This window comes from Cyanobium sp. WAJ14-Wanaka (genome assembly GCF_024345375.1).
Lineage (GTDB): Bacteria > Cyanobacteriota > Cyanobacteriia > PCC-6307 > Cyanobiaceae > Cyanobium_A.
In genome coordinates, this window is sequence record NZ_JAGQAZ010000003.1 from 1 (window position 1) to 55155 (window position 55155).

Consider the following 55155-nt stretch of genomic DNA (forward strand, 5'->3'; position numbering starts at 1 on the left):
CGACTCAGAAAACCTACAGCATCGGCGGCTCGCGCCTCCTCAACTGTCTGCCCCAGTCGAAAATCCGTTTTACCGGTTTCCGACCAGTCCAAAATCATAACACCACAACCTCCCCTTAAGCAAGCAGGCAGGGCTGTGGTGCCATACCTGCTGGTGCAGGGGCCCAGGGGCACAAGATCTCTGCATAAAAAAATCCCCTCACCGACCCCAGCTTGAGGGGTCAGTAAGGGGATGCAGTGAATCAGAAAAGGCCCTAACTCAGAAGAGGACCCAACTCAGAACAGACCCAGGGTCAGGGACTTGTCGATGGGCATGGCAGCACCGATGCCGAGGTAGATGGTGAAGAAGGTGCCAAAGAGGAAGGCAGCCATCGCCACGGGGCGGCGGAAGGGGTTTTGGAACTTGTTGAAGCTCTCAATGAAGGGAATCAACATCAGGCCCAGGGGAACCATGGTCTGCAGGGCAATTCCCAAAAGCTTGTTGGGAACTACGCGCAGGATCTGGAACACCGGGTAGAGGTACCACTCAGGGAGGATCTCTAGGGGTGTGGCGAAGGGATCTGCCTTGTCACCAAGCATGGCTGGATCAAGCACGGCCAAGCCAACTAGGCAACCGATGGTCCCGAGGATCACCACCGGGAACATGTAGAGGAGGTCGTTGGGCCAGGCGGGCTCACCGTAATAGTTGTGACCCATGCCCTTGGCCAACTTGGCGCGCAGGGCGGGGTCGGTGAGGTCGGGCTTTTTAAGGATGTGCATGGCAGCAGGCCGAAAGCGGGGAACTCAGGGTTTAAGGGATGGAGCTGGTCTGAAGCTAAGGGTAGGCGCGAATCCTGATCAGGGGTGGTCAGAGATCACAAGGGACCGGAAATGCCCTGCTTACGGATCATCAGGAAGTGCATGAGCATGAACACCGCCAGGAGCCAGGGCATCACGAAGGTGTGCAGGCTGTAGAAGCGGGTCAAGGTGGACTGGCCAACGCTTTCACCACCACGGAGCAGCTCAACCATGAAGTTGCCGACTACGGGCACAGCTGCGGGCACGCCGCTAACGATCTTCACGGCCCAGTAGCCGACCTGATCCCAGGGGAGGGAGTAGCCGGTAACGCCGAAGGAGACCGTGATCACGGCCATGGTCACGCCGGTGATCCAGGTGAGCTCCCGGGGGCGCTTGAAGCCACCGGTGAGGTACACGCGGAAAACGTGCAGGATCAGCATCAGCACCATCATCGAGGCACTCCAGCGGTGCACCGAGCGGATCAGCCAGCCAAAGCTGACGTCGGTCATGAGGTACTGCACTGAGGTGTAGGCCTCAGCCACGGTGGGCTTGTAATAGAAGGTCATCGCAAACCCAGTGGCGAACTGGATCAGGAAGCAGACCAGGGTGATGCCACCAAGGCAATAGAAGATGTTGACGTGCGGGGGCACGTATTTGGCGGAAATATCGTCTGCGATCGCGCCGATCTCCAGACGTTCATTGAACCAGTCGTAAACAGGAGACGACTGGCCTGCCGATGAATTTGCGGCAGGTGAGGAATTCGCCATGCAGCGGGGGGGTTTGGTTGCCAAAGTCTACTAATCATCAAGGAGCCCACGTGAGCGCAGTGCGCCTTCGTCTGCCAACCGCTCAACTGTTTGCAACACGGGGCCTGGCCCAGCTGCTGGCCCCCGCCCTGGCGGCAGTACTTGCCCTAGTGGTTTGGGCCTCACCTGCAACAGCCCTCAACGACGAACAGCAGTTGGTGGTGGAGGCCTGGCGGCTCGTAAACCAGAGCTACGTGGATCCAGACCGCTTCGAGCAGGTGAATTGGAAGCAGCTGCGTCAAAAAGCCCTGGAAAAGCAGATCACCACGGCCAACCAGGCCTACGAAGCGATTGAAGCGATGCTCGCCCCCCTGGGGGACCCCTACACCCGCTTGCTCCGGCCTGGGGAGTACGCCACCCTGCGCTCTAACACCCAGGGAACGGTCAGTGGCGTGGGCCTGCAACTGGGGCTGCGGCCCGGCGACCAACAGATCGTGGTGATCGCCCCCCTCGATGGCTCGCCCGCTGCGGCCGCCGAGATCCAAAGCGGCAGTGAAGTGCTGCGGGTAAACGGGGAGGTTGTGGAGGAGCTGGGGCTGGAGAAAACGGCTGGGGCCCTGCGCGGACCCGCCGGCAGCTCGGTGCTGCTGGTGCTGCGCTCGCCCCAGGGGAAGGAAAGGGAAGTGGAGCTCATAAGAGAGGAGGTGAACCTCCAGCCGGTGCGCAGCAGGGTTCTTAAGCGAGATGGCCACAGCCTGGGCTACCTACGCATCACCCAATTCGCCGAGCTGGTGCCCAGCCAGACCGCCGAGGCCCTTGAAAGCTTGAAGGGCCAGGGCATCGAGGGGCTGATCCTTGATCTGCGCAACAACTCCGGGGGGCTGGTGAGTGCGGGGGTCGACATTGCCAATTCCTTCCTCGATGGCCAAGCCATCGTGGAAACCCAGGACAGGGGAGGGATTAGCGCCACCCAGGTCGCCCAGACGGGTCAGCTCTACGAAGGGCCGATGGTCACCCTGGTGAATGGGGGCACAGCCAGCGCCAGTGAAATCCTGGCCGGCGCCCTCCAAGACGATGGCCGCAGCGCCCTGATGGGCAGCCGCACCTTTGGTAAGGGTCTGATCCAAACCCTGATCAACCTGGGAGATCGCAGCGGCCTGGCGGTAACGGTGGCCCGCTACCTGACCCCCAGCGGCCGCGACATCCAAAACCAGGGGATCGTGCCCGACCTACCGCTCAGCCAGGCAGAGCCCCTCAACCCCGGCGGCGAAGGCGACACCTGGCTGGAGCAGGCCGGCGAATGGCTGATCGCATCGCTGCCAGAAAAGCGATGAGCCAGCGCACCTACCACGATCCCCTGCACGGGGCGATCCGGCTCGATCGCAGTGATCCGGCGGAGGCCCTGGCCATCGACCTGATCGACTCGGCGCCCTTCCAAAGGCTGCGGCGCATTCGCCAACTGGGCACGGCATTTCTGACCTTCCACGGCGCCGAAGCCAGCCGCTTCACCCATTCTCTGGGGGTGCTGCACCTGGCCCGACTGGCCCTGAACAACCTGGTGGCTCTACATCCGGCATTGGAAGGGCACCGGGGCGTGCTGCTGGCGGCTGCCCTCCTGCACGATGTGGGCCACGGCCCCCTTAGCCACTCCGGAGAGGAGATGTATGGGATGCGCCATGAGGGCTGGTCTGGAAGGCTGGTGCGGGAACATCCAGCCCTGCGCGATCGGCTCGAGGCCTATGGCAGCGGCACCGCCAACGCGGTGGCAGACCTGCTGGAGCATGGCAACTACGGCTGCAGTGCGATCAAGGCCCTGGTGAGCAGCCAGCTCGACTGCGACCGCCTCGACTACCTGCTGCGCGACAGCTACACCACGGGCACCAGCTTTGGCCAGCTGGATCTGGAGCGCATCCTGGCGGCCTTCACCCTGGCCCCAGACGGCAACTTGGCCGTGCACCCGAAGGGCTTGATGGCCGTAGAGCACTACCTGGTGGTCAGGAATTTGATGTATCGCAGCGTCTACAACCACCGCCTGAATGTGGTGTGTAACTGGCTGCTCAACCAGGCGATCGCCACGGCCCGCCGCCTGGGGCCCGGCCAGGTGTGGGCTGATGGGGTGATGGCTCGCTGGCTCTGGCAGGCCGAGCAGCTCGACCTAGAAGACTTCCTTGCCAACGACGATCTACGCACCGGCTACCACCTGCAGCGCTGGATGGAGGAGGGTCCGGAGGAACTGGCGGAGCCCTGCCGCCGCCTGCTGGAGAGGCGCTTACTTAAGGCCACCGATGTGAGCAACCAGAGCCAGGAGAGGAGGCTGGAGTTGCTGGCGGAGGCGGGTCAATTGGCCGAAGAAGCGGGAATTTCAGCCGAGCGCAGTTGCGGCCTACAGCAGCGGGAAAGCCGGGGCTACCACCCCTACAAGGGGGGCCTAAGGCTCTGGGATGGCCAAAACCTGGCCGCCCTGGAGCAACGCTCCGCCCTGGTGCGAAGCCTCTCTGAAAACGTGCAGATGGCCTGGTTGATCCATCCGGCGGAGGTGGCACCTAGGTTGCGGCGATTGCTAAGGGATTGATGGATCGAGGGCCCATCGCCGCCAAGCTGATTCCAGCTGCAGGGCCAGGGCGCCCGGAGCAGCTGCTGCTGCCAGCGGTGCCAAGGGAGCAGGCGCTGAAGGCTGAAAAAAGTGTGGTGGAGCTGGCTGAAGCGGCCCTAAATCAAGCCAGCCTGCTGGCCCCGGCGGGGGAAGCCCACTTGGCGCAAGGGCTGGAGATTCACGCCGGCGATTGGTCCCTAACCGTGCGGGAGCTGCGCGCCCTGGTGGATGGCCTCAACAACCATCAACGGCGACTTACCGGCCTCAGCAGCAGCAATCCCCTCACCCTGGTGGCTGCAGCCAGCCTGGGCCTTAACGCCTGGCCCGCCGCCATCACCCAGGAACCCGTGGACGGCGCCGAAAAGCAATTGACCCTGCACCAGGGCACCCTGCGGGCGGGGGATCACCTCCAGGTGGGGGGCTCCCTACTGCTGCTGGGCGATGTGAACCCGGGGGCGCGGGTGAGTGCCGGCGGCGATGTGCGGGTGTGGGGACGCCTGCGGGGCGTGGCCCATGCGGGCTGCCAGGGCGACCAAAAGGCAAGGATCGTGGCCCTACAGCTGCGGCCGTTGCAGCTGCGAATTGCGGATGCGGTGGCCCGGGGCCCGGATGGCCTGCCCCCCGATGGCCTGGCCGAGGAGGCACGGCTGGTCGATGGGGTGATCCGCATTGATCCAGCCCCACCTAGCTGGCCGCTGGAAATGGCAGAGCCCTAGCGTGATAGCAGAGCCCTAGCGCTGGATCCAGCCGAGACCCCCCATTAGGCCGGCAATTGCCATGAACCAGAGGGGTGAAATTTTTGTACGCACCATCAAAAAGCAGACCAGGATTGATACCCCATAGGCAAGGGCTGAATGGTCGGAGATGTGGAGGATTTTGAAGCCAACTGCAAACAGGATGCCCAGGGTTATGGGACCCATGGCCCGTTCAAAGGCGATCCGCCAGGGGGAATCCTTAAAGCGCCCCCAGCCCAGGGATGCCACAACCATCAACAGGGTGGATGGCAGCAGGATTGAGATTTCTGCAACAACGCCACTGAGCACGCCCCAGCCGGGGCCCTCCCGCCAGGCTGCGCCCATGCCAAGCAAGCCAACGATCATCGAACTCGGACCGGGGGCAGCTTCAGCGAGGGCATAAATATCGGCAAACTGCTCGGAAGTGATCCAGCAGTAATTATCAACACTGAGGTAGTGGTATTCGGTGAGGAGCGTGTTGCCACCTCCCAGGGAAAACAGGGAAAGGCTGAGAAAATCCCAGATCACCGACACTAAATTGCCGAGATCAGTGAGATGCCTGGGCTCGCAAACTGCCGCAGCAAACATTATTTGCATCAGCTTTTATGCTCCCTGGGCCAATACCAGAGCATCGCCAAGGTGCCAGAAATTAACACCACTGGAATCAGGCGAAGATGGAAAAAGTACATGGCCACAAAAACGCCTACCGCAAGCACCATGGCGACCTTGTCGCGCAGATAGTGGCCGGCAATTTTGAAACCCATTGACAGGGCCATCCCGGCTGCCGCTGCCACCACTCCGGCGAGCACGGCCGTAAAAGAGGCCAGCTCATGCAGATAGAAATAGGCCAGACCCAGCAACATCAAAAAACTGAAGGGCACCAGCAACATGCCGGCCAGGGCGGCCATGGCGCCCGATAGCCCCCTAAAACTGGCACCTATGTAGACGGCCATATTGATCTGGTTGGGCCCCGGGAAAAGGCGAGCCACGGTAAGGCCGGCCAAAAACTGTTCATCATTCATCCAACGCTTTTGTTCCACAACAATGCGCTGGCTCCAGGCCGAAAGACCGCCACCAAAGGCGGAAAGTGCCACCTGCAGCATGCCCCAAAAAATCTCCCTGAGGCTGGGGGCTTTTACCAATTCATCACTCATGCACAAAATGGGGATCTGGCGTCAGCTCGCCCTCCTCATGGAGAGTGGGATCCAGGGGATCGGGCGCCTGGTATTTCTTGGACTGATCCCAATCGGCCTCAAAGATTTCCCGCAGCCGTTGCACCACTTCGGGGGCATCGGATTCAATGCCCAGCTCCCGGCGCACATCAAAGGCACTGCGATCAATGTTCATCGAACCTGTTTGGGCATAAATACCATCCACCAAAATTAATTTGGCATGGTGCTTGAGGTGCTTCATGCGCTTAATTTTCACCCCAAAACGCTCCATTATTCGGTAGGCGGAGAAGGTGTCGTAGATATCCCAATCGGAGATGCCGTGCTTGCCACCACAGAGCAGGCGCACCTTCACCCCCCTTTCCCTGGCTGAAATAATGCGCTCCAGAATCACCGCATCCACAAATTTGGGATGCTGGATCCAGAGGCTTTTGTTGGCCATATCAATAACCCGGGCCATTTGACCCCGGCTATGGACGCTGCTCCACACCAGACCCACGTTGAGATCAGGATGGAAAAACTGGCGATCCCAATCGGCCTCGAAGCCAGCGATCACCTGCTCCACCACGGCTGGTGAATGGGAGACAACGCCGTAATCACGGGTAAGGGTGAAATATTTATCGGAGAGGTTGAATGTGGCCACCAGGGCACAGCTGCGGTCTACCACCAACGATTTTTCGTGGGTTACGGGGAAGGCTTCGCTGGTCCAGCTGACCTGGATGCCCCAGCCCTGCAGCAGGGCAAAGGCCTCGTCGTTCCAGCGATCGCCGCCGGAGGTGTGGGGATTGAGCATCACCCGCACGGTCACGCCGCGCTGGTGGGCCCGCAGCAGGGCCTGCTCAATTTGCTCGGATTGCAGCTTGAACTGCTTGAGCCGCAACTCCTGCTGGGCCTGGTCGATCAGGTCAACCACCGATTGGGCGCCGTCATCGGGCATCACCAAAAGAGACTGATGCTGGTTCAAAAGGGGTTCAGCCATACCTGCTCCAGGTGGGCTTTGAGCCCGGTTAACTACCCTTTTTAGCCCCATTGGCAATTGCGGCAATGCCAACAGGAACACTGTTCCAAGCGGTTTTGGCCTTAATCTTTGCCCAGTACAGCCTGTGCCGTGTCCGCCGCGACTGCCCGCTTCATCCTGATCTGTTCCGGCAAGGGGGGCGTGGGCAAAACCACGCTGACCGCCAACCTGGGCATTGCGCTCGCCAAGCAAGGCGCCAAAACAGCGGTTCTAGACGCCGATTTTGGCCTCAGGAACCTGGATTTGCTGCTTGGCTTAGAAAATCGCATCGTCTATACGGCCCAGGAGGTGCTTTCTGGCAGCTGCCGGCTGGAGCAGGCGCTGGTGAAGCACAAACAGGAGCCAAACCTGGCCCTGCTGCCGGCGGGCAACCCGCGGATGCTCGAGTGGCTCAAGCCCGAGGACATGCAAAAGATCGCCAAATTGCTGGGCGAGCATTTTGATTACGTATTGATTGATTGCCCGGCGGGCATCGAAGACGGATTCAAGAACGCCGTGGCGGCAGCCAAGGAGGCGATCATCGTGACCACCCCTGAGGTGTCGGCGGTGCGCGATGCCGACCGGGTGATCGGCCTGCTCAACACCGAGGGGGTGAAACCGATTCAGCTGGTGCTGAACCGGGTGCGACCAAAGATGATGGCAAACCAAGAAATGCTGACGGTGAGCGATGTCACCGACATCCTGGCCCTACCCCTTTTGGGATTGGTGCTGGAGGACGAGCAGGTGATTGTGAGCACCAACCGGGGCGAACCGCTCACCCTCAACAGCGGCAATTCCCCCGCCGCCCGGGCCTACGCCAATGTGGCCAGAAGGCTGTTGGGCGAGGAAGTGCCCCTCCTGGATCCAAGTAAGGAGCGCCAGGGCCTGAGGGCAAAGCTCGGCCGCCTGATGCAAACCAAGATCTTCTGAGCCGATGACCCTGCGCGACGCAATCAACAAGCTGCTGGGCCGTCAGCCGGCCAGCGCTAACACCGCCAAACAGCGGCTGCAACTGGTGCTAGCCCACGACCGCAGCGACCTCAATCCGGAGCTGCTGCAACAGATGCGGCGCGAGATCCTGGAGGTGGTGAGCCGCTACGTGGAAATCGACCTGGAGGAGGGCGATGTGACCCTGGAAACCGAGGACCGGGTGACGGCCCTGGTGGCCAACCTGCCAATCCGCAGGGCCAAGGTGATTGCCACTGCTCCAGAGGCGGAGCAGCCAATCAGTGGGGCTGAGATCAGCCCCTAGTGAGTGGGAACCCTGGGGGTGCCAATGCCACCCATTTATGGCCTTTACGCCTGTTGCCCATACCCCGTTCACGCCAGCTGAGCAAAGGGTTCTGGCGGAGCTGCGCCGGGGCTACAGCAATAAGGGGATTGCGGCCCTGCTGGTGGTGAGTCCGCGCACGGTAGAAAGCCACATCTCCCAACTGCTGGCCAAAACCAGCTGCAACAGCCGCACCCAACTGCTTTTGTGGGCCCTAGGGGAAAGGTAAGATTGGCCTTGGACATCAGTCCAGGCCGGCTTAGCTCAGTGGTAGAGCAGCGCTTTTGTAAAGCGAAGGCCATCGGTTCAAATCCGTTAGCCGGCTTTTTTACCCAGATCGATTGCAGGAAGCTGCTGCAGGGGTTTGGGGTGTTGGAGGCTCGGGTCGAGAGCGGGGCAGGTTGATTAAGGGGTTGATTAAGGCGGGGGTGGGGGCCTTCCTGCGTTATCAGCCTCCTAAAACAATCGACAGATCGGGGACAAGGAGCTGCTGCAAAACTATCCCTCCCATTGCCCCTTAAGGAGTAAGGGGCATCATGTCACGTCCGATGAAGCAACCGACATTCACCCGTGCTGCGATGCCAAACAGCAAGCCGCCGAACTGCACCGAAGGGCTGGGGTGGTTAGGAGGGCATGATTTCTCTTCCATGCCATTGGGCGATGGCCAGCAAGCTAAGGACAATCAAGAAACTCAGGCTAACCAGGCAGCAATCTGGATAGATCGCAGTAGCGGACCCGAGCACACTGCGCACCAAACAGAACTCTCACAAAACCGGGTCAACCCCACCATCAAAATGGCAGCACAGGTAGAGACTCAAATTAACAAAGAATCCATCGGCTCAGTCGCAGAGCATGCTTAGATGCAATCACTCTAAGGAATGGGTTCGCAGGGCATCCCTAATTCAATAGGGTATGGAATACCCGGTAATATTGTTGCTTTTTGCCAGTCCGGACAAGCAGCCACTACGGTGAAGATCAGAAATGAATTGATTGAGATAGGGGATTGACTGTCTATGCTTATTAGGGGTAGCAATGGCTTGCTTAATTATCATGAAGTGCCCATCCAAAACGCGTAAATTTTTGTATTTTGAAGCATCACTCTCCAATTGGTTTCGGATGCCTGCCCCAATCATATATTCGTGCCTGAGAAGGTAGGGCGACACCAGCGGGGAGGTGGGAGCCTGAACGATCGAGGCGTATCGGATATGCCGATCAAGCCAGAGATTGTAAACGCTATTTTTGCCCACAACGATCACATTCCCTGGCTGATCTACCTGTGAATTTTTGGTAATGGGAGAGTTCTTCTTAACCACATACGATCCCAGAATTGAAATATATGGGTTACTAAAGCTAACGCCATCCTCGGCGCCCGCTTGTTTTGAACCGTCTGCTCTTTGTGGGGCAATGCCGAAGAAACCAATATCGGCCCTTCCGCTGGCGACGATCTGGTAGGCAAGACCTGCAGACGGAACAAGGTAGCTTTGAATGGATGCTCCAAGTTGCTTGGCAAGCAGGTTGGTGATTTGGAGTGAAATTCCTGAAATCTTGCCCTTGGATTTATTTGTTAAAACATAATTTCCAGAATTGATCACTACCCGCAGTTTTCCTGTTGGAGCCAGTTGACGTTTCGCTATAGGTCCTGCTGTTATTGTGATGAGGGATTGGCAGGAAGCGGGAAATGGAGAAGTGAACACCAACGAGTCTGATCCAGCCGGATGCTTGAGAGCAGGATGTTCAATAGCCGGTGGTAGGGGAAGCGACATGGCGAGGACTAAATTAAGGCACATAGATTAAGCTAACACAGTTCACATCTGAAGCGAACAGGCGTCACTGATTATGAATATTGCAGTGATCAGATTCTGGGGCTATCGGAGATTACCATGGCCTGGGCACCAAAGTGCCAGGACATGTAAGTTTGTAAAAGCCAAGCCGTTAGCAGTAACAGATCAAACTCGTGCTGACCCCAGTCTCTGAGTAAAGGGAGCCTGGAGCATGGCGGGATCACCAATTCGGGTGCCCCCATCGGTTGAGAGGGGTGATCCGTCTTCACCAATAACAACTCGATACAAGTACCAATCAGTGCCCAATACTGCTCGATAACGTAGCAAATGTGGTCCTCTGCACCCTGGCCCAAGAGCACGGCATCAATGAGTATTGGTGGTTGAAAGAGTCTTTGCCCCAGCCGAGGAAAAAAGATGACTTAATGCATAAACAATGGAAAACAATAAGGGTTCAGCAAAATGGCGAAACCATAGAACTATTAAAAGGTTCGCAGGGGAAAGCGATTAGAATAGGACAGCAGACAGCAGCAAACGCCTGGCAAACAATAAGAAAAGTAACACATAGTGCAGAGCAAAAGATCGAGGCGTAGAATAATGCGTAACATAAATACAGATTTATGGGAATCAACTTAAAATGGAAAGTTACAAATCAAGTCATAAGCAATATTTTAGCCACAACGCTGATCGGAGTGGTGGCACCTAGCATGGCCGCAGCCAACTGCTCACCCTTAAAACCTCAGGTCTCCCAAGGAACTGGCTACAAAATTCAAGAAACCATAGCGCCAACACTAGGAGAGAAATCCCATGGAAATACATTTTTCCTTGTAGGAAGCCCAATAAAGTCAATCACAATAACGCTAACACCACTGACAACTGATAGCGCAAGCTATCCAACGCAGCTCGTCTCTCGCTATAACGACGATTCAATCTATGAAAGTGGAGCGCCAATCTTTACGCCAGATACAACGAGGCCAATTACCTGGGGCCCGCTTAAGGTGAACAACGACGGAAAAACACTGGTCGCCTTTAACGTAAAAATTCTAGAAAACTTTCATCTCTATCCAAAATCCAAGGGATTTTCGTACAGGTTAAGCGCAATTGGGTGCAACTAACGCCAACACAATCAATCGAAACAAAACAAACCTCAAATACAAAATGGACAAGAAAGCAAACGCACAAATAAAAAGTGAAGGAGGTTTGAAAGGAGGCAAAAAATTCACCTGGAAAAAATACATGATCTCTATTGGCGTTGGAGCCCTCACATGCCTTGGAAATGCGGGACAGGCTTGGGCAACACCTGTTCAGGGGAAGACATACCCAAGCATCCAACTTAATTCAACAGCAGCTATTGGTAACGATGCTGATAATTACAAAGTCAGCATATTTACGACTCCCGCAGGAATCGGAACACGAGATGTAGCACCTGATCCAGATGGTTCTGTATGGTTCAACGGGCAGTGGTCAGGAACTGTTGGCCATCTAAATCCAGTAAGCAAAACCGTAACCCTCTATCCTCTAGGCGAGGGGTCCCATCCTCACGGTATTGTTCTTGGACCGGATGGAGGGCTTTGGATTTGTGACGAGTCAAATGCAATTCGTAGATTTGATAGAAATACTCATGAAATCAAGACATACAAGCTACCAAAATTCCCTGAATCAATGGGCTATGGGAATCTAAACACACCAACTTTTGACAAGGATGGAATCCTATGGTTCACGGCCCAAAACGGGTATCATGGAAGGCTCGACCCCAAAACAGGTGAAAATAAAATATATAAATCACCAGGAGGATTTGGGCCCTACGGTATTACGACTACACCCAACGGAGAGGTCTGGTATACTAATTTAGCTGGCAACCACATTGCAAAGATTGATCTACAAAGCGGGATAGCCAAAGTGGTTCCAATCCCTGACTCGAAAGCTAATGGTTCGCGTCGAATTTGGTCAGATAGCCATGGAAATTTGTGGGTAACGACCTGGGGGGATGGTGTACTGAGGAAGTATTCACCGGGTACAAACAAATGGAGTACCTACAAACTACCAGGCCTAGGCCCAAGAGGCTACTCAACATTTGTGGACAATAAGGGAAAAGTCTGGAGCTCCGATTTTGGAACAAATTCAATCCTACAGTTTAATCCAATTACCGAATCATTTACGATATTTCCTGGCAACAAACAAAATATACAGACTCTACAAATGAATGGAATCGAAAATAAAATCTGGGCCGGCCAACAGGGAGTTGACCAAGTTGTACTGTTTGAAAGAATTGCAAACTGAGAAAGATGAATATCGGCAAAAACAAGCGAGAGAACCCGAGAAATGATACTCAACAAATCGCCTTCCTGTTGGGCTCCTGCTTCCTACTTGCAGGCCTTCCCAAAGCTGCGCAGGCGAAAATCACGCTGATCAGGGAATGGAAAGCGGCACCAGTACTGCTTCAAAATGTGGAATTTTCGCCAAATGGCGAACAACTTCTCACAGCAAGTGGTGGTGGCGTCGCCCAACTATGGTCACTAGAGGGGAAACCAGGAGCAATCATGGAAGGGGAACGCCCACCGATGTTCAACGCCCATTTCAACAAATTAGGGAGCAAGTTTATAACCACAAGCTACAACGGAACAATAAGTATATGGAACAAATACGGAATCCTAGTGAAAACACTAGCCATTCATAAAGCCGCAGTTGCAGATGCCAGGTTCGTTGGGAACGATGGCAGTTTTGTAAGCAGCTCTGATGATGGACAAATTGTCATGCGAAATGGAAATGGTTCGCCGATCTGGAGTGATATTTACCCAGGTACTGCGCGGCAACTAGCAGTTTCTGGGCAAAACAACCTGATTGCAGGAGCCTCTGATAGTGGCACGCTACACCTAGTAGCGCTAGGAAACTATGCCAGGCCAAAAATGGTCAAGACCGTTCAAACGCCGCACGGACGGATAAACCAACTATCAATAAGTGGTGATGGAGAAAAGATAGCTGCTGCTGGCATTGATGGCACGGTTACCATATGGAGCAAAGATGGAAGTCAGCTGTCACGAGTCAAGGCCTCAAGCAAAGGATGGGCTAATGGAGGAATATTTTGCAAAAATAAAAATGGACCATTGCTTACCGTCGGAGATGATGGCGTGATCAAAGAGTGGTCAGAAAAGGGAAAGGAATTGGCTGTACTGAAACTCAGTGACAGTTCGCGACTAACAAAGGTTGACTGCTCAGCATCAGGAAAATTTGCCGCCGTTGTTGGAAGTCAGGGAGAACTGTGGCTACTAGGAATAACGCCTAATCCCTAAACACCATAAAAAAATAATGAACAAATTTCCAAAGAGGTTTATGTTGCTGGTCCTATCCATAGCAACCAGCAGCGATGTTTGCCTAGCCCAGCAAAATTCCACTCTGACACAAAGGCAAAGTTTTCAAGCCCATAGCCTCAAGGGAGAGTCCCTGATTCAAGTTCAATACTCTCCAACCAGCGAAGTATTCATTACAACAGCCTCCGATGGCACTGCCAAAGTATGGGCTAAGCCTGGCCTACAAATTAAACAATTCAATCAAGATCCTCCAGCAATGCTGTTTAACGGACGACTAGAGCCTGATAAAAGCACCATCCTAACGGCGGCCTACAACGGGCAAGCAACACGTTGGTCAATCAAAGGGGCAGAACCGAAGATCTATCAACCGCATTTATCGGGAGTGACCGATGTAGAGCTTCTTCCTGAAAGAGAGGGCTTGGTCACAACCTCGGATGATGGATGGATACGGTTCTGGAGCAATGGAGGCCAACTCAAAAAGCGCATTGCACAACCTGGAGTTTCACGTCACCTTGCGATAGCGAATGGTAGAAAAATCGTTGCGTCAACGCAAGATATCAGCACCGTCACTCTCATGTCGACGTCAGGTGAAGTACTACAAATATTTGAAACTAATCAAGGACGCTTAAATGATGTCATATTTAGCCCAAATGAGCAGCTTGTCATAACAACTGGATTCGACGGAACAATTAAAGTTTGGGAACTACAGGATTCACGCAATGCACCAATTCTGAAAACAATAATCAAAGCCAGCCAAACTGGCTGGATCAATGGAATAGCACTCAATAAAGCGGGAGTTCTTGCTTCAGTTGGGGACGACGGTACTGTTCGCCTATGGTCACTAGAGGGAAAAGAACTAGCGAAAATAAAACTTACACAGAAACATATTCTGAGTTGCAGCTTCTCCCCAGACGGCAAGAAGCTACTTGTAGCGATTCAAGACGGTACGATAACAGAGTTTGAAATTTAGCAGGTAAGAAAATTAGGTCAATATCGATAGAAGCTTAATACAGAACTGGCAAAAGAAGATTAAATGCTTGTGGCGGCTAATTCATACTTGAATTTGTCAATCATAAAAAAGAAAACTAGAGCAGCAGCTAGCCACCAAAGGGAGTGAACCGAGAAACACATTCTACCCCAAAGGGGTAAATAGTATCACGCAATCAAGTATACAGGCCTGGGATCGTGGGATATACAACACCTATAGGCTCACGGATTGCATTTGGCGCTTTAAAAATATAATCAGCAATGTCGACCTTCTTCATGTAACTTACCCCTGGCTTTTTAAGCGTATAGAGAAGGAGTTCTTCGATTGTCTCTACATGCTCAGGGCGCAACAGCCGATCGTGCATTGTAATCGCTAACATACGTCGCTGGGCTGAAGACTCTTTATAAAGACGATCAAAGGAACGCTTCATCACATCGAGAAAATCAGCATCGGCAAAGCTTCGGGCCTCATAAGCTCTGATGTCGTTAAGATAAACAGCATAAGGGACGACTGCTATCTCTCGCCTAGCGTCTATATCAACAATAAACGGCTCGTCACGACTGACGTCATCAATATGGTATTTAAAGCCTAAAGAATGAAGGTTTTGAAGAATATTCTTAGAGCCTCTTAACCCAGGTGCATTATAACCAACAGCCCTTTGTCCAGTAACCTTTTGAATGATATCAACATTCTTCTGAATAAATGCCCTTTCCTGCTCATCATTCATTGTTGATCCAGTTGACCAATCCCAGCCATGGGCAGCGGCTTCATGGCCTCTCTGGACGATCTCCTTTGCAGTAGCTGGATACAGCTCAACGGATAAACCAGACATGTGTGAGGTCATCTTGAGACCAAGACGATCAAACATGTCAAGAGCTCTAGGAATTCCTTCCGTTACGCCATAGCGATACCAAGAAATTGTGGGCATATCATAAATACCCTCTGGAGGAACAAAATTATTAAAGGGTGTTGGAGGATTGAAACGCGGCTGGCTGCCAGATTCAAACATCACTGATAAGGATATAGGCATACGTATGCCATCTGGCCAAAAAGAACCCTTACCACCGATGAAGGACGGCTTGGCCTTCTGAGAAACTGGTGCCTGCGCGTTGGCCTGTTGTCCAGTGACACCAACAGCTAAACCAGCTGCCAAACCAGCTCTCAGCAAATCGCGACGTTGCATTTTGAAAGAATGGTGAGGAGTGATTAAAAAAAGGTAGAGCCCAATCAAATCAACAATTTAAAAGGGCAAGAAACCTGGTTGTTAAAATCTAAGAACCAACAAAGAGCCTAAAGTTGGCCGCTCATGGCATCACGAGCCTTCAATGCGCAACCTTCATCAAGCTTTCCATTGGGAGTGCCTGAAACACCAAGAGCACCGACAATTTCGCCATTGGATCTCAGATTTACGCCACCAGCAAAAAGGGTAATATTGGTACTTGGAGCGGGTGGCATGGGCCAAGCCCCAACACCAACAGCGCCCTTGGCCTGCATCGATGCAAGAATACCTGATGTGAGATCAAGGTTATGATTAGCAGCTAATGTCACGGCTGAGTAAGCTTTATTGCGAGCAGTCTCCACAGTCTGAACGCGCGCTCCATCGCCCCGAATTTGAACGATCACATTACCTTCGGTATTCACCACAACGGCAGTGACACCGTAGCCTTCAGCTCGGCATGCCTGAATAGCCGCCTCAGCAAATTTAACCGCAATAGCCGATGGAATGTATTTCTGAGCCGGAAGGTCAGCCGCAGGAGCAGGGGATACAGATGCTGCTGAAGCCATCAAGACTCCAAAAACTCCACCCATCGCAATGCGATGAAAAGCCAAAGGAAAGCGGCTCATGATTCTACAAAAAAACTGACTCAGTTAAAATTTAACGAAAAAAAATCTCTGGCACACACGCTTCACACATTGACACCAGATTGGTCAGGGCCTGATGACATTTGCATCTCGGCGGCGAGCAGAACCCAGCACCAAAGGGATTTCATAGCCAAAGGTCTTCCCACCTTGCAAAGATCAAACATGGTCACCGCCATGAAAATGGAACGTCGCAGAAATCACACTCGACAAGTGCGCAAGGGGAGGTCCATCAATGCCCCAATAATCAGGCAATCGGGCAGATCGGCAGAAAGCTGATGGCAGGCTAGTCTTAAGAGATTGATTGCTAATGAGATAGTGACAGATCACTTCAAAAATGTAGCTCAATACTATGGCGAATTTCGCCCCAAATACCCTCAGCGACTTTTTGAACTGATCACCGAGGCAACCTCGGAACACCAGCATGCTTGGGATTGCGCGACCGGGAGTGGTCAGGCGGCCGTTGCACTCGCTGGGTTCTTTGAAAGGGTGACCGCAACTGATGCCAGTGCCGCCCAACTCGAACAGAGTGAACCACATTGGAAGGTTGCCTATCGTGTGGCTCCTGCAGAAGCCAGTGGTCTAGCCAGTCGTAGCGTGGATGCTATCACAGTGGCCCAAGCCCTTCACTGGTTTCCGTTAGATGCTTTTTTTCAGGAATGTGAACGGGTTTTAAAGCCTGGTGGCATCCTGGCAATATGGACATACAGCCTGCTAATGAGCCAAAAAAACTCCATCAACCAAATAATTCAACACTATTATCGCAATATCGTCGGTCAATACTGGCCACCACAACGGGCCCTTGTGGACGACTGCTATCGCTCGATACAGCTACCATTTAAGGAGCTTAATCTAGCCGAATTGAGAGCAACACCTCTCGCCATTCAAGAGAATTGGACACTGGCTCACCTGAAAGGCTACCTTCGCAGCTGGTCGGCCAGTGGCTATTTGCAACAGGCTCAATATCAGGATCCCCTGGAAAGTATTCGTGAGGAGCTTGACACAGCCTGGGGAGAGGCAAGCCAAGAGAAAACAATCACCTGGCCTCTCACCTTACGCATCACCAAAAAGCCATAGTGCAGACAACCTTCTGCCTAATAAAAACCTTGCGGGTCATTTTCGAATAAAAGTTGCAAAATCCATTGTTTTCGGCGAGAATTAATTCATGAGATTTGAACCCGCATGAGACACGGCATGGTCCGATCGAGCTTAGCAGCCATACTTCTAGGGTTGGGCAGCTTTGTGGGATTAAGCATGAGCCCTCTCCAGGCAGCGGCGCCCATTCCAGCCAGCCTGTCAGCACGCGCGGCCTTACGCGCCGTGGATGTCGCCGTCGAAACCTGTAGACAAAAGGGGTACGGCGTTACCGCCACAGTCGTCAATCAAGAGGGTTCCATTGTCGCCGTACTCCGCGGGGATCGTGCAACACCGCACACAGTTGAACACAGCTTTAACAAAGCCTACACAACAATTACACTTGGTCCCATCTTAAAAACGTATTCGACAGCCGATATAATTGAGGTTTTTGAAAAGCAACACCGTCAGGGAATTGGAGACTGGGCACTTCCGCCAATACCCATTAAGGGGATCACTTTCAACATCGGTGGAGTCGGTCTTTTTGCCAACACACTCTTAATTGGAAGTATTGGTGTTTCCGGTGCTCCCGATGGACATATTGATCAAGAATGTGCTTTTAAAGGCCGTGATGCCGCAAATGCTGTGCGAGAATGATGCTAGCAATTGCTAAACCATGAATTGGATTTTCGCCGTTTGCGTTAGCGTCTTGGTTGCCGCTCTGACATGGATGCCGAGCGAGGCCCATGCCGAGACACTTCATTACAAACTTCCAGCGTTTCAGCAACTTTCCGATCCGCCAAAAATATTAGGCCCAGCAGGTGAGCACTTTACCTTTTTGAGGACTGGGAAAGATACTAACGGGCGCTTTACCGTTTCCAAAGCAATTATCCCACCTGGAGCGGGCCCCATTCCTCACATTCACACACTCACTGATGAATGGTTCTATTTTCCTAAAGGCGGAATTACTATCTTCTGCGATCCCAACAAGGCTTATTCAACAATCAAAGAAATCCCCAATTCTTCATCCTTCCCCGGAGCCAAAGCGCAGACCATAAACAGCAAGGATAATAGCCTCTATTATGGCCCCCATTATTACTTGCATGGTTTCTACAACAACACGAATAAGAATCTTGAGCTTTACTTTATCTGGGCAGCCAAGCCAGGAGAGCAGCGCAACCCAGCCGCAGATATCAGCGGCTATTTTCTGAGCGTAGGCAGACGCGTGGGAAACTTTACCCCAGGCATGCATCCCACTGATCAGGAGAAAAATGCTTTTGTTGTGGATGCTCCAAAATGGGGAATCAACCAAAGCTCATCTTTTATGCAGTACCTTACTTCCATAGGTCCAGCCCCGGCACACTCGCACTTCCTTCATGAAAATGATCAAGTCAAACGGCTAGAAACACTGCTTCGCACCCCTTTACCCAAGGTCCAGAAAGCATAGCTTGCTATGATATCAGCACAACCATCAGTTACTTAACATAGCGAGAATTGATTTCTCGCCTTAGATGTTAATTGATAGAGACAACTCAGGCTAAATTGGATTTCAGAAACTCCAGATTAATTATTCGTTAGCCTTTCAGTGATGTGGGCAGACCTATCCTTAAACCACCAATTTTCTGGGAGGGGCATTCTCCTTCCTCAACCGGGATTTTGTGCTTGACCTTGACTGATCGACTACCGAACAGTGGAAATCCCGATAAAATGTTCTATGGTATCTACCGAATCCTAAACATGGTGGGTCATGCGGCGCGTTTGATTGGAGATCATCGCAGCTGCAGGCGCATGCGATGACTTAACGCTGTGATCCATCCAAGTCAACCAATCAACGTGAAAGCCCTGTTCCCACTGCTCGTGCTGCCTGCAGTGCTAGCCATTCCACCCCTTTCAGCCCAAGGGCAAAGCAGTTTTACGCAGCCATCGCGCTCTATCCCGATGGTCCCGATCAGCGATCAGCTCCAAGCATTGGAGAAGCGCTGGCGAAGTGTTTGCAGCGATCTAGATGGAAAACAAAAAATTTCGCTGCAGGAAGCCCTTCGCCTTGGCCTAACAAATAATCCTATTTTATCCCAGAACTACGCCGAGATAGCCGCCTCCCAATCGAGCACCACAGCAATTCGGCGCGAGTGGTATCCATCGTTATTTTTTACACAGCCGAATAATGCACCCTGGGATTTAGCAATCGGCACACAAACCAACAATCAATCTGGGTCGAATTCTGCCACCACCCATCAAACACTGCAGCAGCTATATTCCAGCCCGCGCTTAACCATGCAGTGGAGCTTTCTCGACCCCACCCGCACTCCCCGGTTAAAATCACAACTCTTAGAATACCGCTCTAAACAATTGCTATTTGACATCAGCACCCGGAATCTAGTCCTTGATATTCAGCAATCATATTATGCACTGCAAGAGGCAAGTGAGCTCCGCAATCTTTACGGTGAAATTTATCAGCTCACCAAAGATCAACTAACACGTGCTGAGCGCATGCGACCTGAGGTTATCGATACATCAGGGGAGATTAGTCAGCTGAAAACACAATTACTGCAGCAGCTCATTGAAGTAATCCAGATTTTCCAACAAGAGCTTATCGCAGCCAATTCTCTGGCGCGGGTGCTCAGCCTGGCCCCCGGTGAATTGCGCCTCCCATCCGATCCACTCAAGCCAGTTGACCCATGGACTCCCTCTCTTCAAAGCACAATCAGTAACGCATTGCTAACCAGGGAAGAAATTCAGAACAACCTCGCTAATTCCAGCAGCCTTTCATGGTCTTCCAAGGCTCTCGCTCAAAGCTACTTACCCTCCATGGCATTGATGGGTCAGAGCCAACTCACCACCAACAATCAATCTCAAACCTCAAGTGGTTCTGAGAGCAGCTCCGGTAGTAGCAACAACCAGACGTTCTCCAACAGCGTGGGTCTGAAATTTAACTGGTTAATCGTAGATGGTGGTGTTGTGGCATCCCAAGCTACATCCCTAAGCCAGCGCGCCCAGGCTGCTGATTATCAAGCAGCCGATACCCGCTATCTGGTAACCCAGCAGGTGCAGGACAGCTATGCCAATTACATCACAACTCGCATGGTGATTGACACGGCACTTCAACAATTACGTACCGCCAAGCAAGCAGTGCTTCTCACTTCCCGTAATTACAATGGTACGTCAGTGAATGCAACAACATTTAACCAGACCATTCGTAATTTCCTTTCGGCAGCTAAAAGCTTCAAAGCTTCTGTGCGCGGCTTTAACATCGCGGTTGCCTCGCTCTTTCGCTATTCATCGAGCCTGCCTCCTTCTGTACAGGACTCTTTGGATAAAGCCAAGATGAACCTCATCAGTCCCTGAGATGCCATTCAAGTGGAGGTTTCCCAGCCGACATCCACCCCAACTGCACTCATCATGGCGTACGCCGCCCCTATCCGGTAGGCTCACCCTAAGCGGGGAATTGCGCGCAAGATTGAAGATCTCAATCCCAATAATCCTTAAACCTCAGTTGCCTATTCTCGCCTGCAGTTTGCTGGCCTTGCAACTCAAAGGGATTGCTTTTGCATCTGATCTAGACAACTCAGGCCAAACTGGAGAACATCCAGCAGACAACTGCGGCAAGAATCTCCCACAAAATAGCCCCAGGATCAGCCACTTGAACTCAGGCGATGTAACCTATCTCGGCCTGAAGAAAACTCATCTGTTTATTGCAAATTCACAGAAAATCCTCCTTAAGCAGAGCACTCAAGACACGCAATTTGATGTGCGAACCCAGGCGCTTGCCAATAGGCTATTAAGCCTCGAATACCAAAACTTTAGCGGATCAACCACGCTCACAGGTGAAGCCAACATGGTAATAGGCGGTGCCCCTAACTACCACCAAACCAATGGGACCTCCAACAACGCCACCACCTTTAATTACGACCTTCGCCTTTTCCTCGACAGCAGCTACACAGGCCAGGATCTTCTGAGGATAAGGCTAAGAAGCGACAATTTCAACAAGTTTCCCTTCGGCTCTAGCAACAGCAACATCTTCAAATTAGTGAAGGCAAGCAACAATGATACCGGCCTTCGGGCTGATCGTATCTATTATAGATTTCCTCTCGGCGAGCAGTGGAAGCTCACCATCGCCGCCAAAATCCAGATCAGTGATGCGTACGATTTCAAGCCCACTGTCTATGATTCGCAGATCCTAGATTTATTTAATTTAGCTGGCGCCGCCGGTCTATACAACAAAACCATAGGCCCTGGGATTGCTGCCTCCTGGAAGCAGCATGTCACACAAGGGAGACCCTATTGGACAGCATCTGCCAGCTTCATTGCCGGCGATAACGCCACCGACTCTGACTACGGCCTGTTCAATCAACAAAGTGCCCTCAATGGCAATCTTCAAGTTGGATTGCGATCGGAAAACTGGGGCCTTGCTGTGGGCTATCGCAGGGGCACCGATGGCACGCGGGTAGCCGATGGCAATGGTACAGCCGGAGCTACCCTGGGCTATGGCGAGTATGCCAACAACCTCGGCATCAGTGGCTACTGGCAGCCCCTCAAATCGAATTGGACGCCCTCCATCAGCCTTGGGTACGGCTACACACAAATAGACAGTAATGATGGCTCTCCACCCGACTCTCAGTCGTGGGTACTTGGCGTCCAGTGGAATGACGTATTCGCATCAGGCAATGCAGCAGGATTTGGGATTGGTCAACCTCCGAATGCCACTGGTGAAGGCAAAAAAGCCTGGCTCTTTGAACTCTTCTACCGCCAACGCCTCAGCGACAACATCTCCACCACAGCCGCCCTCTTTATGGGCACCAACGCTGCCCAAACAGCTGAAAGCTCTAACTGGGGGGGTGTTATCCAAACCCAATTTCGCTTCTAGGATGGCTCAATAGTAAATACCATAGTTGCGAACAAGCCACCAAATATTTAACTAGGGATCAGATGGTGTAGGAAGATTCACAAAAAGGTGATAACGATTGCGATTGGCAATCCAGGCGTAATCTACATGGTCTACAGATTGCTGTACAAGGAACAACCCCAGTCCACCAATCTGACGTTCATCTATGGGGAGATGGCTTTCGATCTGGCGGGGTTGGTCGATACCTGGATCGAAATAGGGACCGTTATCCTCAATCTCGAGGACAAACTGAGGCTGGGAACCAGGGGAACGGAAGGACCGAATCCAAACATGAGCCTGATCTGCTGCTGAATCAGCAGAAGGCCCAGCATCAAGCTCGCCGGAATAGCGAATAATGTTTGACAGCAGCTCCTCAAAGGCAAGCCTGAGCCTGTAATTAGCAGAGCCCTCCCCCAACTGTTGATCCGCTTGGGACTCAACGAACGAGATGAACCGATCCCAGCTCTCCATTGATGCGGGACCATCACAATTGGCGATGGGTTCTAGGGGATGCTCGGGAGCCATTGCTGGGGATGCGTGTTAGGCCTAGGCCTCTTCGTGGCTAGGCACCAGGCTCATGGCCTGGGATAGCCCCGTCTTGTTAATCACGTCAGCAATTTCGTCGCTAGTACCCACCAGGATCAAACGCGACGCATGGGGCATTTTCTGTTTAGCAAAAACCAGGACCCTCAGACCGGCACTACTGAGGAAACCAACTGAAGCCATCTCGATACGCAATTCTGAGAGCCCAGCCAACTCAAGACCGGTTAGGGCCTCCATTAAGGAAGGGGCTGTTTTGGTGTCGACATCACCAGTCAGGCTGATCAGGTGATAGTCGTCCTTGCTGATCGATTCAATGGTTAACGGCATGGCTGAAAGTGTTAAAAAGGAAAAAAATGGGCTGGATCGGATCAGACGGGCTTGGCCGTCAACACCAACACGGATCGATCGCCCAAAAGGATGCCCCCATCTCCCTGGGCTGGCTGGGAGAGATCAAAGGGTTGGTCTCCGTTACCGGTGTTGAAGCAGAGGTGCCAACGGAAACCAGCCGGCAAATCTGGGAAGCTAAACCAACTGGCGTAATGGGCCATATTACTGGCCACATAGACCGTATCCACATCAACAGTGCCCACATCGACAGTGTCACCGCCAGCTGGCTGGGAATCGCTGTTGGTGGAAAACATCCAAGCCAGTTGGCGTGAATCAGCAGACCAATCTGGCTGCCAAGCATTGACGCCGTGGAAGCTGCAATCGGGGAAAAGATTAGATGGTGGTGCATCGAACCGATTAACACGCAGGGCCGGATGGGCATGGCGGAAGTGGATTAGGCCCCGCACAAAGTCATGCAGTTGTGCATTTTCCTGCAATAGCGTCCAATCAACCCAGGATATAGCCGAATCGAGGCAATAGGCATTATTATTGCCATGCTGGGAGCGGCCAAATTCGTCACCCATCAACAACATCGGCGTTCCACGACTGGTGAGCAGCATCACCATCGCATTCATCGATTGCCGCAGCCTTAGGGCCTGGATGCCGGGGTTATCAGTCCAACCTTCTGCACCACAATTCCAGCTGTAGTTGTCATCGCCGCCATCGCGGTTTCCCTCACCGTTGGCCTCATTGTGCTTGTCGTTGTAGGAGACAAGATCGGCAAGGGTGAAGCCGTCGTGACAGGTGATGAAATTGACTGACGTAGCCGGCGAACGACCGCTTGGTTGATATAGATCGGGAGATCCCTGCACCCTTTGGGCGAGTTGGCCAACTTGAGCCCCATCGCCCTTGAGATAACGCCTTAGGCAGTCTCGGTACTTGCCGTTCCACTCTCCCCAACGGCCGAAGGCAGGGAAGGTACCAACCTGATAAAGACCACCTGCATCCCAGGCCTCAGCAATCAATTTGCAAGAAGAAAGGATTGGATCAAAGGCCAGGGATTCCAGCAACGGTGGATTGGGCAGGGGAGCTCCCCAGGGATCACGGCCAAGAATCGTGGCAAGATCAAAACGGAAGCCATCGATGTGGTATTCGGCTGCCCAATAACGCAGACAATCAAGCACCAGGTTGCGAACAATTGGATTGTTGCAATTAAGGGTATTGCCAGTTCCGCTGAAGTTGAAGTAATAGCCCTCGGGCGTGAGCATGTAATAGGTCTTATTATCTAGCCCCTTGAAGGAAAGGGTAGGACCATGCTCATTACCTTCAGCGGTGTGGTTGAAAACCACATCAAGAATTACCTCAATTCCAGCACGGTGAAAACTCTTGACCAGCTGCTTAAATTCATCCACCTGCATGCCAAAGCGGCCAGTGGCGGCAAAATTGGCCTTTGGGGCAAAGAAACCAACGGTGCTATAGCCCCAGAAGTTATAGAGCAGCTCCCCGGTATCGGGATGGAGCCGAGAATTTTCAAATTCATCAAACTCATAGATCGGCATTAGCTCGATCGCATTGACACCAAGATCCTTGAGGTAGGGAATCTTCTCTACAAGGCCGGCATAGGTGCCGGGATGCTTCACTCCAGAACTGTCGGATTGGGTATAGGCGCGCACATGGGCCTCATAGACAACCAGATCTTGGCTGGGTATTTCCAGGGGCCGCTCGGCCTCCCAATCAAAATCATCCAGGCTGACGCAAGCTCGATAGGGATAAAGGGCCTGCCAATTTGGTGCCTCTCCCCACTGATCCCGTCCAGAAATGGCTCGAGCATAGGGATCCATTAAGACCTTACTGGCATCGAAGCGATGGCCAGCTACTGGATCCTGGGGACCATCGATACGAAAACCGTATTCGATTCCTTCGTAATCGAGGTCGAACACCACCATGCAAAACACATCACCAATCCGGTAATGGGCAGGGAAAGGAAGCTCGGCAAAGGGTTGTTCCTCTCCGCGACGAAACAGCACCAGGGTGCAGGCGGTGCCAGCTGAGGTGTAAATCGAGAAATTAAGACCATTGGGTGCATGGGAAACACCGAACGGCAGGGGCTTGCCAGGGCGCACTCTGAGACCAGAGATCTCATCGGTGGGCAAACTGTCGATCCTTTCAAGCTGCATGTCAGGAGCGCCCGGGAAGTGCGGCAAGATCTGGGTAGATCACAAAATAGTCGTAGAAACCAGTGACACGCATGGTTTCGGCAATGCCCTCCACCAAACCCACTAGGGCAAGATCGGTGGAGAGTTGTTGGGTGCGGCGATGCAGGGTCAGGAGGGTACGCAAGCCAGCACTCGACATGAAAGGCACCTTGGTTAGGTCTAAGACAACGGGCTGTTGTTCGGTGATCTGCTCATCAATGAAGTCACGCAGGCTTGTTACGGTTTTGGAATCCACCTGCCCATCAACATGGATGGCAAACCAACCATTCACCGTACTAGAAGTGAGATTCATGGTGCTCAATTAGGGGTAAGGGTGACCTTCACCTGAAGACGGGTCTCTGAATCGGGTAGCTGGACGGTGAGCCGTTCAGCATCAAAGTTGGAGTAGGACTGACCATCAATCAGACAGGAAGTAATCCTTACACTACCTGCGGGCAGCATGTCGGGAGAAACGCGCAAGATCCTGTCAGCGAAACCATTGGGCAGGGGCTTGAAGAAAAGGTCCAAGGGCCTCTTCTCAATCATCAGATCTAGATACACCGTAGAAAGGAAGCAAAGTTCGGTGGAGTGATAAGCACTCATCGAATGGCTGCCTTTGAAGCGCTCCGTACCCATCAAATAGGGAATACCACTGGCCAGCACGTTGAAGTAAACGCCGCCGTCGTTGTTATCGAGGAAGAAAGCATTGTAGAAGGCTGCCGACTCGTCGGCATACTTCTTGTAGCTGCTGGTTTCAGGTAGGTGCCCCTGCAAGATTAGGTAGGCAAGGATGCCCTGCTCCTGTTGCCACCAGGCCTTGCGATCGTGCCAGGCATAGCGATGAAAACGCTGGCCAGGTTGTAGCACCCGATCCACCACGTCGTACCAACCGAAACGCTGCTTGTCGTAACCCACATCGGGCATTAATTGGGCAATCTTTTCAGCCAAGGCCACATAGGAGTCCTTGGGTTGCACTGCCTGGAAACGCATGAGGTTCCAAGCAATCTTGAGGTTATGGCCCACCACGGCACGGTTCTGCTGCCAACCCCAGGTCTGATCCTTCGACCAATCATCGAAGAACTTCTCCTGCACAAAGGGGCTTTCATCGTAGTCGGGGAAGTGGGCACAGATGGTGTCGAAGGTGTCTTCAAGCATCACCTTGTAGCGATCCTGTTCGGTGGCCAGCCAAAGGTTAATTAGGTAGGCGGGAGCATGATCACCCACGGAGTTCCAGTTTTTCTTAGCCCTATTGCGGCCAAGGGATTCCTCATGGGCGCTAAGGGTTACCGCATGGATATGGGAGTAGTAGCCGCCCTTCTCATCGTCACGGAAATATTGATCAAACAGATCTATGGTTTTTTCGGCGTCGTCAAGGATGCGGGGATCACCACTGAGTCGATAGGTCTGAATGGGACCTGCCAAGGCGTAGATCTGCTCATAGGCAGGAATTGAGTCGTAGTCGTCTCCAAACTCAGAAACAAGCAACTTCTGCTCCTGGCCGCCGGAACTCACCTTTTGGCCGTGGTACCAATAGATCAAGCCAGTATCGGTATCAACAAAACGCATCTTGTCGCGCAGATATTCGGTACCCTTCTCAGCAGCCTCAAGAAATTCGTCTTTGCCAGTGAGCATGTAGGCCGAGGCCATGCCGTACACCATGCGCGAAATGGTGTCGGTCTCCTGCAGATAATCCTCCTCCTTCTTGCCTCCGGTGAGGCTGATCAGAGTACGGTAGTTGCTGTAATCAATCGGATCGGTAGGGGCATTGAATTGCCACTTGATGTAGGAGGTGGCAATTGAATCAATTTGGCGAATCCACCAACCGGGCTCGGCATAGCGATGATCGTCTTTGCTGTCGCCAGCAAAAACGATGAAATTCACCTCAAAACTGGTCTGCTGCTCAGGGAAGAAGGTGCCATAGAGAAACAGCATTTGACCAGGCACCAGCAACTGCTCCAGCTGGCCACCTCGATCTTGCCAACCCTCCTCCAAATTTTGGGTCTGCTTGGCATAGGTGTTGACGGTAAGAATGGCGCTATATAAGCGGCCATCGGATGTTTCCAGCTCGATCACACGAGCGGCGGAATCGTAAGAGCAGACGTATCCGGAGATGAGATCAGAAAAGCTAAAATTGAGGCTGTTCATTGTGCTGGGGAAACTGGAAAATCCGGTTAAAAAATCGAGACGCTCTAGAGGGAAGACAACAAACCATTGCTGGCTAGAGAGCCTGGATTGTGCTCAAGAACAATTCGTCAAAGGCATCCACACTGCCCGGGTGGCGGCCGGTAATCAACAGGCCATCAGAATGGGTATCTACAGTTTCACCATTTGCCACCACCAGCTCACCACCAGCGTTCTCCACATCACAGGCAATGTTGTGGGCACAGGTGACCTTGCGGCCCTTAATTAAGGACGGATCAGCACAGAACAACCAGAGCGAGTGGCAGATGGTACCAATCGCCAGCTGACCCGCATCCATGCGCTGTACAGCAGTGCGTAACAACTCCACCGCCGGTGCAGTGTTGCGGGAGCCACTAAGGGTGGTTTGGTAACGCAGGCGATCCATGGCATAGCCACCAATCAGGATCAAACCCTTGTAATCAGAAAGGTTCACCTTGCTCACACAGAGATCAACCTTTACCTTGCTGGTTTTGTCGTTGCCCTCAAATTCCAGACTTTCATTGCCCCACAGGTAGGAGGCGTAATCCACTGCAACCCCATGGGTCGGGAAGAAGCTGTTGAACACGTTAAATTCAGTTTCGTCGTAATGCTCTTCAACTAGGACGAGAATTTTAGAAGATGCCATAACAGAGGGGAATCAAAAATGTTAACTAAGTGTTGAAGGCAGAAAAACTCAACCGTTTGAGTTTGAGCGCAAAAGCAAGCCGTGGATCGATTGATAGGCCGCAGATCCACCTAGGCAGGCACCCGCCGCAATCAGGCCCGCCAAGGGAGGTACTGGCAGGGGCAATTTAAAGATCGAGAAAACAAAACCGACCAGGAAACCTCCAATCAGGGTGGTGGCAAGAACGGAAAATGTCATGGGTTGCTTTTAACGGGGAGTAGGCAGATGCAGGCGGGCAAATGAGGTGTCCAACCGCGGTGATTAGCTCAGGGGAGCAGCCAGTAGCTCCTTGAGATCATCAAGGTGATCGTCGGCGGCCAGGGTGGCCTTGCTAGCGGGGCTAATCGAATGGAGATACTGCATAAAATATTGGCTCTGGTTAATGCCGTATTTAGGGGCATCCTTCACGAAGGGCTCAAGCCGAGTGGCATCCACCTTGAAATCTGAGGGAAAGCTCGTAACGCTCTCACCGGTGTCGCGGAAGTACTGGGTGATTCGTTCCGGTGCCCATACAAAGGTCATTTCCACCGGATGGTCGGTGCTGTTGTAAAAGCCATGGACGTGACCACGGGGCACGTAGTAAAGACTTTGGGGCTTGGTCTCGATCAACTGAATATCCGCCCCGGGGGCATTGCCGTTGGGCACCTTGCTCAGATCGCTATAGGTGTGGTCTGGGTCAAGGAAGAGGGTGATGCCACCGTTGGGAAAGTAGAACCACTCGTCGTAGTTGTCGTGGAAGTGGGGCAGCGGTCCCGATCCGGGGGGCACCAGTGCCTCCGCCATCGTGTAGGCGTTGCCAGTGTTGCGGCCGGTGCGGGTAAAGGTGAATTGCTCCCCGGGGGGGCCGATGATCAATTCGGGCTCGGGGCTGGGGGTGTATTCGGGAAAGGGAAGACCCACCGTCTGGGCCTGGCTCAGGGAAGGCAGCCCAAACAGGCTGGCCATAAAGAGGGCTGTGCAGGCCAGGTTTAGTAACAGGCGGCGCAGAGCTGCAGAGAAGTTGGAAAGCATGGTGGATTAGGCCTCCGCCTCGATACGGGCACGGATATCGCCTAGCCGCGCAAATGCTGGGGCAGCCTTGTTGAAGCCTGCGTAGACGCAGGTGAAGAGCAACAACTCCTCAAGCTGCTCAAAGCTGGCCCCCTGCTTCAGGGCCATGCGCACATGGGCTTCGAAGGGGGATTCCGGCACCATTCCCTGGTTAGACACATCGATGGCGATGGTGATCAGGGCCTTGGTGAGTTGATCAATCGAGGGCTTACCCCAAACCTCACCCGCCACGCGGGTACAGAGATCGCCAAAGGCAGGGTGAATGCCCTTCAGGGCAGCCTGTAGAGCTGGATCGTCGAGTACGGCGTTGGCGGGAGCATCCGCCGGAAGGTGCGGGGACATATCTGGTACTAAACCGCTTCCACTTTGTCCGGCATGGGCCTATTTGTCTGCGTATTAGCAGACACCAAAACGCATACCCAAACATTTTGAATCAATCAATCTGCCGCGAAGGCCTGCTCCAGCCAGACGGCGGCGGCCAAGCCACACTCCTCATCAAGCTGCCCCTGGCGGGCTCCCGACACACCCAGCCCCCCCAGGAGCCTGCCCTCCGAGCGCAGCACCACCCCACCTGGCAATGGAGTGATCTGATCCACACTGGCCGCTGGCAGGGGCAACGCCCCGATCGGTGCTTTCCCTTGGCGTAGGGAATTGGCCAACTCACCGGTGGTAGTAAATCCCTGCAGTGCCGCCAGGGAAGCGGCCGTGTAGGCCTTATGGCGACTCAGCTGCGCAGTATGGGGAGAGGCGCCATCACCATGCAGAAATACCTGCAAGGTACCTTCCCCATCCACCACGCTCACACTCACCTGCTCCCCCCTCTGCTGGCAGCTCTCCACAGCCACGGCAGCGGTGCGGTTAGCCAGCTCCAGCGGTAGGCGCTGCAATTGCACCAGGTTCGCGGCCGCGCTGAACTGGGGGATGCCCAGCAGCAACATGGCCGCCAACACAATGGAGAGGATCAGGGAGTGCATCAGGGCCGAGCTGGCGCTCAGGGGTTTTTGAGCAGGGCTAGCAGCTGGGGCGAGGCGAAGACATCCCGGTAGAAGGTGAGCTGCTCGCTCTTGAAGTAGCAGCCTCCTGCATGGCCACGGCGCACCCAGCAGACCGTGCCCTTGGCAATCGCTTCACCACTGGCGTCGTCGAGGCAGTGCCATTCGAAGTGCACAAACTCGCCCCAAAACATCACGATCGGCCAACACATCGTCACGCCGGGCTGGGCAATTAGGGCCCACCAGTGCTGTTCACGCTCGGTTTGCTGGTCTAGACCATAAAAAGGGCCGTCCTGGCAGAAATAGACCAGATCCTGGCGGTATTCACCACGCAGCAAATCACCACGGGCCCGGCGCAGGGCTTCGCAGTGGGTGGGCCACCAGGCCTTATTTTCCGCCTCGATCTGCTCGCGGCTAAAGCTGCCATCGATCTCGGGCAGGCTGGGCTGCTTGAGGGCGATGAAATCCTCTGCCTGCTTGATCAGGCTCTCACCCTGCTGGGTGCTAACTAGGCCGGGCCTGGAGAAGTCTGCGGACAACTCCTGGTAGTAGTTCTTAGCCATTGATAAAGGGATCGGAATGGTCGTCAGGGGGGCAGAAGCCCCAGTCGATGCTTGAGGAAGCGTGCACCCTCGAGCACGATCGTTTCCGAATCAGCACCGAAGGAGCGCCAACTGCGCGTGCGCCGTGCAATCACAGGGTGGCTGGGATCGAAGGTTTCAATGCTTACCAGCATGGTGGCCGGAAAGGTGGCTAACCAGCTCAGCAACTCGGGCCAATCAAGGTGGCATTGGCCTAGGGGTCCACGGTTGGCACCACAGAGATGCACGTGGGTGGTGCCGGCTCGATGGCTGGCCAGATCTTGATAAAGGTGGCCCTGCTCCATGTTGGCGTGAAAAATGTCGACCAGGATCCCAACGTGGGCAAGATCGACGGCGCGGCAAACCTCTGACACCTGCTCGAAGGTGTTAAGCAAGCTGCTCTGATAGCGATTGAGGGGCTCAATACTGAAGGGAATCCCGGCCTGGGCCAGGTCGTGGCGCAGCTCCAGATAGCTATCAATTAACCGATGGCGATCATCGGCGGAGGAGGGCTCCGCCGCGGGGCTGGAAAGATCCCCGTGGATCGGGCCGGAGAGCTTCAAAGCTCCGCAGGCCTGGGCAAACTCCAAAAGACGCCGCACGTGGTCCTGGGCGCCACGGCGAATGGCCCCATCGGCACTGGCCAGACTGAGACCCCTGGGTAAACCTGAACAGAGCGTCACCGGCAGACCGTGCTCAGCGGAAAGGCGACTAACCAGCGCAGGCGTCAGACCGGCCAGGTCGTAACTGGCAAGTTCCACAAAGTCGACAGAGGAACCCGCCAACCTGGGCATCAGCGATTGGAGCTCGCCATCGGTAATACCTGGCGACCAGGCAAAGGTGTGGGCTCCGATCAGCACCATGGGATCGAGGTGGAGGGTTAGCCCTTGCGGGACACGGTTTTAATCAATTCAGCAACGGCCTCGGGCGCCTCCTCTGGCAGATAGTGGCCGCAACCGGGCAACACACCGCCGCTAACGGCGGGATCGCAGGCCTGCAGAGAACGGAGAAAATTATCTGCGGTGGCCTTTTCACCCCCGTAAACCACCAGCGGACGTTCGAATCGATGCTCACGGTGGGCCTCGGCGAAGGCCCGATTAGCTTCAACGGCGCGGTAAAAGTTGAAGCCGGCGGTCATCGCTCCGGGGCGGCTGTAGGCCTGCACATAGTGGGAAACTGCCTCAACTGTCATGGCACCGGCCACCGCTGATTTGGTGCGGAAATACCAACCCAAATATTCGGCCTCGCGGCCAGCGGTAAGCAGCTCGGGCATCTCGGCCATGGCGTGGAAGTGGAACTGCCAGGTGCGCGAGCCAGGCCTGGGCATGTAGGCCTCCGTTGGGGCCAGGCCAATCAGGGCCGCATCCAACAACAAGCTGCTGGTGAGCCGATGGGGATGGAGCACCGACAGGGCATAGGCCACCCAGGCCCCCACATCGTGGCCAACCAGAGTTAAAGAATCGATCTGCCTGTAGCTGAGGTAGGCCTCGACCTCAGCGGCCACCGCCTCAATGCTGAAGTTGCTCTCCAGGGCAAGGCTCGTCTCACCCTGGCCCTTCAGATCAAGGGCAATCACGCGATAGTCAGCACTGAGCAGGGGCATGACCCGGCGCCAAGCGAAGCAGGTCTGGGGCCAGCCGGCCAGTAGCAACAGCACGGGGCCTTCGCCGTCCTCCACGGAATGGAAGCGCAGCTCTCCCACCTGGTCGTAGCGATGCTGGGCTGTGGCAGGAAAACTCTCAGCAGCCATCGTTGCGGGCCCTCAGCGAAATCATTCGCATTGTGATGGCAAGTTGCACTTCCTGCAGCAGAGCCCTACAAAAGAATGAAATTCTCCAATGGGTATTCGTGCAAAAGCAACCGAGCCAAAGGTTCCATTGGAGGGCCTTGGCAACCAGACTGCTGGCACTGGCAGTGGTGCTGGTAATGGGCCTGTGGGGGGTGCAGCCAAGCCTGGCCGCCAGCAACGAACAGGTAAGGGTGGTCGGCAGGCTGCCAATGCAGCTTAGCACCACTGAAAGGCAGGAATTTGAACACCAAACCATGGACCTGGCCAAAATCACCCGGGCCGAGGATGGGGTAATCCAGTACTCCTGTAATGCCGACATTGAGAAGCCCGGCACCTACGTGTTCGATGAGATCTGGCCGAGCGAACAGGCCCTTAACGACCATCTCAACACAGACCATTTCAAACAGTGGTGGGCCTGGGTTGAACCCCACCTAAATGGAGATCTGGTAATCAACATCGCCGATACAAGACAATTCCATAGCGTCTCCTAAAGATTGCTAACTCCATGAATGATCCGCAGACTTTCCTGGCCACCAAGGAGGTGGATTTTAGGCAAGAATTCATCTACTTCATTATCGTTGATCGCTTCTTCGATGGCAGCGCCGACAATGAGGAACGCAAGGGGTTTGGGATCGGGGGGAACGGGCGGGGCTACTCGACAAAACCTGGATGGAATGGGGTAAGTACTGGGGCGGCAATCTACAGGGAATCATCGACAAAGTTGAATACCTCAAGGCCCTAGGAGTAACCGCCGTATGGCTTTCACCGCTATTTGAGCAGGTGGATGACATGCAGTTCAACCGAGCACCAATGCACGGCTATTGGGCACGCGACTTCAAACGGATCAACCCACGCTTCCTTCCCCAGGGGGAGTCGGCCAGCCTGGGAAGCTCAGAGACCCTGAAAAGACTGGTGGAAACCCTCCATGACTCAGGCATCAAATTGATATTAGACGTGGTCTGCAACCACAGCTCACCAGACATAAATGGGAGCAAGGGAATTGTGCTTGATGATGGAAAACCATTTGCCAACTTCCACAGCGACGAGGCAAACCTATATCACCACAACCCAGAAATCACAGACTGGCAAGATGAATACCAACTGATCAACCATGAAATGTGTGGCCTAGCCACATTCAACGAAAATAATATCAACTTCAGAAATTACATCAAAGATGCCATCAAAGCCTGGATAGACATTGGGGTTGATGCCCTTCGGGTGGACACCCTCAAGCATATGCCCTTATGGTTTTGGCAGGAATTCACAATAGACATCAAACGCCACAAACCTGAAATATTCCTATTTGGAGAATACGGGTTTAGCAAACCCTGGGATCAACGATCAGTTGCATACGCCAATCACAGCGGCATGTCAATCTTGGACTTTGGCCTCTGTGATGCCATTCGCTTTGCCTTTTCAAACCAGCAACCGGGAGGGTTTAAACTGATAGAGAAGGTATTGGCCATGGATGAGGTCTACAAACGTGCCAACGAATTGGTGACGTTCATAGACAACCACGACATGCCTCGATTTCTATCCATTGTAAGCGACTCCAAAAAACTTGACCTGGCATTGGTGTTACTAATGACACTACGCGGAGTGCCATGCCTTTTCTATGGAACAGAACAATACCTCCACAACAACACTGACGGAGGGGAGGATCCCTACAACCGACCGATGATGGAATGCTGGGATCAGAACAGCCGTCCATACCAATTAATCAGCAGGCTTGTTCAGCTACGCCGTACAAACCAGTCCCTAACAATGGGAAACCACCAGCAGCGATATGTGGACCAAAGTCTCTATGCCTTCAGCCGCCACTATCGCGACAGCCATGTGCTCGTAATATTAAACCAAGGATCAGCCACCCAAATTAGCCTGAACGAAACTGGCCTGCCAAATGGTTTACATACCTGCAAGCTCACTGGAGAGGTGCTAGAGCAAAAAAATGGCCTCATCAACAACGTGGCCATGCCAGAGTATTCCGCAAGGGTGTTCAGTGTGGAGGGCCTAAGGGTGCAGGGCCAGGTGGTAGGGGTATTTCAGTTAAACGGATACCACAGCCAGCCTGGTCAACGGATCGCAATCACAGGCAGTTGTCCCGAGCTGGGCGAATGGGACCACAGCCTGAGTTACGGCATGGAGTATGTAAACAGCAACACATGGATTGCGGAAGTTGCCTTCAACGCCTCTGCCGGGGTCTCGATCGCGTTTAAATTTGTGGTAATGAATCAAAACAGAGCTGAAGTTATAGAAAATATTGTGAGCCGAAATCAATTATTACCCAACCAAGGCCGAATAAAGCTGGATTGCATCTGGAATGACGATTAAACCAAGCGCAAACCCTCAATAGGCCTAAAACAATACGAACTCTTACAAAATTGGGCAGCGTTGCGCTGTCTAAATATCATGGAAAAATATCGATCATCACAAACTTGAAATCCATTTCTCAGAAATTAAGGAAGCTGCCTGGGCCAAGGCAAGTTGCAATGGTGGCAATTGCATTAGTAGCAGCCACGGTCTTATTTGGTCAGGCACCCGTGCTAGCGCAATTCAGGGAACTATTCACGCCAATTCCTCAAACGGCGGTACTCAAACGGGGTGCCACTGAAAGAGTCGACCACGACTTTACCAGTTCGGGCGGAGTGAAATTAAAGATGCCGCGATTTCTCAAGAATCCCAGGCAATTCACCACAGCTGGAGGTGATGTCTTGGTGATGCTTAGAACGCCTGGGGATACCTGCGGCCTATACGAACTCAGCGAAACCATTGCACCCAATGATGCGGGGCCACCGCCCCACTTCCATTTCGCATCCTCCGAGTGGTTCCTTCCTACAGAGCCATCCACATTTCGAATCTACGGCACCCAGGAGGCAAACCCCCTCACTCCCGGTCAACTCCCCGGTGTCAACGCTCCAACGCCCAAGATGGGTTCCCTGGTGATCGGCAAGGGCGAACTGGTGTATTCACCGAAAGGAACAGTGCATTTCTGGCACAACGAAAGCCCCAATAGGGAAGACATACGCGGCTTTTACAACATCTGGAACCCAGCAAACGGCGTAAACGACTGGTTCGCGGGGGTAAGTGATGTGAACGGCAGCACCGCCGTTCTTCCCCTGCCGGCCCCCCAGGCCACCACACTCCAAACAGCCCTCTGGGGTGTACCCCACGACCCAACCGGTACCTTTGTGGGCCGAAGCGACTACCGCAACATTCGTGGCCCTGTAGCCAGCGATGGGAACCATCTTCAAGAGCTGCAGGAGCTATTCGATCGTGGAGAAGCCTGCTACCCGAAGAGCGGTCCTACAAACACTAAGAAGGTCTAAAGATGGCCAAACACAATGATCTACTGGTACTAGCAGCGAGCTGCGAAAAAATCTAGAGCTGACCCATCACTTTTCAGACGCTGACACCGAGCAAGGTAAGCGAGTAAACGTAATTGATCTCCCCCTACATCCGCCGCCACTTTTCACGCCAAGAAGCCAGCAGCTGGGTTAGCAAGCGGGTGTCATTACACTGCAGGAGCGAATGCTGGCGTCATCACACTGGCTAATTTGCGCGCCAGAGTATAACTGTTCAATCCCACCGGTGTTCACCAGTGCCATCGCCTGGCTTTCGACCCAGGGAGAGGATTTTCGTGCCCTATTCAATGGCCAACCAGTTGCAATTACCAGCCATTCCGGTAGCGGCGGCATTGAATGCCTTTCAGCCCTGCGCATTCAATTGGCCCATCTAGGTGCCCATGTGGCAGGCCGCCAAATGGTATTGCGTGGCGATCAAACTACGAAGCGGGAAAGCATCGAAGCCCTACTAAATACCCTATTTCAAATGCAGCCTGCCTCGCGAAGTGGTAATTATCCAGACCATGCTGCAAATTCAGACTGTTATTGGCTTCCGAACCTATTTAATTTTCATTACCAGCATTGTGAGATCATCGAACTGCTCAGCGTCAGCACGATGCTGGCTAACTGTCTCTGTCATTTGATCCAACAAAGATTTGGCTGTCGTTTCTTTTGGATCAACATTGGCTAGCACGCCCTTAACGCCTTCTAGGCCAAATGATTTATCAGAGGGTGATCTTGAATCCACAAGTCCATCGGTATAGGTAAAGAGAAGCTGGCCGGGCTGCAAATCCGTTGTATTCACTTCGTATTTTGCTCCATCAAAAATACCAATGGCTGGCCCCGTGGTTTTCAATTCATCCAATACGCCTAGTTCTCTGACAATAATTGGCGACTCGTGCCCGGCGCAAACATAGCTCAATTGATTTTTGCTCTTCTCAAAGGCTCCCAAAAAGAGTGTGGCAAACATAGATGATCCAGCATGATTAGTGGCCATATAATTATTAACTTGGGTAATCGCATCATCTAAGGATCTTTCCAATCCCTGATAAGCCAACTCCTTATCTTCATCTAACAATGAATACCTGATCAGGCTTCGAAAAACCGACATGAACAAGGCTGAGGCAATGCCTTTGTCACAGACATCAGCGATTACTACGTATGTAATGTCTCCTGAATCAACAGCATCGTACCAATCGGCACCAATATCGTAGGCAGGATCAAAATCAGCGGCTAGCTCAACATGCTCGGAGCTCGGGAGATCTTCGATAACAAAACTCTTTTGAATATTAGTTGCCGTTTGTATTTGCTGATCAGTAACAGCATGTTCTAGCTGACTAGTCAACAATCTCCTAAGATTATAGCCTGTCTGATTAATATCTTCAAATAGCTTTCCTATTTCATCCTTTCGAATTGTGGCAATTCTAGCCTCAAAATTTCCAGAGCTAAATTCTTTTATTGTTGATGCGGCCAGCTGGATCGGTTCTGCGGCTTTTCTGCAAACCAAGGCAATTACTATTGTTGCTCCTAGGAGGGTAATTAATTGATAGGCTAGCTGCTCCATAATCTGATGCCTAACCGTTGCATAGCTAGATTCCTTATCAGTGATTGCAACCATACTCCACTGACTATCAATTTTCTTTGAATACACAAAGTAATCTCTACCTTCAGATTCCGTCTCCCCAAAATTGCCCCTGACACCTGCATGCAATGCGACTTTCACAAAAGGACCCCATGGGCCTTTCGAGATTTCCGCAGGAGTCTGTAGCGATACTTTGTCATTAACTGATGATTCAGGGAAAATAACATATCCGTCCCGACTAACCATCATGACCTCTAATCCCGTAAAGTCATTATTTTGCAAAGATATAGGTGTATTCCAATGCGCATCTAGTGCACCACTATCTTTGCCATCAGAATCCATAATTTTTACGATTTGATTAAAAACAAGTCCAAGACCGGAATCCTTAGGGGTATCGCTGAGGCCTATGGCAATACTCAAAACTCCGGAGGGAATAGACGAACTTGTGGAGACAGAACTAACCCCTGGTGCATAAACTGGAACACTTTCCACATAACAAGGCTGTCCAATAATGCAGTTCTGGTAGATTCCATAAGCAGGCTCCCCCTGCCTTGATTTAAGGAAATATGACCTGGAAAATGCGTACTTTCTCGTGACAGGTTTTGTTACATTAGTGCCAACAAGCAGGTCGCCATCTCTGCTCCAGAGCCGCCAAGATCTATAGGGAAAAAGAATATTTAATCGGTCAAAAATTTGCTCGGTTTCATCCTGATCAAGCTTTCTAATTGGCGGCGCAAATGAAAGTATCTCAAGTAGCTGCTTTGTGCTTTCCCTCCACTTTGTGATCCCAAAATATACGAAAGAGCCTTGCTCAACAAGCAGTTTCTGGGTTTCTAGTGTCGCCTTTTTTGTATAGTGAATATCTGTGGCAATATTGATCGGAATTAAAATTACTGCCAAGCCCGCCCAGATGCTTACTATCAGCTGGCTACGCAGAGATTTTGGACCGGCAAGGGTTCTAGCCCTAATTTTATTAAGATCTAAATTCTTAATGATTGGCTTATCGGTTACCCAGCTTGTATCTGATCGCTGGGGGCGTTGATTGATAGGGGCCATGGGGGTAAGCGCTTTGGCGAGTGGGCAATCTGAATTTCGCTTGCTCCTCAATTTGCATCATAATCGGGTTCGCTTATTTTTGCAATAATCATTCTCAACCGTTGCGGGGAGGCGCGGCAAAGGTCTTGGGGAACCGGGGCCAGGAGGTGAGAATGCTGAAGGTTGAATCTGGAATTGACAAACGAAATAGGATATTAGTATACTGGCATTAGAATTAGGCTAAATATGAATTTCACTTTCTGCACTTTGGAGTATGAACAAGAAGTAGACGGTCGCTGGATCGCCGAGGCACCGAAACTACCTGGAGTTCTTGCGTACGAGAGTACCTCTGGTGATGCAATTTCAAAAGCGGAAGTCTTAGCCCTTAGTGTTATCGCTGATCGGCTCGAGTATGGCGAATCCAAGCAAGTCAGTATCCAGTTTTAACTACCACTCTCCGCATGAGTAATTGGATGGAAAGTTTAACGCCCGCCAAGCTCACACAAGACCCTAGAACATGCAGAGTATTCAGACTACGTTTTTGCATTCCACGTCGGAGACGAACAGACACTCGACGTAGGCCAGGCCAGAACCGGTCTGCAGGGATGGCATGAATGGACGGATGTAAAAACAGGCCTACGGCCCGAAGCCATTATCAGCGAAACAGGGGGCTAAAGGCGCCTTAGGAGGAATAAGCCCACCTCCAGCTAGAGACAGCTAGAAACTTTCCCTTGAGAGAAAAATTCAGCCGAACTAAGTTGACCATGGGGTTGATTAATCGGTTGACTTAAAGGCCCAAACAACCTCCCAAATCAATTGCAGCGCAGTCGTTCTCATTATGAGAGTAATTGTAAAGCGAAGGCCATCGGTTCAAATCCGTTAGCTGGCTTTTTGGCCCAGATCGGTTGCAGCCCTGTGATGGCAGGGGTTTGGGGGATTCTGGGCAGGGCGCAAGGGCGCTGAGGGTTGATTTTGGGGTTGATTAATTGGGGGGGGCGATTGGCTGGAAGGCTGAATGTTCATGCCTGAGACTTAGTGACCTGTCCAACTTTTGAGGACAATCCCCCTCTGACGGCGTTCAACGCAGATCAAAAAGCAGCAGATCGGCTCCGCCAGTCCCTGCAGTGAAGGTCTGAAATTGACCAGCGTTAAAGCCCAGACCATCCCCCTGCTGCAGAGCATGGTGATCGGCCGTGCCAGCACCATCAATCAGCTGGATCCAGCCCTGATTGCCGCTCTCGATCGCCAGACTGAGCGTCTCGCCTGCATCGGGTTGGGCCCGCCAGAGCCGCACGGGGCGGTTGATGGCCATGGCGCCCTTGGCCTGGCCGGGATCCAGCAGGGGCGTCCAGCCGTTGCCAATGACGAAGAGCTTCTGCCCATAGGCCGGGGCGATACCGGCGCTGCTGGGCTCGATCCAGATCTGCAGCAGCCGGCAGGGCTGGTCACCCTCGTTTACCTCGCTATGCACCACGCCAGTACCGGCACTCATCCGCTGCACTTCCCCGGCCCGCAGCACCTCGGCATGGCCCATCGAATCGCGGTGGTTTAGCTGGCCCTCCACCATCACCGTGACGATCTCCATGTCGCGGTGGGGATGCATGCCGAAGCCTCTGCCGGCGGCGATGGTGTCGTCGTTGATCACCCGCAGGGGGCCATAGCCAATCCAGGCCGGGTCGTAGTGGGAGGAGAATGAAAAGCTGTGCCAGCTGTCGAGCCAATCGAGCTGGCTGTGGAAGCGCTCGGCGGCCGGGCGGAACACCAGATCGGATGCGGTGGTGGTCATGGCTGGGGGGTGCACGCACAGGAGATCTTCACCCTTTGGGAGAGAGCGTGTCTAAGCACTAAATGAAGTTGGTCAATTGACCAACTAGCTGGAGACGCTGCGCGCCTCGTAATTCAATCCAACAATGTCCACCAAAACCAAACCGGGGAATCGGCTACATATCTAACTAATCACCTTGAGCACGTTGATTCGCTTGGTGGAAATCCAACGCGCCACTGCGTCGGTGTCAGCCTTGCTGGGCAGGCAGATGCAGCCCGTGCCCGGTAGGCATGTATGGATGCCAAGGGCAGAGCGGCTGGTCGCGAATCGGGGCTTAAGGGCAATCCACCAGCTACCGCCCCAGGCCTCAGGCCTGTCGATGCCGTAAACACCCATGGGCAGAGGTGCACCATTCCCAGGGCTCCAGCGTCGATCAACACGTTGTGCTTTCAACGTTCCACTGGCTGCGGGCCAGCTGGCAACCGTTAGCGGCCCCTGGCGCACCTGCAGCCGCCAGCGTTGATCGCCGCTAGCAAAGTTGCCGTTCACCCTTTCAAACACCAGTTCGTGGGCTGGTGCACCCCATCCGGCCGGGCTAACCAACAACAGGGCAGCTGCGACCAAAAGGGATTGCATCGAAGCCTTCCTCAGCGTTCTGCACACCAATCTTGCCGGCAGGCGCTGGCGTGAGTCCAGACCCCTCTGAGCCAGAGCCCTTAAAAACCGATCGATTGCCCTCGGGTTGATTAGCGCGGGGGGAGAAGCGTGCGTTACCCCCCCCTGCTGCTATCCCTGGCTGAATCTCCAGGAGCTGCTGCAAGCCACTCACTCTCTTCACGTAGTAATGAATCCCCCAAATCCCATATACCCCATAGACAAAAACCACCCGGGCAACTCAAACAGGGTTTCTTTGCTGGCAGAGGGGGATAACAACGGCAGATCAGCTCTGGCAGAACGGTGCTGGCCCACGACGACATGAAGGCGCGCGTAAACCGTCACCCGGACGCGGCCTCCACCAGATCCGCCGCCGCCACTACGCCCCCAGCTGCCTGATTCTCCGCCTGCAGCCGCCGGGCCTGCTCCCGATAACTTGGATTGCCGAGCATCTCCGCCACCTTCGCCCGCAGGGCCTCCACACCAAGCTTCTGCACTGGCAACACTTGGCCTGCCCCACTGGCGGCCAGGCGGGCGGCAATGCCGGGCTGCTCGTTGGTGATGGGGATCGCCAGCACCGGAACGCCAGAGCCAAGGGCCGTCAGGGTGGTGTTGAGGCCCGCGTGGGTGATTACGAGGTTGGCCCGTTCGATCAGCCGTTGATGGGGCGCATAGGCCACCACCAGAGGGTTGCCGGGGAGCTGCAACGGTTGGCTCCTGGGATTGCCCAGGGAGATCACCAGCTGGGCCTCCAGGGGGGCGCAGGCTGCCGCGATCTGCGCAAAGATCTCCGGCAGTCCATTTTGCAGCGTCCCCAGGGAGGCATAGATCAGGGAGCGTCCGTCCAGCCGCTCCCAGGGGAAGGGCACGGCATCCCGCAACAGGGGTTCGCGGCCGGAGGGATCCGCCAACCGTCCCACGTAGTGAAAGTGGGGAGCCAGTTTCTCCCTCGGGAAATCAAAGGCCTGGGGCAACTGGGCCAGCTGCAGCAGAGGGGAAGCCGCCTCTTCTCGTCGCCGGTGCGGCACCAGCCCCAGCGCCTTGCGCTGTTCCTGCAGATCACGCCACAGGGGCTCCGTGAGTCGATCCAGCAGCGCGTTACCCAGTTGGTTGCGCCAGCGCGCCCAGGGCCGACGGCTTGGCCGCCAGCCCGTGAAGTAAGGCGGCACTGCGGCCTCACGATTTACCGGCAGGGCATTGCAAATGGTGAAAAACCGCAGGCCCAGCATCTCGGCCACCGTGCCGGCCGCCGGACTCAGCTGATCCACCAGCAGCAAATCGATGCCCGCCGTCGTGAGCGCCTGGGGCAGCTCGTTCAGGAGCATGACCTGCTCCCTGCCGAAGAAATCAACGGAGAAGTTCAGCCCCTCCAGCCCATTCAGCTTCCCCAGGGTGGCGAAGGCCTTCTCCACGGCCCCGGGCGGAAAGGGGGTCGACCCGATCGTCATCACCTCCAGCGGAATGTCCGCCAGCTGGCGGGCACCATCCGCCACAGTGAACACCACCACATCGTGGCCCCGCCGCTGCAGCTCCATCCCCAGCGCCACCATCGGGTTGAGATGGCCGATGGCCGGGGGCGACACGAGGCCGTAGCGGTGGGTCATGGGCTGGGTGTAACGGGGCTCTCCTGCGCATCATCCTCTCTGAAATGGCGCTGGCATCAGCCCAAACTGCCAAGACCGCAACCTGTTAGCAGTTGACATCGACATGAACCCCAAAAACTGAACCGGCCCTTATGGGAGATTGCTTACTGGTCAGATTTGGCCAGGGTAAGCCTCATAATATGAAAGCCCCCAACCACTAGGGTTAGTCATCTGGCAGATTAATAAGTTGATTAACAGGCTCAAAAAATTGCCAAGATCACCTGAAATGCAGTCAATGTCATCATCAAAATCATTGTAAAGCGAAGGCCACCGGTTCAAATCCGTTAGCCGGCTTTTTTACACAGATTGGTTGCAGAGCTCTGCTGCAGGGGATTTGGGGTGTTGGAGGCTGGGTTCGGGAGCGCAGCGGGTTGACGAAGGAATTGATTAAGGCCGGGGAGGGGCTAAATGCGACACGAGCCTCCTCCAGGCACCCTGGCCGAGGCTCAGGTGCTGCTTCGTAAACACAAACTCCCATTGCGCATGAAACAGGGAGTAAAGAAGGTCACGTAATCCTGGCTGGAATCGAAAAATAAATCAGATCTGGCTTACCTCTTTCTACGCTTAACACCTCCACTACTGGAGAAGCAAGGCTACAAATTCCTTAGCGAGTGTCCTAGGCTACATAGGCAAGAGACAGGCCGGCCTAAAATTGATGAACAATACGCATATATTACTTCTAGGTTGATGAGCGCAAAGCAGTTGCCATATTTGATTGTATATGGGGTAGTCATTCTTTCTCTATCTCACTTACTTGATTTTCCCATTGCCGGCATCTTTAGGCCAGAACATCAAAGCCAATCTGATCTCTTCAAGCTTTTTCGATGCTGGGGATTCCTTGGTACCTGGGTTCTCATAACCATTTCGGCTCAGCTCCTATCGCAGCCAACTAGCTCGAAACCACTAACGGGCTGGAAACGCTATCTCAATCAAGAAGCCTGGATGTTAATAGCAGCACCAATGATTTCTGGCAGCATCGCTGAAATTATAAAGCTGATTGTGCGAAGGATAAGGCCGCATGGAGATCCTTCCTATATCTTTAGAAGCTGGCTTGATCGTCCCTTTTCAACATCAGGAATTGGATTCCCAAGTTCCCATACAGCAGTAGCTTTCGCAGGTAGCACTATTATTATTTATCTTTATCCTAGGCTTAAACTGCCAGCTATCATCATGGCAGCAGGCTGTCTTGTTACACGTGTGGTAAGTGGAGCCCACTATTTTAGCGATGGTATAGGAGGTGCACTAGTTGGCATCTCAGCAGGATTTCTCTGCATCTGGCTCAGCTCATTTAAAAAAACTTGGCAATAGTGTAAGAAGCCGTTAAATTTCCTCATGGGCCATGCCCATCGCCCCATGCGAAGTAGAATACAGAACTGATAGCAATTGCACTTCCGCGCGGTAAGTAGCAACAACTATTAACTGATTAAAGCCCGATATCGGCCTTTGTCCTGAGATTGCAACATTGAACCATCACGGCAAATACCCTCTAGAGTTCAGGGAATCAAAAATCGTATTTCATTCAAATGCAGCCTTCCCAGCATCTTTCACTATCCCTTGCCTTGGTCGTTTCAGGAGTAGCACTCACCCCGCTCGTAGCGCTGGCCAAGCCCCAGTACGGCTACTCCGGCGATGTCGCTCCGGAAAAATGGGGGCAACTGAGCCCGAAATACGCCGCCTGCTCCGATGGCTCTGAGCAAGCCCCCGTAAACATCGTGTCGAAAACGACGGTGAAGCAAACCACCGCCACCGCCCTTCGCCCCGAATACCCAGCTACCAGTGGCGACGTGGTTAACACCGGCACCACGATCCAAGTGAACACCTCCGGGAATCTAAAGATCGGCACTACCCCCTACAAGCTGCTGCAATACCACTTCCATACCCCCAGTGAAGAGGCCATAAACGGCATTCACTACGCCGCCAACGTGCACCTGGTTCACCAAAATGCCAAGGGCCAACTGGCAGTGATTGGCGTGAACTTCAAAAAAGGCGCCCCCAATCCCTATCTCGCCTCCTTCTGGAACAAACTTCCCGCAAAGAAAGGTGGCAGCGTCAGCGTGAATCTGCCTTCCCTGAAGGAGCTTCTCCCTGCCTCACTGGAGTACTACACCTTTGCCGGGTCACTAACCACACCGCCTTGTAGCGAAGGCGTGCGCTTCTACATCCTCAAACAACCCGTGACCATCTCAGCAGAGCAATTAGCCACATTCCAAAAACTCTACCCAATGAATGCCCGGCCGCTCCAAAAGCTCAATGGGCGTGTGATTAAGTCTAGTAATTAGGCCAATAATTTAGGGCTGGAATAATTTAGGGCTGGAATAATTGAGAGTCTGCGGCTACAGGCATTTGGGCCTCTAGCCATCGGCTCAAATCCGTTATTAAGTTCCAGCCCCTTCAACAATGACCGACACCCAAGCCTGGCTGGCACTGTTCCTCGCAATCGCAGCAGAAATTACGGGCACGGCACTGCTAAAGCTTTCCGATGGCCTAACTCGACCTTGGCCAACAGCACTATTATTGGCAGCCTATGGCTGTGCCATTGCTCTTGTCGCAAGGGTGGTGACCGTGATTCCCCTTGGAATTACCTACGCATTGTGGAGCGGAATCGGCACCCTTGCCATTGTGCTAATCGGGGCTTTGGCCTATCGCCAAGTGCCAAACGGCAGCCAATTAATTGGCGTAGCCCTGATTGTTGCAGGAGTTGTAATTGTAAATCTAGGCGGCAAGGCCCACAGCTAAATAATCTCTTTCCCCATGCCCACCACGCAGGCGTTCAACACTCCCATGGGCACCACACCGATGGAAATGATTCCCAAAGGGGCAATGCCAACGGCAATCAGCTTGGGTTTTTCATCGCAGGCGCCCATGTTTTCCCTTAGTGACCTCTGCTTCCGCCTTGGTGGCATGCCTGAGAGGTGGCGGACGGCGATCAGAACGTAACCCAACTCTCCAGCCAGACGCTTCTAACAAAGTGTTGATATCGCCAGATCGTCACATGTGTTCGCTGCTTAACGCGGCGAAACCGTTATTGCCGCAGGGGTTTAGGGGAATGGAGGCGTCAGAATGGGCAGCTGAGCCCCTACAGATCCTGAGCTAGGGACACCCCGGAGCGCTGCCGCCAAAGTTATGGATCACGCCCACAGTGCAGCACCGCCAGCACAACGAAGGATCCCTGCTCAGGAACAGGCAGGTAGATGACGCCATAGGGGAAGCGGCGCAACAGGGCACGCCGCGTTCCGCGGTAGCTGGAGGGATAGGCCTCGGGGTTAGTGCGGATGCGCTGAAAGAGCAGCCTTACCTCGGCTAGAAACAAGCGACCCAGCCCAAGTTCCTGGGCTTCGTACCAGCGGGCCGCAGCTTCAAGATCATCACGGGCTGCTACACGAAGCCGCAAAACCATTGTCAGAGCGACCGGTCGATGGCATCAAGTGCCGCATCGGCATCGAGACCTGGATCCCCATCTGCCAGGAAAGCTTCAAGCCGTTGATCGATCAGCTGTCGATCACCATCAGTGAGCTCAGGGCCGCTCTGCTCAGCAGCGATCGAGTCCCACAGGGTCTGGACCAGCTCGAGCCGTTCCTCCAGTGGCAGTGTCAACAGGTCGTTCACCACAGGCAGTGCCGGCTGAACCGTTGGGCTTGGTAACTCAGTCGTAGCGGGGACATTTGGCCATTCCTCCAGAGGTGATGGTGCCTAGCGCAGGCCAGGATGAAGGGCACTACTGCTCAGAGCGCCTCTCCATGTCAGCCGCCCTCACCCCGCCCTTCGATCAAGACAGCCTGCGGCAGCTGTTCACCAAGCCCTACGGAACGCCACCGCCCACCGCCGAGCAGTGGCGACAGGTGTATGCCGAGAACGTGCACTTTGAAGACCCCACCCAGACCAGGGATGGCGTCGATGCTTACATCCTTGCCCAGCAGGGCCTGGTGCAACGCTGCGATGACGTGTTCCTTGAAGCCGATGCGGTAGCGATCGACGGCGATACGGCCTTCGTGGAATGGCGCATGGGCCTGAAGATCAAAGGGATCGAATTCATCTACCCAGGCACCAGCCGCCTACGCATCGGTGCCGACGGCCGCATCGTTGACCACCGCGACTACTTCGATTTCGTGGGTCCCACCTTTGCGCCGGTGCCATTGGTGGGCAGCTTCGTGCGCTGGCTATACAAGCGCTTTGTGAGCTGATGCGCTGGTTGCGGGGTCTAACCCAACCATTAGCGCCTTCCGTTGACAATCACCGAATTGCCAGAACCAGCGGCGGAACCGGGCAGTGCCGGCACCACCGAGGTCTGGCCATCCCACTTGTCGAGGAAGAGCTTGTAGAGCACCTGGTCATCAAGGCTTGTATTTAGGGTCTCGTAGCGCTTGGCCTCCTGTTCGGCGATTAGCACCTCGGTTTGGGCCCGTAGGAGCTGTTGCTCGGCGATCTGTTTCTGTTCAATCGCGGCGCGATATTCCTCAGCAATCTGCAGGCCAGTTAGGTCAAGGCCCTGCACCGTCACATAGTCGAATTTACGCAATTCCTCTGCCACCTTCTCCTGCACGAGCTCGGAAATGGAGTTCCATTCTGTGGCGATTGTCACCAGTTCGTACTGCGAAAAAACGGATTTGAGCGCCTTGAGCAGCGACGGCTGAATCACCCGGGGGTAGATCTGTTGATCGTCGGTGGCGATCGTTTCGTAGATGCGCCCGGCTTCTGCCGGTTTCATCGCATACTTCACCGTTGCCGTGGCCTGGATCACCTGCAGGTCTTTGGTCAGGGTGGAAAACTGCTCGGGTCGCACCTGGGTGCGCACATCAAACAACGAGGTGTTCTGCACCAAGGGGGCCTTGATATTGGCGCCAGGATTGCGGGGCAGACCGGTCACCTTGCCGAGCGTAGTTACCACGGCAACGTTGCCGGCCGGAACAATGAAGACTGTCTGGCTCAGCAGAATCGCAAGCCCCAGCACCACGGCGATGATCAGGATGAAGGCCGATCCCGGACCCTCAGGGCTTGCTGCGGAGCGAAGGGGCGACTGCATTGATAGGGCAGGTTTAATGGCCAAGCCTAGGAACAACCATTTGCGCCCACGCGCACCCGCATGCGCGCGGGCCTCGGCTTCTCCAGCCCTCAAGGTCAAAGTGCAGGAGCTGCTGAACCTGCTGGCCGAAGACCCCTACCACCAGCCACCGCCCCACGAGGCCCTAACCCTCCAGCAGGCTGCGGAGCATCCAGGCGGTCTTTTCGTGGATCTGCAACCGCTGGGTCAGCAGGTCAGCCGTTGGTTGGTCGTCAGCTGCATTGACCAGCTCAAACAGGCTGCGGGCCGTGCGGGCCACCGCTTCATGGCCCATCACCAGCTCATGCACCATCGCCATCGCAGCCGGCACACCCTCGGTTTCCTTGATAGAAGCAAGCTGGGCAAAGGTGGCTCCGCCGTAGGGGGCGCTGCAGCCCAGGGCACGAATCCTTTCGGCGATCACATCCAGGGCAGTCCACAGCTCCGTGTACTGATCCATGAACATCAGGTGCAGGGTGTTGAACATTGGCCCGGTGACGTTCCAGTGGAAGCCATGGGTTTTGCCATAGAGCACGTAGCTATCGGCCAGCAGACGCCCTAAACCTGCGGCAATGGCCTGGCGTTGCTCGGCGGGAATGCCGATGTCGATTGGGGGCATGTTGATTGGGGCCGTACTGATCCCGGCTGCAGGGTTTGTCATGGCGACAGGAGCTGGGGGTTTAGGTGGGTTTCGAAAACCCTATTGCCTGGGGAGCTGGTTGTCAGCTCGATGGCCCCATGGCGCTGACGGACAACTCCGCCTAGGCCACTTGCCTGAATCTGGGCACTAAAAGAACTTGGTCAATTGACCAACTAGCCGGAGGGGTTGGCTTCAGATTTCCTTAGCGCTGACCTGGCCGGTTTCCAGCTCAAGGCCCACCCGGCTCAGGTTCCAGCGGTGGATCGCCGCGGCCGCAGCGGAGCGGGCCACCTGCAGGTTGCGCTGGGCAACCAGCAACTCCGTAATGGGCGCCACACCGGCTCGATATCGCAGCAGGGCATCGCGCACAGCTTCCGCACCAGCATTTGCCGCAGCAGAAGCGGCTTTCATCTGCGCGCCAGAGGCCTGGTGGTTGGCATAAAAGGTTTCAACCTGTTGGGTGATGGTCTGGCGGGCCAGATCGATCGCCACCTCGCCCCGCTCCGCCCGACGGCGGGCCAGGGCCACCGACTCCCGGGTGAGGCCCCCATCAAAAATGGGCTGCCTTAGGGATACCACCGCCCCCCAGTCGTAGAAGCTGCCGGAGGCGCTACCGCTTGCTTGGACATTGGTGGTCTGATTGGTGCCAGCCGTTGGCACGTTCAGCCAGTCGCCGCTGATACCTGCCCCCAGCAGCAGACCCACCTGGGGCAGGCCACTGGCCCTTACTGCCCTCGGAATCCGCCCTGGCTCCGGCCACAAGCCATAGGGCCACCACCACGACCATCCCGATAAACCAACGGGCTTCAAAAAGCCAGCCACCTAAATGGATCAGCGGCTGGAAAAACCAGTGATTTATCACCAAAATCACCAGCAAAATCAGCCCTAAGGCGGCCATGGCCCCTGCCTATATCCCTGGGAGCAGTACAGCACCAGCGCGCAGCACCTGCCAACTGCCAATTTGCCCATCGAGCTGGCCAGTGGGTGGGCCGGCAGACTGATCCATCCAGGCAATCACAGTGCTGGCCTGGCCCGTTGCCTTGGGCCAAGGCAGGGGCCCCAAAAGGGGCAGCTGGGGGAATAGGGCAGCCGCCTCCTCTGGCGAACTGGCCGGCTCCGCCCCGGATGGATTGGCGCTGGTGGTGGCCAGCGGACCGCTGAGCTCCAGCAACCGGCGAGCCTGGGGGCAGGCCGGCACCCGAACCCCCAGGCTTGAGCCCCCGGGATTAAGGGCCTCAATCACTGGCCCATGGGCCGGCAGCACCAGGGTGAGGGCCCCTGGCCAGCCCAGCTCGGCCGCAGCCAACCACTCCCTACGCCAGGGAACCTCCAAGGCCTCCTGTAATTGCTCCAGGCTTGCGCCCATCAGGATCAGGGGCTTCTCCGCCGGCCGCCCCTTGAGCTCCCAGAGCAGGGCCGCCCGCCTCGGAATTACCCCCAGGGCCGGCAGGGTGTCGGTGGGGAATAGGGCGGGTTCACCGGCCCATAAACGGGCCGCCAGGAGCTCGGGCTCCAGCAGGCGCCCAGGGGGAATGGGGCTCATGGCAAAGGTCTCCGGACAGCAACAAAGCGGCTGGTGCCCTCCAGGTCGGGGTGGGCGGTGACTTCACCAAGCCCATGGTCAGCCAAAAGGGCTTGCACCGCGGTGCTTTGGTCGTGGTGATGCTCAACAAACAGCCAGCCCCCCGGCGCCAAAGCTGCCTTGGCATCAACCGCAATCGCCCGCAGGGCCTCGAGACCATCGGCTCCGCCATCAAGGGCCGTGATCGGTTCGTGCTCCCGCACCACCGGCTCCAGATCTGCCCATACAGCGGTGGGGATATAGGGGGGATTGGCCACCACCACCTCCAGCTGCCCCCACCATGGCCGCAGGGGCTCCCACCAGCTGCCCTGCAAAAGCTCCACCTGCTTGGCCTGCAGATTGGCCCGCAAATTCTCCTGGGCAATGGCGATCGCCCCAGGGCTTAGCTCCACCGCCAACCCCCTACTGAGCGGCCAGGCCTGGGCCAGGGCCCTGGCAATGCAGCCCGAACCCGTGCCGAGATCGGCCCATAGCTGGGGTGGATCACCTTCCCGCACGGCCAAGGCCAGCTCCACCAGCAATTCGGTCTCCTGGCGGGGAATCAGCACCCCCGGGGCCACCAGCAGTTGCAAATCGCGCCAGGGGCACAACCCCACCAAATACTGCAAGGGCTCAGCGGTGCTGAGATGGCGGCGCCAGAGCTGCTCCAGCCCATCGAGCGACTGGCTCAATCGGACGCTGGCGCTGGGATCAAGACGCAGCGATTGCAGCGCAGTCCAGGGAAGCCCACCGCCCAGATCAATCAGCCAATCGAGGTCGGCAGCGCGGCCGCCGAGGGCCAATTGGCGCTGGCGCCAGGCGAGCAGATCAGCTCCACAGGGGAGGTCTTGACCCGCGGGGGGCTTGGCTTCACTGCGCTGGTGGGGGGCCATCAAGCCAGGCTAAATGGGCCGCCACCAGAGGCCCGGCTCGGCCTTGAGCAAGCCGCCCAACTCCAGTTGCAGCAAGCGGGTGGACAGCTCGGCAGGGGGTTCCTTTAGGGCTGCACAAAGCCCCTCAAGGGAGGCCCCCTGGCCCACGGCAGCCAGCAGGGCCCGGTGGGCCCCTGGGTTTGGGAGGGAATTGGCTGCCAACTCCGGCTTGGGGGCCAACTCCGAATTGGCTGCCAGCAAGGGGCCTGGACCCAACTGATGCACCAGATCGGCCGGATCCAACAACACACTGCCGGCCCGAGCCAGTAGGCGGTTGCTGCCGGCCGCCGAGACCTTGCCGGGGTCGGCCGGCACGATCCAGAGGGGTAGGTCTTGGCGCCAGGCCAATTCTGCGGAGAGCAGGGCCCCGCTTTGCATTGGGCATTCAACCAAGACCACGCCGGCAGCAAGGGCCACCTGGAGCCGATTGCGGGCAGCAAAATTGCCGGCCCTAACGGCCGCCCCCGGGGCCTGCTCACTCACCAACAACCCCTGCTCCGAAACCTGGCGCTGCAGGGCGCCGTGGTGGCGCGGATAGACCCGCTCTATCGGAGTACCCAACACCGCCACCGGCCTGCCACCGCGGGCCAGGCAGCCCTCGTGGACTGCCGCATCAATGCCTTCAGCCAAACCACTGACCACGGGCCAACCCGCCTGGGCAAGGGCAGCCCCCAGGGCCCTGGCCATGGAGCGCCCTGGCACGGAAGGATGGCGGGTGCCCACCACCGCAATCGCCTGTCGGCGAGCTAGCTGGGGCCAGAGCGAACCCCGTCCGCACCAATAGAGCCCCAGGGGTGGGCGCTCCAGCTTGTGCAGGGCTGGCGGGAAAGCCCGATCACCGGGCAGCAGCACCCGGCGCACCTGGGCGGATCGGGCCAACTTGGCCAGGGGCTCGGGGCCCCAACGCTGCCGATAGCTGGCGATTTGCTGCAGCAGGCTGGGACCAAAACCGGGCAACTCGCCCAGCTCAGCCAGGCTCGCCCGCCAGGCCCCAGACCAATCACCCCAGCGGGCTTCGATCAGCGCCAACCGCGCCGAGCCAAGCCCCTGGCAACCGCTCCATAGGAGCCACCAAAGCCGCTGCTCGGATTTCCACTGCCCAGCCGCGTCTAGCTCAGCTGCGACTAGCTCAGCTGCTCCCAGAGAAGACAAAAACCCGCCCGCAAACGCCAGTACAAATGTACTGCACTTTTACTGCGGGCCCCGCTCTAGGGCCCCTATCGCTGCGGCCAGATCGGCGGGCAGCCGGCGCAACAATTTGCGCTGGCCTGGCCCGGCAGTTAGGTCCACCAGCACTAGCTCCACCCGGGCCTCCGCCGCCAGCACCCCATCGGGCCCCACAAACCAACTGCGCCAGGGCAATTTCACCCCCTTGCGCGGCAACACCTCACTGCAAAGCTGCACCCGATCGCCATGGAGCAAGGCCTGCTTGTAATCCACGGCCAGGTGCACTACAGGCAACTCCAAACCCCGGCCTGAGAGATCGGCGTAGGCCAGGCCCACCGCCGCCAGGGCCTCCACCCGGGCCTCCTCGAGCCAGGCCAGGTAGGCGCCATGCCACATCACGCCGGCATGGTCGGTGTGCTGGGGCAACACCCGGCGCTCCAAAAGCCACGGCCTGGGCTGGGGATTAATCCCCGAAATATCCATCACGGTCTGCGATTGCAAATGGTGGTGCCGGCAAAACGGCCATAGGCTGAGTCAAAGCCAACTTTTAAACCCTTGTTTCGCAACGTTTTAATCACCGACTCCAATAAGGGCCATGTCGAGGAGATGGTGCGCATGCTGCGTGAGATCCCCGTCGTGCGGCAGGCCCGTTTCAATCTGCTGCACGTGGTGCCCGAGCAGGTCGGCGAAAGCTTTGCCGAGCACTCCCAAAAGGCAGCTGGCCTGGCGGCCGAAACGGTGGCTCGCCTGGGCCTCAGCCCCAACGAGGTCAACACCATCATCCGCCAGGGGGACACCAAGCAAACCGTGCTCAAGGTGGCAGATGAGCTCAATTCCGACCTAATCGTGATTGGCTCCAGGGGCTTAAGCCGCCTCCAAGCAATTCTCAGCAACAGCACCAGCCAATACGTATTTCAGCTCTCCACCCGGCCGATGCTGCTGGTGCGCGACGACCTCTACGTGCGTCACATCAACCGGGTGCTGGTGACCGTAGATGGCACGGGCGTGGGGGACGACGCCCTCAAGTTGGCCTGTGAACTAGTGAGGGAAATTCCCGGCGGCAGCCTGATTGGCGTGCACGTCAGCCGCCAGGACATCACCCCTTCCCGCGGTGGCAAAAACCCTGCCGATGAGGCCCTAAGCAAGGCCGTGCAGAGGGCCCGAAGCTACGGGGTAGAGCTGAAAACCCTTCACCGCACCGGCGACATCGGCCGCAACGTTTGCGCCGCTGCTGAGGAAGCCAAGGCAGATCTGGTGGTGATCGCATCCCAGGACCGCCGCCCAGTGGTGGCAAGGGGGCTGGTAGACATCGATCGCCTGCTGGGCAGCTCCGTAAGCGATTTCATCCGGGTCCATGCCCCTGCCCCAGTGCTGCTGGTGCGCGAACCGGAACGCAGTTAGGGGAGAGGGCCCTGGCCCTGCAACCCCTCAGCCGCCCTGGCGGCTGTTGGTTTGGATATAAAGCACGATCAAAAACACGGCCGGAACCAACACGAACATGAGGCTGGCAACAAAGCCGAGGTCGTTGGTTTCCATGGTTAACGGATTCAAGCCGTGAGACGGTAATCGGACGTTATCACCGTCAAATGGACTGATTCAGTCCGCTTCACCGCTCGTTGCGGTTGGCTCCTCTTCCAGCCCCTCCTCCTCCAGCCCCTCCTCTTCGATTGGCTCCGGCGGAGCAGGCCAGGCCGTGGGCCCCTCGGGCAGGGGCTGGGCCATGGCGGCTGCCATCGCGTTTTCCTTGTCAGCCAAGCCCACCTGGGGCCTGGTGAGCACCAGCACCGATTGCTGCACCAGGGCCTGGCAGGCCAGGCGCCAATTCTGGGGACGCCCCCGCAACTTCTTCTCCTCAACCGTGGTGCGACCAGTGAGAGCCATCTCAGATATGGCCTCTGGCACCTCCACAAAACAGGTGATGCATTGGCCGCAGCCACCGCAATTTCCCAGCTTTCCCTTTAGGCCGTAGAGCTCGATGCCCTCACGTAGGGCCACCTCGCGCAGGTTTTCGCCCGGATAGCACTCCACATCACGCTCTTCCCGTACAAATCGAATTACCGGCATGGCTAGGGCACCTGAATGCTGATCATTCTGGCGGAGGCCCCGATGACCCCGGCCGTTGCGCTCCGTAACCTGACGCGCCGCAGGGCCCATCTCACCCTTACGATCGCCGCACCCACTCCAGAACTACTCCCCATGGGATTGCCCTGGTATCGGGTGCACACCGTGGTCATTAACGACCCGGGCCGCCTCTTGGCAGTGCACCTCATGCACACCGCTCTGGTTGCCGGCTGGGCCGGCTCCATGGCGCTTTATGAACTTGCAATTTTTGATCCCTCCGACGCGGTCCTGAACCCGATGTGGCGGCAGGGCATGTTTGTCATGCCCTTCATGGCTCGCCTTGGCGTTACCGGCAGCTGGGGAGGCTGGAGCATCACCGGCGAGACCGGTGTAGACCCTGGCTTCTGGAGCTTTGAAGGTGTGGCAGCAGCCCACATCGTTTTCAGTGGTCTGCTTTTCCTTGCTGCCATTTGGCACTGGACCTACTGGGATCTGGAGATCTGGCAGGACCCCCGCACCGGCGAACCTGCCCTAGACCTGCCCAAAATCTTTGGCATCCACCTACTGCTCGCAGGCCTGGGTTGCTTTGGCTTCGGAGCCTTCCACCTCACCGGCGTCTTTGGCCCAGGCATGTGGGTCTCAGATGCCTACGGGGTTTCGGGCCACCTAGAGGCGGTACAGCCCTCCTGGGGGCCAGAGGGATTTAACCCGTTTAACCCTGGCGGCATCGTGGCCCACCACATTGCTGCGGGCATTGTGGGCATCATCGCCGGCATCTTCCACATCACCTCCCGGCCGCCGGAGCGCCTCTATAAGGCTCTCCGCATGGGCAACATTGAAACCGTGCTGGCCTCGGCCATCGCAGCTGTTTTCTTTGCTGCCTTCATCGTCGCCGGAACGATGTGGTACGGCGCCGCCGCCACCCCCGTAGAGCTATTTGGCCCCACCCGCTATCAGTGGGACCAGAGCTACTTCAAAACTGAAATCAACCGCCGGGTCCAAACCGCCCTCGATGGCGGAGCCTCAATGGAACAGGCCTATGCCTCGATTCCAGAAAAGCTGGCCTTCTACGACTACGTAGGCAACAGTCCCGCCAAGGGCGGTCTGTTCAGGGTTGGTCCGATGGTCAATGGCGATGGCCTGCCCACCGGCTGGCTGGGTCACATCTCCTTCACCGATAAGGACGGCCGCAACCTCGAGGTGCGCCGTCTGCCCAACTTCTTCGAGAATTTCCCCGTA

62 protein-coding genes, 1 tRNA gene and 1 pseudogene (1 of these 64 only partly in view) are annotated in these 55155 nt (G+C 55.1%); 27 read left to right on the forward strand and 37 right to left on the reverse strand.

Annotated elements, in window-relative coordinates:
* Positions 1-275 precede the first annotated feature (275 nt).
* Both petD and petB read right to left on the reverse strand, forming a co-directional pair.
* The gene (gene petD / locus KBY49_RS09905) at positions 276-758 is read right to left on the reverse strand and encodes a cytochrome b6-f complex subunit IV (protein ID WP_254934671.1); all 483 of its coding nucleotides are present in this window, start codon (positions 756-758) and stop codon (positions 276-278) included.
* A 95-nt stretch (positions 759-853) separates the two neighbouring features.
* A complete protein-coding gene (gene petB / locus KBY49_RS09910) occupies positions 854-1543 on the reverse strand; it encodes a cytochrome b6 (RefSeq protein WP_254934672.1) in 690 nt (229 codons plus the stop codon).
* Between the two features lie 59 nt (positions 1544-1602).
* Between petB and ctpZ the strand changes: the two genes are divergently transcribed.
* The 3 genes from ctpZ to minC are packed head-to-tail and all read left to right on the forward strand — an operon-like array spanning position 1603 to position 4831.
* Positions 1603-2856, forward strand: coding sequence for a carboxyl-terminal processing protease CtpZ (ctpZ, locus tag KBY49_RS09915; protein WP_396099879.1), 1254 nt, complete (start codon positions 1603-1605; stop codon positions 2854-2856).
* The gene (locus KBY49_RS09920) at positions 2853-4094 is read left to right on the forward strand and encodes an HD domain-containing protein (protein WP_254934862.1); all 1242 of its coding nucleotides are present in this window, start codon (positions 2853-2855) and stop codon (positions 4092-4094) included. Before ctpZ ends, KBY49_RS09920 begins: the two co-directional genes overlap by 4 nt.
* Positions 4094-4831: a septum site-determining protein MinC gene (minC, locus tag KBY49_RS09925; RefSeq protein WP_254934673.1), complete on the forward strand. Its 738-nt coding sequence runs from the start codon at positions 4094-4096 to the stop codon at positions 4829-4831. The genes KBY49_RS09920 and minC overlap by 1 nt, the downstream gene beginning before the upstream one ends.
* Positions 4832-4846: 15 nt before the next feature.
* Here minC and KBY49_RS09930 read toward each other — a convergent pair whose 3' ends face one another.
* The 3 genes from KBY49_RS09930 to KBY49_RS09940 form a co-directional block, all read right to left on the reverse strand.
* Entirely contained in the window at positions 4847-5383 is a 537-nt protein-coding gene (locus KBY49_RS09930; RefSeq protein WP_254934674.1) for a chromate transporter, read from the reverse strand.
* A gap of 62 nt (positions 5384-5445) precedes the next feature.
* Entirely contained in the window at positions 5446-6003 is a 558-nt protein-coding gene (locus KBY49_RS09935; RefSeq protein WP_254934675.1) for a chromate transporter, read from the reverse strand.
* Complete coding sequence (locus KBY49_RS09940) at positions 5996-6997, reverse strand: phospholipase D-like domain-containing protein (RefSeq protein WP_254934676.1); 1002 nt, start codon at positions 6995-6997, stop codon at positions 5996-5998. Before KBY49_RS09940 ends, KBY49_RS09935 begins: the two co-directional genes overlap by 8 nt.
* A 129-nt stretch (positions 6998-7126) precedes the next feature.
* Here KBY49_RS09940 and minD point away from each other — a divergent pair, with 129 nt between their 5' ends.
* The 5 genes from minD to KBY49_RS09965 all read left to right on the forward strand — a co-directional run bounded on the left by minD (position 7127) and on the right by KBY49_RS09965 (position 9145).
* Positions 7127-7945, forward strand: coding sequence for a septum site-determining protein MinD (gene minD / locus KBY49_RS09945; RefSeq protein WP_254934677.1), 819 nt, complete (start codon positions 7127-7129; stop codon positions 7943-7945).
* Between the two features lie 4 nt (positions 7946-7949).
* A complete protein-coding gene (gene minE / locus KBY49_RS09950) occupies positions 7950-8267 on the forward strand; it encodes a cell division topological specificity factor MinE (RefSeq protein WP_254934678.1) in 318 nt (105 codons plus the stop codon).
* A 37-nt stretch (positions 8268-8304) separates the two neighbouring features.
* Positions 8305-8514, forward strand: a complete 210-nt coding sequence (locus KBY49_RS09955) for a response regulator transcription factor (protein WP_254934679.1) — start codon at positions 8305-8307, stop codon at positions 8512-8514.
* Positions 8515-8538: 24 nt separating this feature from the next.
* Positions 8539-8610, forward strand: a tRNA-Thr gene (locus tag KBY49_RS09960).
* A gap of 211 nt (positions 8611-8821) precedes the next feature.
* A complete protein-coding gene (locus KBY49_RS09965; protein ID WP_254934680.1) occupies positions 8822-9145 on the forward strand; it encodes a hypothetical protein in 324 nt (107 codons plus the stop codon).
* A 42-nt stretch (positions 9146-9187) separates the two neighbouring features.
* Here KBY49_RS09965 and KBY49_RS09970 read toward each other — a convergent pair whose 3' ends face one another.
* Positions 9188-10048: a transporter substrate-binding domain-containing protein gene (locus KBY49_RS09970; protein WP_254934681.1), complete on the reverse strand. Its 861-nt coding sequence runs from the start codon at positions 10046-10048 to the stop codon at positions 9188-9190.
* 347 nt (positions 10049-10395) lie between these two features.
* Between KBY49_RS09970 and KBY49_RS09975 the strand changes: the two genes are divergently transcribed.
* The 4 genes from KBY49_RS09975 (at position 10396) to KBY49_RS09990 (ending at position 14341) form a co-directional block, all read left to right on the forward strand.
* A complete protein-coding gene (locus KBY49_RS09975) occupies positions 10396-10656 on the forward strand; it encodes a hypothetical protein (RefSeq protein ID WP_254934682.1) in 261 nt (86 codons plus the stop codon).
* Between the two features lie 508 nt (positions 10657-11164).
* Positions 11165-12343 (forward strand): hydrolase, encoded by a 1179-nt coding sequence (locus tag KBY49_RS09980; protein ID WP_254934683.1) that lies wholly within the window; start codon positions 11165-11167, stop codon positions 12341-12343.
* A 5-nt stretch (positions 12344-12348) separates the two neighbouring features.
* The gene (locus KBY49_RS09985; RefSeq protein ID WP_254934684.1) at positions 12349-13353 is read left to right on the forward strand and encodes a WD40 repeat domain-containing protein; all 1005 of its coding nucleotides are present in this window, start codon (positions 12349-12351) and stop codon (positions 13351-13353) included.
* Between the two features lie 16 nt (positions 13354-13369).
* The gene (locus tag KBY49_RS09990; RefSeq protein WP_254934685.1) at positions 13370-14341 is read left to right on the forward strand and encodes a WD40 repeat domain-containing protein; all 972 of its coding nucleotides are present in this window, start codon (positions 13370-13372) and stop codon (positions 14339-14341) included.
* Positions 14342-14534: 193 nt separating this feature from the next.
* Here the strand turns inward: KBY49_RS09990 and KBY49_RS09995 are convergent, their stop codons facing one another.
* Together KBY49_RS09995 and KBY49_RS10000 are read right to left on the reverse strand one after the other, a co-directional pair.
* Positions 14535-15590, reverse strand: coding sequence for a polysaccharide deacetylase family protein (locus tag KBY49_RS09995; protein ID WP_254934686.1), 1056 nt, complete (start codon positions 15588-15590; stop codon positions 14535-14537).
* A gap of 59 nt (positions 15591-15649) precedes the next feature.
* Positions 15650-16189, reverse strand: a complete 540-nt coding sequence (locus tag KBY49_RS10000) for a heme-binding protein (RefSeq protein WP_254934687.1) — start codon at positions 16187-16189, stop codon at positions 15650-15652.
* Between the two features lie 330 nt (positions 16190-16519).
* Here KBY49_RS10000 and KBY49_RS10005 point away from each other — a divergent pair, with 330 nt between their 5' ends.
* From KBY49_RS10005 to KBY49_RS10025, 5 genes are all read left to right on the forward strand, one after another.
* On the forward strand, positions 16520-17296 hold the full coding sequence (locus KBY49_RS10005) for a class I SAM-dependent methyltransferase (RefSeq protein ID WP_254934688.1): 777 nt from the start codon (positions 16520-16522) through the stop codon (positions 17294-17296).
* A 177-nt stretch (positions 17297-17473) separates the two neighbouring features.
* Positions 17474-17950, forward strand: a complete 477-nt coding sequence (locus KBY49_RS10010) for a heme-binding protein (RefSeq protein ID WP_254934863.1) — start codon at positions 17474-17476, stop codon at positions 17948-17950.
* Positions 17951-17969: 19 nt separating this feature from the next.
* A complete protein-coding gene (locus KBY49_RS10015) occupies positions 17970-18740 on the forward strand; it encodes a hypothetical protein (protein ID WP_254934689.1) in 771 nt (256 codons plus the stop codon).
* A 386-nt stretch (positions 18741-19126) separates the two neighbouring features.
* On the forward strand, positions 19127-20638 hold the full coding sequence (locus tag KBY49_RS10020; RefSeq protein ID WP_254934690.1) for a TolC family protein: 1512 nt from the start codon (positions 19127-19129) through the stop codon (positions 20636-20638).
* A gap of 148 nt (positions 20639-20786) precedes the next feature.
* Positions 20787-22157, forward strand: a complete 1371-nt coding sequence (locus KBY49_RS10025; protein ID WP_254934691.1) for an iron uptake porin — start codon at positions 20787-20789, stop codon at positions 22155-22157.
* 51 nt (positions 22158-22208) lie between these two features.
* On the opposite strand, the gene KBY49_RS10030 is transcribed toward KBY49_RS10025, so the two are convergent.
* The 13 genes from KBY49_RS10030 to KBY49_RS10090 form a co-directional block, all read right to left on the reverse strand.
* Positions 22209-22700 carry an ATP-binding protein gene (locus KBY49_RS10030; protein WP_254934692.1) on the reverse strand — a complete coding sequence of 164 codons (492 nt, stop codon included), beginning with the start codon at positions 22698-22700 and terminating at the stop codon, positions 22209-22211.
* Between the two features lie 21 nt (positions 22701-22721).
* A complete protein-coding gene (locus KBY49_RS10035) occupies positions 22722-23045 on the reverse strand; it encodes an STAS domain-containing protein (RefSeq protein ID WP_254934693.1) in 324 nt (107 codons plus the stop codon).
* A gap of 41 nt (positions 23046-23086) precedes the next feature.
* Positions 23087-25222 (reverse strand): glycogen debranching protein GlgX, encoded by a 2136-nt coding sequence (gene glgX / locus KBY49_RS10040; protein WP_254934694.1) that lies wholly within the window; start codon positions 25220-25222, stop codon positions 23087-23089.
* 1 nt (position 25223) lies between these two features.
* Positions 25224-25553 carry an STAS domain-containing protein gene (locus KBY49_RS10045; RefSeq protein ID WP_254934695.1) on the reverse strand — a complete coding sequence of 110 codons (330 nt, stop codon included), beginning with the start codon at positions 25551-25553 and terminating at the stop codon, positions 25224-25226.
* Between the two features lie 5 nt (positions 25554-25558).
* Complete coding sequence (locus KBY49_RS10050; RefSeq protein ID WP_254934696.1) at positions 25559-27313, reverse strand: AGE family epimerase/isomerase; 1755 nt, start codon at positions 27311-27313, stop codon at positions 25559-25561.
* A 145-nt stretch (positions 27314-27458) separates the two neighbouring features.
* Positions 27459-28046, reverse strand: coding sequence for a DJ-1/PfpI family protein (locus KBY49_RS10055; RefSeq protein ID WP_254934697.1), 588 nt, complete (start codon positions 28044-28046; stop codon positions 27459-27461).
* Positions 28047-28094: 48 nt separating this feature from the next.
* Positions 28095-28283 carry a hypothetical protein gene (locus KBY49_RS10060; RefSeq protein ID WP_254934698.1) on the reverse strand — a complete coding sequence of 63 codons (189 nt, stop codon included), beginning with the start codon at positions 28281-28283 and terminating at the stop codon, positions 28095-28097.
* 63 nt (positions 28284-28346) lie between these two features.
* Positions 28347-29096 carry a cupin domain-containing protein gene (locus KBY49_RS10065; protein ID WP_254934699.1) on the reverse strand — a complete coding sequence of 250 codons (750 nt, stop codon included), beginning with the start codon at positions 29094-29096 and terminating at the stop codon, positions 28347-28349.
* A 6-nt stretch (positions 29097-29102) separates the two neighbouring features.
* Positions 29103-29477, reverse strand: coding sequence for a carboxymuconolactone decarboxylase family protein (locus tag KBY49_RS10070; protein ID WP_254934700.1), 375 nt, complete (start codon positions 29475-29477; stop codon positions 29103-29105).
* 95 nt (positions 29478-29572) lie between these two features.
* Complete coding sequence (locus KBY49_RS10075; RefSeq protein ID WP_254934701.1) at positions 29573-30109, reverse strand: heme-binding protein; 537 nt, start codon at positions 30107-30109, stop codon at positions 29573-29575.
* A 17-nt stretch (positions 30110-30126) separates the two neighbouring features.
* Positions 30127-30690 carry a hypothetical protein gene (locus KBY49_RS10080; RefSeq protein ID WP_254934702.1) on the reverse strand — a complete coding sequence of 188 codons (564 nt, stop codon included), beginning with the start codon at positions 30688-30690 and terminating at the stop codon, positions 30127-30129.
* A gap of 23 nt (positions 30691-30713) precedes the next feature.
* Positions 30714-31571 (reverse strand): sugar phosphate isomerase/epimerase, encoded by an 858-nt coding sequence (locus tag KBY49_RS10085; protein WP_254934703.1) that lies wholly within the window; start codon positions 31569-31571, stop codon positions 30714-30716.
* Between the two features lie 17 nt (positions 31572-31588).
* Positions 31589-32458, reverse strand: a complete 870-nt coding sequence (locus KBY49_RS10090; RefSeq protein ID WP_254934704.1) for an alpha/beta fold hydrolase — start codon at positions 32456-32458, stop codon at positions 31589-31591.
* A gap of 137 nt (positions 32459-32595) precedes the next feature.
* Here KBY49_RS10090 and KBY49_RS10095 point away from each other — a divergent pair, with 137 nt between their 5' ends.
* From KBY49_RS10095 to KBY49_RS11720, 4 genes and pseudogenes are all read left to right on the forward strand, one after another.
* Positions 32596-32988, forward strand: a complete 393-nt coding sequence (locus KBY49_RS10095; RefSeq protein ID WP_254934705.1) for a putative quinol monooxygenase — start codon at positions 32596-32598, stop codon at positions 32986-32988.
* Positions 32989-33166: 178 nt separating this feature from the next.
* Positions 33167-34828, forward strand: coding sequence for an alpha-amylase family glycosyl hydrolase (locus tag KBY49_RS10100; protein ID WP_254934706.1), 1662 nt, complete (start codon positions 33167-33169; stop codon positions 34826-34828).
* A 326-nt stretch (positions 34829-35154) separates the two neighbouring features.
* Positions 35155-35823, forward strand: a complete 669-nt coding sequence (locus KBY49_RS10105; protein ID WP_254934707.1) for a hypothetical protein — start codon at positions 35155-35157, stop codon at positions 35821-35823.
* A gap of 202 nt (positions 35824-36025) precedes the next feature.
* A pseudogene (locus tag KBY49_RS11720) lies at positions 36026-36205 on the forward strand (NADPH-dependent FMN reductase); the annotation flags it as partial.
* A 192-nt stretch (positions 36206-36397) separates the two neighbouring features.
* Here KBY49_RS11720 and KBY49_RS10115 read toward each other — a convergent pair.
* The 4 genes from KBY49_RS10115 to KBY49_RS10130 form a co-directional block, all read right to left on the reverse strand.
* On the reverse strand, positions 36398-38476 hold the full coding sequence (locus KBY49_RS10115; RefSeq protein WP_254934708.1) for a PP2C family protein-serine/threonine phosphatase: 2079 nt from the start codon (positions 38474-38476) through the stop codon (positions 36398-36400).
* 1057 nt (positions 38477-39533) lie between these two features.
* Positions 39534-40241: a pirin family protein gene (locus KBY49_RS10120; RefSeq protein WP_254934709.1), complete on the reverse strand. Its 708-nt coding sequence runs from the start codon at positions 40239-40241 to the stop codon at positions 39534-39536.
* Between the two features lie 162 nt (positions 40242-40403).
* Positions 40404-40856, reverse strand: coding sequence for a hypothetical protein (locus tag KBY49_RS10125; RefSeq protein WP_254934710.1), 453 nt, complete (start codon positions 40854-40856; stop codon positions 40404-40406).
* A gap of 359 nt (positions 40857-41215) precedes the next feature.
* The gene (locus KBY49_RS10130) at positions 41216-42478 is read right to left on the reverse strand and encodes a glycosyltransferase (protein ID WP_254934711.1); all 1263 of its coding nucleotides are present in this window, start codon (positions 42476-42478) and stop codon (positions 41216-41218) included.
* A gap of 726 nt (positions 42479-43204) precedes the next feature.
* On the opposite strand from KBY49_RS10130, the gene KBY49_RS10135 reads away from it, so the two are divergent.
* The 3 genes from KBY49_RS10135 (at position 43205) to KBY49_RS10145 (ending at position 45253) form a co-directional block, all read left to right on the forward strand.
* Positions 43205-43825: a phosphatase PAP2 family protein gene (locus tag KBY49_RS10135; RefSeq protein ID WP_254934712.1), complete on the forward strand. Its 621-nt coding sequence runs from the start codon at positions 43205-43207 to the stop codon at positions 43823-43825.
* A 215-nt stretch (positions 43826-44040) separates the two neighbouring features.
* On the forward strand, positions 44041-44796 hold the full coding sequence (locus KBY49_RS10140) for a carbonic anhydrase (RefSeq protein ID WP_254934713.1): 756 nt from the start codon (positions 44041-44043) through the stop codon (positions 44794-44796).
* 118 nt (positions 44797-44914) lie between these two features.
* Positions 44915-45253 carry a multidrug efflux SMR transporter gene (locus KBY49_RS10145; RefSeq protein ID WP_254934714.1) on the forward strand — a complete coding sequence of 113 codons (339 nt, stop codon included), beginning with the start codon at positions 44915-44917 and terminating at the stop codon, positions 45251-45253.
* Here KBY49_RS10145 and KBY49_RS10150 read toward each other — a convergent pair.
* The 3 genes from KBY49_RS10150 to KBY49_RS10160 form a co-directional block, all read right to left on the reverse strand.
* Entirely contained in the window at positions 45250-45381 is a 132-nt protein-coding gene (locus KBY49_RS10150; RefSeq protein ID WP_254934879.1) for a hypothetical protein, read from the reverse strand. The two genes, KBY49_RS10145 and KBY49_RS10150, sit on opposite strands and share 4 nt — an antisense overlap.
* Positions 45382-45638: 257 nt before the next feature.
* Complete coding sequence (locus KBY49_RS10155; RefSeq protein WP_254934715.1) at positions 45639-45908, reverse strand: type II toxin-antitoxin system RelE/ParE family toxin; 270 nt, start codon at positions 45906-45908, stop codon at positions 45639-45641.
* Positions 45909-45916: 8 nt separating this feature from the next.
* Positions 45917-46111: an addiction module protein gene (locus tag KBY49_RS10160; protein WP_254934716.1), complete on the reverse strand. Its 195-nt coding sequence runs from the start codon at positions 46109-46111 to the stop codon at positions 45917-45919.
* A 143-nt stretch (positions 46112-46254) separates the two neighbouring features.
* On the opposite strand from KBY49_RS10160, the gene KBY49_RS10165 reads away from it, so the two are divergent.
* Positions 46255-46698 carry a nuclear transport factor 2 family protein gene (locus KBY49_RS10165; protein WP_254934717.1) on the forward strand — a complete coding sequence of 148 codons (444 nt, stop codon included), beginning with the start codon at positions 46255-46257 and terminating at the stop codon, positions 46696-46698.
* A 29-nt stretch (positions 46699-46727) separates the two neighbouring features.
* Here the strand turns inward: KBY49_RS10165 and KBY49_RS10170 are convergent, their stop codons facing one another.
* From KBY49_RS10170 to KBY49_RS10200, 7 genes are all read right to left on the reverse strand, one after another.
* A complete protein-coding gene (locus KBY49_RS10170) occupies positions 46728-47537 on the reverse strand; it encodes a prohibitin family protein (RefSeq protein WP_254934718.1) in 810 nt (269 codons plus the stop codon).
* A 163-nt stretch (positions 47538-47700) separates the two neighbouring features.
* Entirely contained in the window at positions 47701-48216 is a 516-nt protein-coding gene (locus KBY49_RS10175) for a Dps family protein (RefSeq protein WP_315857023.1), read from the reverse strand.
* Positions 48217-48387: 171 nt separating this feature from the next.
* The gene (locus KBY49_RS10180; protein ID WP_254934719.1) at positions 48388-49017 is read right to left on the reverse strand and encodes a TolC family protein; all 630 of its coding nucleotides are present in this window, start codon (positions 49015-49017) and stop codon (positions 48388-48390) included.
* An 85-nt stretch (positions 49018-49102) separates the two neighbouring features.
* On the reverse strand, positions 49103-49738 hold the full coding sequence (locus KBY49_RS10185; RefSeq protein ID WP_254934720.1) for an L-threonylcarbamoyladenylate synthase: 636 nt from the start codon (positions 49736-49738) through the stop codon (positions 49103-49105).
* Positions 49735-50649 carry a peptide chain release factor N(5)-glutamine methyltransferase gene (prmC, locus tag KBY49_RS10190; RefSeq protein ID WP_254934721.1) on the reverse strand — a complete coding sequence of 305 codons (915 nt, stop codon included), beginning with the start codon at positions 50647-50649 and terminating at the stop codon, positions 49735-49737. The genes KBY49_RS10185 and prmC overlap by 4 nt, the downstream gene beginning before the upstream one ends.
* Positions 50650-50658: 9 nt before the next feature.
* Entirely contained in the window at positions 50659-51840 is a 1182-nt protein-coding gene (locus tag KBY49_RS10195) for a DNA-processing protein DprA (RefSeq protein WP_254934722.1), read from the reverse strand.
* Positions 51841-51879: 39 nt separating this feature from the next.
* A complete protein-coding gene (locus KBY49_RS10200) occupies positions 51880-52338 on the reverse strand; it encodes an acyl-CoA thioesterase (RefSeq protein ID WP_254934865.1) in 459 nt (152 codons plus the stop codon).
* Positions 52339-52410: 72 nt separating this feature from the next.
* Here KBY49_RS10200 and KBY49_RS10205 point away from each other — a divergent pair, with 72 nt between their 5' ends.
* Entirely contained in the window at positions 52411-53256 is an 846-nt protein-coding gene (locus tag KBY49_RS10205; RefSeq protein WP_254934723.1) for a universal stress protein, read from the forward strand.
* Between the two features lie 27 nt (positions 53257-53283).
* Here KBY49_RS10205 and psbM read toward each other — a convergent pair whose 3' ends face one another.
* Both psbM and KBY49_RS10215 read right to left on the reverse strand, forming a co-directional pair.
* Positions 53284-53391 (reverse strand): photosystem II reaction center protein PsbM, encoded by a 108-nt coding sequence (gene psbM, locus KBY49_RS10210; protein WP_254934724.1) that lies wholly within the window; start codon positions 53389-53391, stop codon positions 53284-53286.
* A 60-nt stretch (positions 53392-53451) separates the two neighbouring features.
* Positions 53452-53919, reverse strand: a complete 468-nt coding sequence (locus KBY49_RS10215; protein WP_254934725.1) for a 2Fe-2S iron-sulfur cluster-binding protein — start codon at positions 53917-53919, stop codon at positions 53452-53454.
* Positions 53920-54051: 132 nt separating this feature from the next.
* On the opposite strand from KBY49_RS10215, the gene psbB reads away from it, so the two are divergent.
* Positions 54052-55155, forward strand: partial view of a photosystem II chlorophyll-binding protein CP47 gene (psbB, locus tag KBY49_RS10220; protein WP_254934866.1) — the 5' portion only. The gene runs 456 nt beyond the window's last position; the window shows 1104 of its 1560 coding nt (coding positions 1-1104); the start codon lies at positions 54052-54054; the stop codon falls past the right edge of the window.

Excerpts from the sequence above, each read along its gene's own strand:
- KBY49_RS10065 (WP_254934699.1), bottom strand. The coding sequence starts at position 29,096 with ATGCTTTCCAACTTCTCTGCAGCTCTGCGCCGCCTGTTACTAAACCTG.
- KBY49_RS10150 (WP_254934879.1), bottom strand. The coding sequence starts at position 45,381 with ATGGGCGCCTGCGATGAAAAACCCAAGCTGATTGCCGTTGGCATTGCC.
- KBY49_RS10215 (WP_254934725.1), bottom strand. The coding sequence starts at position 53,919 with ATGCCGGTAATTCGATTTGTACGGGAAGAGCGTGATGTGGAGTGCTAT.
- KBY49_RS10060 (WP_254934698.1), bottom strand. The coding sequence starts at position 28,283 with ATGACATTTTCCGTTCTTGCCACCACCCTGATTGGAGGTTTCCTGGTC.
- minC (WP_254934673.1), top strand. The coding sequence starts at position 4,094 with ATGGATCGAGGGCCCATCGCCGCCAAGCTGATTCCAGCTGCAGGGCCA.
- KBY49_RS09940 (WP_254934676.1), bottom strand. The coding sequence starts at position 6,997 with ATGGCTGAACCCCTTTTGAACCAGCATCAGTCTCTTTTGGTGATGCCC.
- KBY49_RS10175 (WP_315857023.1), bottom strand. The coding sequence starts at position 48,216 with ATGACAAACCCTGCAGCCGGGATCAGTACGGCCCCAATCAACATGCCC.
- KBY49_RS10140 (WP_254934713.1), top strand. The coding sequence starts at position 44,041 with ATGCAGCCTTCCCAGCATCTTTCACTATCCCTTGCCTTGGTCGTTTCA.
- KBY49_RS10055 (WP_254934697.1), bottom strand. The coding sequence starts at position 28,046 with ATGGCATCTTCTAAAATTCTCGTCCTAGTTGAAGAGCATTACGACGAA.
- KBY49_RS10120 (WP_254934709.1), bottom strand. The coding sequence starts at position 40,241 with ATGACCACCACCGCATCCGATCTGGTGTTCCGCCCGGCCGCCGAGCGC.
- KBY49_RS10105 (WP_254934707.1), top strand. The coding sequence starts at position 35,155 with ATGCCGCGATTTCTCAAGAATCCCAGGCAATTCACCACAGCTGGAGGT.
- KBY49_RS10085 (WP_254934703.1), bottom strand. The coding sequence starts at position 31,571 with ATGGTGCTGATCGGAGCCCACACCTTTGCCTGGTCGCCAGGTATTACC.
- KBY49_RS10165 (WP_254934717.1), top strand. The coding sequence starts at position 46,255 with ATGTCAGCCGCCCTCACCCCGCCCTTCGATCAAGACAGCCTGCGGCAG.
- KBY49_RS09935 (WP_254934675.1), bottom strand. The coding sequence starts at position 6,003 with ATGAGTGATGAATTGGTAAAAGCCCCCAGCCTCAGGGAGATTTTTTGG.
- KBY49_RS09970 (WP_254934681.1), bottom strand. The coding sequence starts at position 10,048 with ATGTCGCTTCCCCTACCACCGGCTATTGAACATCCTGCTCTCAAGCAT.
- KBY49_RS09965 (WP_254934680.1), top strand. The coding sequence starts at position 8,822 with ATGTCACGTCCGATGAAGCAACCGACATTCACCCGTGCTGCGATGCCA.
- KBY49_RS10035 (WP_254934693.1), bottom strand. The coding sequence starts at position 23,045 with ATGCCGTTAACCATTGAATCGATCAGCAAGGACGACTATCACCTGATC.
- KBY49_RS10170 (WP_254934718.1), bottom strand. The coding sequence starts at position 47,537 with ATGCAGTCGCCCCTTCGCTCCGCAGCAAGCCCTGAGGGTCCGGGATCG.
- psbM (WP_254934724.1), bottom strand. The coding sequence starts at position 53,391 with ATGGAAACCAACGACCTCGGCTTTGTTGCCAGCCTCATGTTCGTGTTG.
- KBY49_RS10015 (WP_254934689.1), top strand. The coding sequence starts at position 17,970 with ATGAATTGGATTTTCGCCGTTTGCGTTAGCGTCTTGGTTGCCGCTCTG.
- petB (WP_254934672.1), bottom strand. The coding sequence starts at position 1,543 with ATGGCGAATTCCTCACCTGCCGCAAATTCATCGGCAGGCCAGTCGTCT.
- KBY49_RS10080 (WP_254934702.1), bottom strand. The coding sequence starts at position 30,690 with ATGGCTAAGAACTACTACCAGGAGTTGTCCGCAGACTTCTCCAGGCCC.
- KBY49_RS10100 (WP_254934706.1), top strand. The coding sequence starts at position 33,167 with ATGGAATGGGGTAAGTACTGGGGCGGCAATCTACAGGGAATCATCGAC.
- KBY49_RS10185 (WP_254934720.1), bottom strand. The coding sequence starts at position 49,738 with ATGAGCCCCATTCCCCCTGGGCGCCTGCTGGAGCCCGAGCTCCTGGCG.
- KBY49_RS10145 (WP_254934714.1), top strand. The coding sequence starts at position 44,915 with ATGACCGACACCCAAGCCTGGCTGGCACTGTTCCTCGCAATCGCAGCA.
- KBY49_RS09955 (WP_254934679.1), top strand. The coding sequence starts at position 8,305 with ATGGCCTTTACGCCTGTTGCCCATACCCCGTTCACGCCAGCTGAGCAA.
- KBY49_RS10125 (WP_254934710.1), bottom strand. The coding sequence starts at position 40,856 with ATGCAATCCCTTTTGGTCGCAGCTGCCCTGTTGTTGGTTAGCCCGGCC.
- KBY49_RS10070 (WP_254934700.1), bottom strand. The coding sequence starts at position 29,477 with ATGTCCCCGCACCTTCCGGCGGATGCTCCCGCCAACGCCGTACTCGAC.
- prmC (WP_254934721.1), bottom strand. The coding sequence starts at position 50,649 with ATGGCCCCCCACCAGCGCAGTGAAGCCAAGCCCCCCGCGGGTCAAGAC.
- KBY49_RS10135 (WP_254934712.1), top strand. The coding sequence starts at position 43,205 with ATGAGCGCAAAGCAGTTGCCATATTTGATTGTATATGGGGTAGTCATT.
- KBY49_RS10045 (WP_254934695.1), bottom strand. The coding sequence starts at position 25,553 with ATGAATCTCACTTCTAGTACGGTGAATGGTTGGTTTGCCATCCATGTT.
- petD (WP_254934671.1), bottom strand. The coding sequence starts at position 758 with ATGCACATCCTTAAAAAGCCCGACCTCACCGACCCCGCCCTGCGCGCC.
- KBY49_RS09920 (WP_254934862.1), top strand. The coding sequence starts at position 2,853 with ATGAGCCAGCGCACCTACCACGATCCCCTGCACGGGGCGATCCGGCTC.
- KBY49_RS10030 (WP_254934692.1), bottom strand. The coding sequence starts at position 22,700 with ATGGCTCCCGAGCATCCCCTAGAACCCATCGCCAATTGTGATGGTCCC.
- KBY49_RS10200 (WP_254934865.1), bottom strand. The coding sequence starts at position 52,338 with ATGGATATTTCGGGGATTAATCCCCAGCCCAGGCCGTGGCTTTTGGAG.
- KBY49_RS10075 (WP_254934701.1), bottom strand. The coding sequence starts at position 30,109 with ATGCACTCCCTGATCCTCTCCATTGTGTTGGCGGCCATGTTGCTGCTG.
- KBY49_RS10090 (WP_254934704.1), bottom strand. The coding sequence starts at position 32,458 with ATGGCTGCTGAGAGTTTTCCTGCCACAGCCCAGCATCGCTACGACCAG.
- KBY49_RS10130 (WP_254934711.1), bottom strand. The coding sequence starts at position 42,478 with ATGACCCACCGCTACGGCCTCGTGTCGCCCCCGGCCATCGGCCATCTC.
- minE (WP_254934678.1), top strand. The coding sequence starts at position 7,950 with ATGACCCTGCGCGACGCAATCAACAAGCTGCTGGGCCGTCAGCCGGCC.
- glgX (WP_254934694.1), bottom strand. The coding sequence starts at position 25,222 with ATGCAGCTTGAAAGGATCGACAGTTTGCCCACCGATGAGATCTCTGGT.
- KBY49_RS09990 (WP_254934685.1), top strand. The coding sequence starts at position 13,370 with ATGAACAAATTTCCAAAGAGGTTTATGTTGCTGGTCCTATCCATAGCA.
- KBY49_RS10115 (WP_254934708.1), bottom strand. The coding sequence starts at position 38,476 with ATGGCCCCTATCAATCAACGCCCCCAGCGATCAGATACAAGCTGGGTA.
- KBY49_RS10010 (WP_254934863.1), top strand. The coding sequence starts at position 17,474 with ATGAGCCCTCTCCAGGCAGCGGCGCCCATTCCAGCCAGCCTGTCAGCA.
- KBY49_RS09985 (WP_254934684.1), top strand. The coding sequence starts at position 12,349 with ATGAATATCGGCAAAAACAAGCGAGAGAACCCGAGAAATGATACTCAA.